The organism is Nocardia sp. NPDC050412 (assembly GCF_044458825.1).
Lineage (GTDB): Bacteria > Actinomycetota > Actinomycetes > Mycobacteriales > Mycobacteriaceae > Nocardia.
Genome location: NZ_JBITIJ010000026.1, coordinates 1 through 57,671 on the forward strand (window position 1 = coordinate 1; position 57,671 = coordinate 57,671).

Annotated in this window: 25 protein-coding genes and 1 pseudogene (1 of these 26 running past the window's edge); 18 read left to right on the forward strand and 8 right to left on the reverse strand. The window is 64.5% G+C overall.

The window, feature by feature from the left end:
- Positions 1 to 465 (reverse strand): annotated as a pseudogene (locus tag ACIBI6_RS39415) (hypothetical protein); the annotation flags it as partial.
- Positions 466 to 902: 437 nt separating this feature from the next.
- On the opposite strand from ACIBI6_RS39415, the gene ACIBI6_RS39420 reads away from it, so the two are divergent.
- From ACIBI6_RS39420 to ACIBI6_RS39500, 17 genes are all read left to right on the forward strand, one after another.
- Positions 903 to 1,508 carry a hypothetical protein gene (locus tag ACIBI6_RS39420; RefSeq protein WP_396960170.1) on the forward strand — a complete coding sequence of 202 codons (606 nt, stop codon included), beginning with the start codon at positions 903 to 905 and terminating at the stop codon, positions 1,506 to 1,508.
- Positions 1,505 to 3,217, forward strand: coding sequence for a hypothetical protein (locus tag ACIBI6_RS39425; RefSeq protein ID WP_396960172.1), 1,713 nt, complete (start codon positions 1,505 to 1,507; stop codon positions 3,215 to 3,217). Before ACIBI6_RS39420 ends, ACIBI6_RS39425 begins: the two co-directional genes overlap by 4 nt.
- A gap of 28 nt (positions 3,218 to 3,245) precedes the next feature.
- On the forward strand, positions 3,246 to 4,745 hold the full coding sequence (locus ACIBI6_RS39430; protein WP_396960174.1) for a PE domain-containing protein: 1,500 nt from the start codon (positions 3,246 to 3,248) through the stop codon (positions 4,743 to 4,745).
- Positions 4,742 to 5,086, forward strand: a complete 345-nt coding sequence (locus tag ACIBI6_RS39435) for a YbaB/EbfC family nucleoid-associated protein (RefSeq protein ID WP_364356688.1) — start codon at positions 4,742 to 4,744, stop codon at positions 5,084 to 5,086. The genes ACIBI6_RS39430 and ACIBI6_RS39435 overlap by 4 nt, the downstream gene beginning before the upstream one ends.
- Positions 5,083 to 5,817 (forward strand): hypothetical protein, encoded by a 735-nt coding sequence (locus ACIBI6_RS39440; protein WP_396960177.1) that lies wholly within the window; start codon positions 5,083 to 5,085, stop codon positions 5,815 to 5,817. Before ACIBI6_RS39435 ends, ACIBI6_RS39440 begins: the two co-directional genes overlap by 4 nt.
- Positions 5,818 to 5,826: 9 nt before the next feature.
- Positions 5,827 to 6,180 (forward strand): hypothetical protein, encoded by a 354-nt coding sequence (locus tag ACIBI6_RS39445; protein ID WP_364356694.1) that lies wholly within the window; start codon positions 5,827 to 5,829, stop codon positions 6,178 to 6,180.
- Between the two features lie 28 nt (positions 6,181 to 6,208).
- Positions 6,209 to 6,520 carry a hypothetical protein gene (locus tag ACIBI6_RS39450; RefSeq protein WP_396960179.1) on the forward strand — a complete coding sequence of 104 codons (312 nt, stop codon included), beginning with the start codon at positions 6,209 to 6,211 and terminating at the stop codon, positions 6,518 to 6,520.
- A 7-nt stretch (positions 6,521 to 6,527) separates the two neighbouring features.
- Entirely contained in the window at positions 6,528 to 9,110 is a 2,583-nt protein-coding gene (locus ACIBI6_RS39455) for a hypothetical protein (protein WP_396960181.1), read from the forward strand.
- Between the two features lie 665 nt (positions 9,111 to 9,775).
- On the forward strand, positions 9,776 to 10,996 hold the full coding sequence (locus ACIBI6_RS39460; RefSeq protein WP_396960183.1) for an acyl-CoA dehydrogenase family protein: 1,221 nt from the start codon (positions 9,776 to 9,778) through the stop codon (positions 10,994 to 10,996).
- A 140-nt stretch (positions 10,997 to 11,136) separates the two neighbouring features.
- On the forward strand, positions 11,137 to 12,744 hold the full coding sequence (locus ACIBI6_RS39465) for an MFS transporter (protein ID WP_396960185.1): 1,608 nt from the start codon (positions 11,137 to 11,139) through the stop codon (positions 12,742 to 12,744).
- Between the two features lie 55 nt (positions 12,745 to 12,799).
- Complete coding sequence (locus tag ACIBI6_RS39470; protein ID WP_396960187.1) at positions 12,800 to 13,672, forward strand: class I SAM-dependent methyltransferase; 873 nt, start codon at positions 12,800 to 12,802, stop codon at positions 13,670 to 13,672.
- A gap of 68 nt (positions 13,673 to 13,740) precedes the next feature.
- Positions 13,741 to 13,911 (forward strand): hypothetical protein, encoded by a 171-nt coding sequence (locus tag ACIBI6_RS39475; RefSeq protein WP_396960189.1) that lies wholly within the window; start codon positions 13,741 to 13,743, stop codon positions 13,909 to 13,911.
- A gap of 92 nt (positions 13,912 to 14,003) precedes the next feature.
- Positions 14,004 to 14,258: a tail fiber domain-containing protein gene (locus tag ACIBI6_RS39480; protein ID WP_396960191.1), complete on the forward strand. Its 255-nt coding sequence runs from the start codon at positions 14,004 to 14,006 to the stop codon at positions 14,256 to 14,258.
- Positions 14,259 to 14,305: 47 nt separating this feature from the next.
- Positions 14,306 to 14,758, forward strand: a complete 453-nt coding sequence (locus ACIBI6_RS39485) for a cupin domain-containing protein (RefSeq protein ID WP_329411865.1) — start codon at positions 14,306 to 14,308, stop codon at positions 14,756 to 14,758.
- Positions 14,755 to 14,919, forward strand: coding sequence for a hypothetical protein (locus tag ACIBI6_RS39490; protein WP_364356712.1), 165 nt, complete (start codon positions 14,755 to 14,757; stop codon positions 14,917 to 14,919). Before ACIBI6_RS39485 ends, ACIBI6_RS39490 begins: the two co-directional genes overlap by 4 nt.
- Positions 14,916 to 16,091, forward strand: a complete 1,176-nt coding sequence (locus ACIBI6_RS39495; RefSeq protein WP_396960194.1) for a PLP-dependent aminotransferase family protein — start codon at positions 14,916 to 14,918, stop codon at positions 16,089 to 16,091. Before ACIBI6_RS39490 ends, ACIBI6_RS39495 begins: the two co-directional genes overlap by 4 nt.
- Positions 16,088 to 16,474 (forward strand): hypothetical protein, encoded by a 387-nt coding sequence (locus tag ACIBI6_RS39500; RefSeq protein ID WP_396960196.1) that lies wholly within the window; start codon positions 16,088 to 16,090, stop codon positions 16,472 to 16,474. The genes ACIBI6_RS39495 and ACIBI6_RS39500 overlap by 4 nt, the downstream gene beginning before the upstream one ends.
- Before the next feature lie 241 nt (positions 16,475 to 16,715).
- On the opposite strand, the gene ACIBI6_RS39505 is transcribed toward ACIBI6_RS39500, so the two are convergent.
- From ACIBI6_RS39505 to ACIBI6_RS39530, 6 genes are all read right to left on the reverse strand, one after another.
- Entirely contained in the window at positions 16,716 to 17,675 is a 960-nt protein-coding gene (locus ACIBI6_RS39505) for a hypothetical protein (protein WP_396960198.1), read from the reverse strand.
- Between the two features lie 350 nt (positions 17,676 to 18,025).
- The gene (locus tag ACIBI6_RS39510; RefSeq protein ID WP_396960200.1) at positions 18,026 to 18,235 is read right to left on the reverse strand and encodes a DUF397 domain-containing protein; all 210 of its coding nucleotides are present in this window, start codon (positions 18,233 to 18,235) and stop codon (positions 18,026 to 18,028) included.
- A gap of 32 nt (positions 18,236 to 18,267) precedes the next feature.
- Complete coding sequence (locus ACIBI6_RS39515; RefSeq protein ID WP_396960202.1) at positions 18,268 to 18,474, reverse strand: DUF397 domain-containing protein; 207 nt, start codon at positions 18,472 to 18,474, stop codon at positions 18,268 to 18,270.
- Between the two features lie 32 nt (positions 18,475 to 18,506).
- Positions 18,507 to 18,716, reverse strand: a complete 210-nt coding sequence (locus tag ACIBI6_RS39520; protein WP_396960204.1) for a DUF397 domain-containing protein — start codon at positions 18,714 to 18,716, stop codon at positions 18,507 to 18,509.
- 32 nt (positions 18,717 to 18,748) lie between these two features.
- Positions 18,749 to 18,958, reverse strand: a complete 210-nt coding sequence (locus tag ACIBI6_RS39525; protein WP_396960206.1) for a DUF397 domain-containing protein — start codon at positions 18,956 to 18,958, stop codon at positions 18,749 to 18,751.
- Positions 18,948 to 19,832 (reverse strand): helix-turn-helix domain-containing protein, encoded by an 885-nt coding sequence (locus ACIBI6_RS39530; protein ID WP_396960208.1) that lies wholly within the window; start codon positions 19,830 to 19,832, stop codon positions 18,948 to 18,950. Before ACIBI6_RS39530 ends, ACIBI6_RS39525 begins: the two co-directional genes overlap by 11 nt.
- Positions 19,833 to 20,056: 224 nt before the next feature.
- Here ACIBI6_RS39530 and ACIBI6_RS39535 point away from each other — a divergent pair, with 224 nt between their 5' ends.
- Positions 20,057 to 20,749 (forward strand): hypothetical protein, encoded by a 693-nt coding sequence (locus ACIBI6_RS39535; RefSeq protein ID WP_396960210.1) that lies wholly within the window; start codon positions 20,057 to 20,059, stop codon positions 20,747 to 20,749.
- A gap of 293 nt (positions 20,750 to 21,042) precedes the next feature.
- On the opposite strand, the gene ACIBI6_RS39540 is transcribed toward ACIBI6_RS39535, so the two are convergent.
- On the reverse strand, positions 21,043 to 57,671 hold the 3' portion of the coding sequence (locus ACIBI6_RS39540; protein ID WP_396960212.1) for a LuxR C-terminal-related transcriptional regulator. The gene runs 21,112 nt beyond the window's last position; the window shows 36,629 of its 57,741 coding nt (coding positions 21,113-57,741); the start codon falls outside the window, past its right edge; the stop codon is at positions 21,043 to 21,045.

A 57,671-nucleotide genomic window follows, 5' to 3' on the forward strand; every position in this document is an offset into this window, starting at 1 on the left:
CGGCGCCAACGCCGTCAAAGTATCCGGATCCAACAACCCGCCACCATGATCAGCGGCTGAATCATCCGTGGTCCGAGACGTATTCGGCGCCACCGCACCCGCAGGAGCAGGCGCCGCCGGACCAGCAGCACCCGGCGCCGACCCAGCCTGCGGCCCCGCAGCCCCCGGCGCGACAGCACCCCCAGCGGCTGGAGGTGCCACGCCCTTACCTGGACCGGGCTGAACAGAACCGGCCTGCGGCTGGCCCGGCACCGCATTCTGACCACCCGGATCCGGCGATGAACCCTGTCCGTTTGCGCCCGGCGCCGTAACACTCGGCTGCCCCGATTGTGTGCCGTCTCTACGCCCCAACCGCGTCCATGGCGTCGCCGACTCCGCCGACGAATCTCCTTCGTCCGCTCCGGCATCCGCCTCCGGATCCAGCTCGGGATCGGCGACAACCGGCTCCACCAAAGGACTCGTCACAACCCACCACCCAACGCCCGCATACGGATGACGTGCAGCGCGGAGACCTCGAGTACCAGGCGGCGGCGACTCATCCGGTACTCCTTCCCTCGGTCACCGGGCCAGGCGAAGATGCTGGCGGCTACGGCGACTCGTGCACGTCTTCCCCAAAATTATCCTGATCGCGCCGCTTTCCACCACGGTTCCCAACGCTGGGAATCCTCGACAATGGGTTCGTCGAGGGCTTGCCCGAGCGGCACTGCCTGTCGACGCTGAATTTGCAGGTCAGGGCCCGTTCTTGGACGGAGTGCGCGATCGGAAGGTGGGTGCGGCTATGGCGATGAACACTAACCGTCTCATCCGTGCCTGGATCACCGGTCCCGCCGGGATGGCCGATTGTCGGTTCGTTGTTCGGGTCGCAGGTGCTGCCATCGACCCCGTACTGAGTAGGTGAACAGATGGGCTTTCTTGGCTTGAGCTGGAAAGATGTCGTCGTGACCGCGGTCTCCGTAGTGCCCGGCGTTGGCGCTCCCCTTGCCGGTCTCACCGACGCCGTCTGGACTGGGGTCGAGGAAGGCAGTATCAGCAAGGGGCTGCAGGCGGGTGCCACGACTTGGGCAATGTCGGCTATCCCAGGCGGGAAAATTGCGGGAGGAATCCTGGCGAAGGTGGGCGGTCCGATTGCGGAGAAGCTTGCCACTAAGGGAGGGATCGGCAAAGGGATCGATTATCTTGCGAAGAATAAGCAAGATATTTTCAAATGGACGAAGATACCAGGTCTCAAGAATCGCACCGCCTTCGGCAGGGGCGCCAAGGCTGTTGGCGTAGCGGGCTCGCGCGCGACCGGCCGCGCCGCGGGCGCCTATGCCGGAAGTCGTCTGGATGAGGCCGGTTGGTGGCCGGGGAATGGCTCAGGTGGCGGGGAGACCGCACTCAAGGCTATCCCTACTCGTCCGGCGGGGGCGGATATGAGCAATAGGTACTTCGGGGCTCAGGACTCGAAAGCAGTACTGGAGTACAACTCGGATGGTAAGGCGCAGCAGCCGTACCAGGTCGTGGCATGACCGAAACGCCGCAGATGCCGGTCCTTTATGTGCCGGATGTGTACGGTAACGGCTATCCGGGAGACGAAAAAAGCTACAACGTCTCGGCGGCTACTCGAAATCTGGTGGATTACCAGCTGTTGAAAACCGTCATCGCCAATTGGGACGCCCTGGGGTCGGGGAAGATGGGTGATATGCCGAAGCCGGGCGAGGTGATGCAGGTAACTCCGATCAGTATGAGCGAAATGCGATCGGAAACAATGGTCAACTATTCGCAGAGGTCGGAGACGCTCCGCAAGGCCTTCGACACCATGCAGACGGCATACGTAAATGTGTTCAACAAGGTCAAAGATGCGAAGGATGATCGGGCCACATATCAGGCGAAAATGGGTGAACTGATCGATTTGCTCAATACCGCTGCCGCGACACCACCCGAGGCGGGTACCGAAGACGAATACATAATGACTTATGTTGCCGCCGGGATCACAAAAAGTGCGGAGACAATGCAGGGGGCATTGGACCAGCAATCGGGGAACGCTACAACGATCAAGGATCAGGCCAAGCAGATCGAAGCTCTGACGAATGATCTGAAGGAACAGAAGTCGATCAACGATAAGCTCCAGAAGGAAATAGACGCCCTGAAGAAGCAGGGCCCCGGTAACCCGACCGGGACCGGCAATCCTTACGATCCAACGCAGGCCCAGCCGGTCGGCACTGGCACTGAAACAGGCACCGGAACCGACGACACCTGGAAGCCCCTCGACCTCGGTGCCGATGGCACTATCAAGGACGGCGCTTCGACCGACACTGGCACCGGCGGTTCGGACGGCTCGGGCACCGGGCCCGGCTCGGTCGGGTCGGCGGACCCGGGCTCCACGAGTCCCACGAGTCCCACGAGCGCCTCCCCGGTCTCGGCAGCCTCCCCCGATTCCGGGATGGGGTCGGGCCTCGGTTCCGGTATGAGCGACATGATGAACTCGATCGGCCCGATGATGCAGCAGCTCGCGCAGCAGGAAATGATGCGCCGCATGCTCGAGCAGAACGGCCAGAATGGCCAAGTCCAGCAGCAACCTCTGGCCGCGCAGCCCGCGGTCGCCGCGCAGCCCCAGGTGCAGGCCCAGGCTCAGCCGGCGGCGACAACCGCACCAGGTGCCCCGGCGGGGTCGACACCGCCTCCCGGCGCTTCCTCTTCGCAGCCCGGTCAGCCCGCAGGTACGGTGCCCGGCCACACTCCGGGTGCCGACGGCATGGTGGACTACACCTTCCCCGACGGCCGTACTCAGAAGGTCACCGCGGTGGCCGCGCAGGGGCTCGACGCCGCCTTCGGCAACCAGAGCGGTACCGACGCGCAGGCGGCCTATGCAAAGACACCAGCGAAGTGGTCGGACAAGAAGCAGATCGGCGACTCCAAGGATCCGAACGAGGTGATGACCGGCGATGTCGCGGTTTGGAAGGACCGCTCGGCGGTGGTGGTGAAGTTCGGCACCCCGGATTCCGGCGGCACGCTGGAGGCCGTTATCGGCGGAAAGCTGCAAGAGCTGACCTCCGACAACTTGAACCAGCTGTCGGACAGCGCGGGGGAATTCGGAGAGTTCTCCGGATTCGTCCACCCGCACGGCATCGAGGCATCGGCAGCGGGCGACCAGTCGGGCGGGGTGCCCGGCGGTGCCCCGACGGGCGACCAGTCCGGTGCGCCGATGCTCGCGGCCGCGGGCGGGGCGCCTGCCTGAGCACGCGCCAGGGTGAGAGGAGGCAGTGATGGTGGACGTCAACCCGGCGGAACTCGCCGCCGCGGCGGCGAAACTCGCCGCGCTGGCGCACGCCACCGGACAGTCGTTGCCCACGGGCTGGGTGTTGCCGGCTGGCAGCGATCCGATATCGGCCGAGGCGGTTCCGCAGCTCAATGCTCACGCCGCAAACCTGTTGAACGGTATGTCGGGTGTGCTCAGCGAGATTCACAAGACCGCGCAGAAGCTGGGTGCCGCGGCGGCGGATTACACCGTCGCCGACGACGAGGGAGCGCGCAAAGTTAACGGCAGTGGCGGCGAGGTGTTGGTCAATCCCGTCGCGGAGCCGATGCCGCTGAATGTGCGGCAACCGCCGGCTTTCAATATGCCCGCTGCCGGTGCCAGCGTTGATCCGCTGACCTTCGCCAACCAATTGCGTGGCGGTCTCGGAACGGGTCCGGCGAACAAGCTGTCGGCGGATGTGCGTGGTTTCCTCGGCGGCTTCCATCCCGCCGCCCTGACGGGCGTGGACGAGGCAACCCAGACGATGCAGCATTGGGTTCCGGTCGGTTCGGCCGCGGCATCCGAGTTGACCAAACATCGTGGCTGGCTCGACGAACTCGGCACCGGGCTGGGCAAGCTGGTCGAGGGCATCGACACCTACAGCAACGCCTTCACCACGGCGAAGGCCAAACACCCGACGCCCGAAGAGATCATCGCAGCCCGCAAGGAACTGCTCAAGGCGATGCGCTCCAAGAACGAGCTCGGTATCCAGGCCGCGCTGGCGAAGTTCCAGGAGCAGAACGCGCGTTCGGCGGAGACCATCACCGGTTACGCCACCACCGTCGGCTCCAAGAACGCGGAAAACGCCGGTTCGTCGAAAACCGGTTCGGGCGAGAGCAGTTCGAGCGGTTCGGGCGACAGCAGTCAGATGCTGAGCAGTCTGGCCCAGATGTTGCCGACCGTAATGAGTTCGCTGATGTCCTCCGGTCTGTTGAATCAGAACAGCACCGACTCGACGACGGAGGGGCTCGACGATTACGGCTACAGCGACTACGGCTCGACCGACTACGGTTCGCTCGGTGGCGGTTCGGCCGGTGGTGGTGGTGCCATGCCGATTTCCGATATCACCGGCGCGATGAATTCGTCGTCGAGCACGATCTCGCCCGTAAGTAGCATCGGCCCGATGCCGATGGTGAGTTCCTCGGGCAGTGCCGCGAACAGCTCGAGTCTGCCTCGAACCTCGGTGATCGAGCCGTTGTCGACCTCGGCGGCCGGTGCGGCGCGCGCCGCGGGCACCGGTTCGGGCATGATGCCGTACATGCCGATGTCGCCGGGTATGGGTGGTGCGGGCGGCGGCAATAACGAACGCAATCGCGTGGTGGCCTGGCATCCGGATCGGCTGATGTACGTCGACGACACCCCGCATACCGAACAGGTGATCGGCGAGAAGCCGACGATCGCGCCGACCGTGACACCGCCGACGCCGTCCCAGCCCAATCAGGCGTCCCAATCCGGAGGTTCCGCATGAGTGATATCCACCCCGATGTGCAGGCCGCTCTCGATGCCGCGCGCGAACTGCGCCATAAGATCGCCGATCTGCGCGAGAAGATCGATGGCATCCGGGCCCGTCGGCCGTCGCCGAGCGGCGCGGTGATTCCCGAGGTCGATGCCATGGGACGACTCGTCGGGCTGTACCTCGCTCCGGGCACCGTCGACCGGTTCGAAAGCGATGAACTGGTCACCGAGATCGTCACGGCCATCCGGGAGAGCACCGCCGACGCGGCACGTCAGTACGAGCAGCTCATGGACCGTGATCCGTGGGCCGAGGATCCCGAACCGGCCGCCGCCACCGCGGAGCAGGCGTCATGAGTGATGGCGACGGCGTAACCGTCGCCGACACCGTTCGATGGCTGCACCGCGAGGGGCTGGTCCGTTTGGCCGGGGTCGCCGATCGCACCCCGGATCTGCTGTGCGCGTATGCGATCGATGTAGCTACCGGAACCGTGAACGCGCATCCGGTCACCGGAGTCGGTGTCGGTTCGGACGTGGTCGCCCTTGCCGCGGACGATCTGCCGTATCCAGCTGGTTCACCGAAGCGGTTGGTGGTCGTCGGCGTGACCAGCGCCGAGGCGGTATTGGTCGTGGATCTGGCGGCGACACTGACCATTTCGATCAACGCTGACAATCCGGAGCAAGCGGCTCGTTCCTGGGTGCTGCAGTTGCTGCTGAATCCGGATGTCACGCTCACCACCAACAGCTCCGATCTGGCGGTTGCGGCCAGCGACCGCTGTCGGCAGAGTTTTATCCCCGGCGGCGGCGCGACGATCATCAATGTCGACGATCAGTTCCCCCCGGCCACCACGATCAGCCTGAATCCGACCACGGATGGGCCGGATCATCTCGACATCGCCCCGGACGGCACCGGTGAAATGTATCTCGGGGCCCGATTCTGGCAATTGAGTCAGGTCATGACCATCGGCGATGCCGCGTGGAATGCGTTGGCGCAGCAGCTGTCCGAACCCGATGAGCCGACTTCGGATAAACCCGCCGCAGGGCCGCCGGACCGAGTGATCGCGCCCGGCACCGTGGCACGCACCTAGGAGTAGCCGATGACCGAAATCCATGATCTCGACCCGGACGACCTCGACGAGGTCCCGGCGCCGGACTGGCACAGTCTGACCTATGAGGTGTTCAATCCGGACCACACCGTCGGTGTCGCCTGCGGTCGCGACGGCGAGGTCGTCGGGTTGCATATCACCGACGACGCCAGGGACAGCGGGGACACCTGGCTGGCCAACGAGATCCTCCGGCTCGCCCGGCTGGCGCATCTGAAGTCGCGGGTCGGCTTGCGGGCCGAGATGGAGCACAACGGCACCCGCCCGTACACCATCGATTCGTTCGATCTGCCCACCGAATCCTCTTATCGGGCAACCGAAATCGCCGAATTCGGCACCACTTCCTGACAGCCGGAATCTTCAGACAGGACCTGCCATGACCTACATCCTGGATATGGACGATCCGGACGACGTGACGGCAACCCATAATCACCACGTCGGGGTCGTGACCTCTTACACCGGCCAGGTCAGTGCGAATACCGATGCCTTCGTGTTGCAGCACAGTCCGTCATCGGCGCTCGATCACCGTACCGTCAAGGTGCGGGATCTGATCGTCGAATGGTTCGGGGACGCGGTCGATGACCTGAACAGCCATGCCGGTTCGATGCACAGACATGTCGTCGAGACGAACCATGCCATCCGCGGCACCGACGTCGCGGGCGGCACTCAGGTAACCGAGTCGATCTGATTCCCGGATGGACCCGGAGGAGCGCAATAGTCCGCATTGGAAGGCGATTGTCGGCGCGAACTGGCCGGAGATCTCGCCACGCGAGTGGCGTGCGCTGGAGACGGTCTCGCGTGACGGCGCGGAGGCGTTGGATCCTGAGGAGGCCGACCGCGCCCGCCGAGCCTTTGAGGACAGCGTCCGCTCTAGTGCCGGATTGGATCCGATCAAGGACGATCTGCGCGCCCAGCAGGGAACTTTGCGGGGTTTCGTCGATGCGCTGGTGGCCACCGCCGACACCTTCGGGCATATCGCCGGAATCGTCGACCGTACGCGCACCCACATTCTCGACATCGTCGATAACGCCGACCGCAAAATTCGCGCTGTTCCTGATGAGGTCTCCGACGAAGACGGCGACGGTTCGACCGTCGATGAGGAGCAGGCCAAGGTCAAGGAGATCATCGGACAGGCACGGGTCGAGGTCGACGAGGTGGCGAGGCACGCGCTGACCCTGATCGGACCGGGTGGCCTGCCGGAGTTGGAGGCGATCGCTGCCGCATTGGGGCAGCCGGGGCCGTGGCAACGTCGATCCTCCGGAGGGCCTGGAAATCGCGGACATTCGGATCCGCACGCGGGGCATGGGCCGCGGCATCCCGGGGCGTCACACCAGCGGCCGCCCGGCGTTCCGGGCTGGCCCAATGGCTGGCGATTGCCGGATGGTCATGGGGTGCCTCGGATCCCGGCATTGGACGCGCTGAATCGGCTCTTCGATCAACTAGGGCTGCCGCGGCCGTTCTCGCCGCTGCCCGGTGGTGAGCTCGGCGTGCCGAGCGTGCCGAGCGTGCCGAGCGGGCCGGGCGGCACGGACAGCCCGATTGTGACGCAGCCAGCGATGGGACCGCCGCCGGGTACCGAGCCGCAGGCGCAGGCGCCCAGTGCATCGTCGACCGGCATAGGTGCGCCCGGCTACGGGGCGGCCCCCGACTCCGGCTACCGGCCACAGCATATCGGTGAATCCGCAGGTGCGGCCGACGTCGGCGCGTCCCAGCCGGAGGCGACGACTTCCGGTGACAGCGGCTCGACATCCGCTGCGGCGGAAACCCTCTCGACATCCGAGGGCGGTTCCACCGACCATGACGTGATAGGTGCGGGGTCGAAGCCCGGTACGGATAAGTCGCTGGGGGCAAACCTCGATGGGGAACGCTTGGATTCGGCGCCGGGTGGCTTGTTCGCAACCATGCCGGGTGCCTTCGCGGGGCCGGTAGCGCCGCCGCCGGTCGTCGGGCCGCCGATGGTTACGGCACCGCCCGCTACCGCGCCACCAGGTGCGACAGGTGCCGCCGCGAGTCCGTCGGCACCGGGGGCAGATACGCGAGCGCCCCAGGGAGGCGATTCGCGGATTTCCGGTGCGGGGCCCCGGGTTTCGCCGGGACCACCAGCGGCGTCCGGTGTTTCGGCTCCGGGTGTTTCGGTACCGCCTGGCAAGAACGCGCCACCGCGTCCGGTACCCGGGGTTCCGGTCGGGTCGGATGCGACCCCCGATGACTCCGAAAAGTCCTCCGGCAGTGACCATCTGCGCGATGCGGTCGGCGCCGCGATGATCGCGGCGGCGGCCCCGACGTTCATGGTCGGTGAACGGGTCGACGGCGATCTCGCACTGGCGCGCACCTTGCTGAGCAGCCTGCTCGCGGCGGCCGAGTCCGCGACGGTCGGCACGGCCTGGGCGGTGTCGGTAATGCGGCATCCCGGCGGTATCGGCGCGTTCGTCACCTCGAACGAGGGGCAGGGATGGATGCCGGCGCGGGTGTACCTGCCTCGGGAATTATCGACGCCGTGGGTATGGTCGGTCTCGGATACAGCCTGGGAGGGGATCGCCGATCCGGCCCGAGTACTCGCGGAATTCGCATTGGCCTGGGGTAAGAAAACCGGGGCTCGGCTGACCGCGTTGGCATCCTCGCTACCGATCGAGGACGCGCTGAGTCGACAGATGGGCGATGTGCCGACGGCAGCTTCGGTCGGCGCCGCGGTGATGATGGACTTCGCCAGTCCGGCAGTAGGTTTGGTGGACCGGCTGGAACTGATCGGCGCGCCACAACTGCTGGAGCGGGCCGCATCGGTGCCCACCGACCGGATCGGTTGGCGCTGTGTGGAACTCGCCGTCGACGCGCATGCGCGCACGGCACGGCTGGGACCGAATGGCGCGACCGCGCTCGGCACCGCTGCCGTGCGCGAGCGGATCTTACAGGCATTCCGGCAGGCCAAACCGGTTCCGGAACAGTGGTGGGAAGAGCTGCGCGATGCCGATGATCTGTTGGTGGCGTCCATGTTGCCGCTGAAGGCGGATGTTTCGCGAATTCCATTGGGGGAGCTACGATCGGAAACCGCCGCTGGCCGCTCCGCTTCGGATGCGTCGGTACTGCGGTCGATGCTGTTCGAACGGCGCTGTGACGAATTGGTGCTGCTGTTGGCGGAGGAACCGACCCGGCAGCGCTTGCGCGATGCGATCTACGCGCACGGACAACTCGTCGACCACCCGGCGTTCACGCAAATGTCCGCCCAGACACCGCCTCCCGCGCCGCGCCGCTCGTCGGTCACCGCACCTCCGACGAGGTGAATCCCAGCGCCACGGCGCCGTAGTGCGGATATTTCCGCCGGGCACGGCGGATGTTCTGGGTATGTGGTTGCCATAGCGTTCGAGATGCCGAGGGGTCGGTCGAGCGCAGCGCTCGCGGACCAGCTCGGCTGCGGACCTCTCTTCGAGAGTCTGCGATAAATATCTGCTATCGAATGCTTGGAGGTTATCGACTTCAGCAACTGTTGATCAGATCAGCTACACGCAGTGCCGATCTACGCACGCTGTGCGCAATGAGCGGCTGCGCAAATATTTGGTGCGGCGTCACGCGTAATTGTCTTCGGTTTCCGCAGTGAGATACGCGTGGTGGCGATTGGACGACCGCCCTTGGCGGTTGACATGTGGTTATGTTGCCATGCCCGCATTCGGCGCGGTCGGGGAGTGGATTTATTCCACTGTCTTCAGCGGCGTCATTTCATATCGAAAAAGCAGAAAAGTTATGCCTGCGCGACTTTAGTAATTCTTAAGATAACTGTTAAGTAACAACATTTAACACATTGTGAGATCTGCGTTAATGTTTCCTCCTCCGGTGGAGGCGTCTTCGTCACATGCGTAACGTCCGTCCCGGAGACACCTTCAAAACTCAGGAGCTCTGAATTCTTTCCATCGCCACGAGCGATGATCCTGCGTACTTTTTTGGAGCAGTAATGGACACTGATACCAGATCCGCATCGCCGCTAGCGGGAGTCGCCGCGGTTCTCGCCTCCGGCCGTCGAGCCGAAAGCACGGCGGATATCCGAGCTCGTTTCGAACGGGCCAGTGCGAAGGTCGAGCAGGCCTCTCGCCAGGCCTGGACCGACCGGGCATTCAACCGGGTGCTGTGGGATGCGATCGTGGCCGAGGGCATTCTCGACCTGGTCGATGCCGGTGATAAGGCCGGTACCGTCGCGAATTTCGGTGCGGCGCTGGAAGGTATCGCGGCAGGTAGCGGTGACCCCGGCTTCACGATCGTGCCGATCACACACGGTCTGCTGGGTATGGGCGTGATCGCGGAGGCCGCCGCGCCCGAAGTGCGCGAACAGTGGTTGCGTCGGTTGTCGACCGGCCGGGAGATCCTGGCGTTCGCACTGAGCGAGGAGCACGGCGGCACCGATGCGCTGCGCCCGCACACCACCATCACCCGCGACGGTGAGGACTACCGGCTCGACGGTGTCAAATGGCATATCACCAGCGCCCCGATCGCGGATGTGGCGTTGGTGTGGGCCAAGGACGCGGAGAACGGTGATCTGGTCGGCGTTCTGGTGGAGACGGCATCGCCGGGAGTCTCCGTGACGCCGTTGGAGCCCGCTGGCACTCGGTCGGCGCCGGTCGGCCGCTATGCGTTCGAGGGTGTCCACATCCCGCGACATAATGTGCTCGGTCGCGGCCGCGGCAAGGAACTGCTCAACGCTGCGCTGCGCCGGGAGCGCATCATGGCCGGTTTCGTCGGCACCGGTGCGATGGATCGAATGTTGCAGCACGCCGTGCGCTTTGCCGCGACGCGCGAGGCCGGCGGCAAGGTGATCGCCTACCACCAGCACATCCAGCGCCGCCTGTGCGATATCAAGTTGCGCCTGGACACAATCCGTACCCTCACCGCCGACGCGGTAGCGAAAATGGCGGCCGGACAGCGCTATACGCTCGAGGCCTCGCAGGTGAAGATGTCCGCGATGCGTGCGTGCATGGACGCGGTGACCGACACCATCCAGGTATGCGGCAGCTACGGCGTGCAGGAAGAAGCCGGGCTGTATCAAATGTGGCTGGACGCGGTCTGTGTCAGCATCGCTGGCGGCACCGAGGAAGCGCACCGCCTGGTGATCATGCAGGAGTTGATCCGCGACTTCGCCATGCGGGCCGCCGCGGAATCCGGCCACGCGGATGCTGCCTGAATGAGCGAGTCAACACGGCCGCCGTCGTTGCGCAGCCGAGCGTCGACAGGTGAAGGCTTGCGCGAGCGCTGTGGGCGAACAGTCGATGCCGCCGGGCGTTGCTCGCTCGTGGCGGAGCCGAGTATCGGCGAGGTGGGGGCGTGAACGTGCACGACAACGTCGTCGAGGCCGTGCCCCGGCCGCGCGGTCTCGTGATCGCCGCTCTGTGCGGCACGAGTTTCCTTGTCGGGATGGACAATACGATCCTCAATGTCGCGTTGCCGACGCTTTCGCGCGAACTCGACGCCTCGACCAGCGTGCTGCAGTGGATCGTCGATGCCTACACTCTGGCCTTCGCGGTGCTGCTGCTGACCGGCGGCACGCTGGCGGATCGGTTGGGGCGCAAGCGCGTTCTAGTCGGCGGGTATCTGCTGTTCCTGCTCGGCGGCATCGTGGCGGCGGTGGCCGCGGACAGCGCGACACTGATCGCGGCTCGCCTGATCATGGGAGTCGGTGCGGCGGTGATGGTTCCGGCCACCCTGTCGACCATCGCCACGATCTGTGACACCGCAGCCTCTCGCGCGGCGACCTTCACCCTCTGGGCGGCCCTGAATGGTGCGGGCGTTGTGGTCGGTCCACCGATCGGCGGGCTGTTGCTCGGCCACTACTGGTGGGGTTCGATCTTCGTGGTCTTCTCCGCCGCCGTGGTGCTCGGGCTGATCGCGGTGCTGGCGCTGGTGCCGGTCACTCGGGCCGATCAGGTCCGCTCCATCGACTGGCTCGGCACCGTGACGGCCGCATTGGGTTGCGGTGCATTGGTTTTCGGTCTCATCGAGGGGCCGGAGCAGGGCTGGACCGCGCCGAGCACATTGGTGGCGCTCATCGGTGCGGTAGTGATCCTGGCGGTGTTCGCCATCGTTCAGGTTCGTAGCAGGCAGCCGATGCTGGACCGGCAGTTGCTCGGTGGCCCGAATGTGCCGATCTCCATGTTCAGCCTCGGTGCGGTCTTCCTCGCGATGTTCGGGGTGCTGTTCCTGGTAACCCAATATCTGCAGTCGGTGCGGGGTTATTCGCCGCTCGCCGCGGGGCTGACCTTTCTGCCCGGGGCGCCGGCGATCGCGGTCGGGGCGCGGCTGGGGCCGATGCTGCGGCGTGCGCTCGGATTAGGCGGTGTCCTTAGTGCGGGACTCACGATCATGCTGGCCGGGCTGGTGTTCGGACTCACCACCGACATCGAGTCGTCGGTGGCACCCACGCTCGTGGTGTTGGTGATCGGCGGGCTCGGTTACGGCATGGTGCTGAGCATTGGGCAGGACACGGTGATGGGCGCATTGCCGCCGCGGCGGGCCGGGGTCGGTGGCGCAGCGAACACCACGGTGATGCAGGTAGGCGGATCGATCGGGGTCGCCGTCATCGGAACTTTGGCCGATGTGTGCTATCGCGCGAATCTGACACTGCCACAGTCCCTTCCAGCCGCGCTGGCCGATACGACACGGGATTCGGTAGGGCAGGGTGTGGCGGTGGCCGACCGCGTCGGCGGGTCGGCCGGGGCGCTGCTGGTGCGCGACATCCACCTCGCGTTCATCGACGGCTACCGGATCGGGATCATCGCCGCCTTGGCCGTCGTGCTCGTCACGTTGGTCGCGGTGCTTATCCAAACCGCGCGCTCCGGAGGGCGCTCATCCGACGATCGGGAGCTGTGCGCGGACGCGCTCGAGCAGAACGACGCGCTCGAAGGAGCCGAGATGCCGCACCAACGGGCCGGATAACAACCGAAACCAATCTCGAGCCGATGCGCTCATTGATCGACTATGCGGAGGAATCATGACGGAAACGACCGAGTACCGGGGAGCATCCCAGGATGCCATCCAGCATCACTACGATTTCGGAAATTCGTTCTATGAACTATGGCTGGATGAAGGTCTGGTCTACTCGTGCGCGATGTTCGAGGACGGCGACACCCTGGAGCAGGCTCAGGTGCGCAAGATCGATTATCTGCTGGAATCGGGCAGGGCGGGCGAATCGGAACGCATCCTCGATATCGGTTGCGGTTGGGGAAGTCTCATGCGCGCGGCCCTCGACCGGTACGGCGTCTCGCACGCCACCGGAATCACCTTGAGCAGTCAGCAATACGACTACATCAAGGGACGACCGGACGACCGCATCGATGTTCGACTCGAGAGCTGGGTCGACCATCACCCGGAAAAGTCCTATGACGCCATTTTCTGCGTCGGCGCGATGGAGCACTTCGTTCGCTTCGGCTCGTCGCGACAGGAGAAGACCGCGGCGTATCGGCAGTTCTTCGAGCACTGCTACAAGATCCTGAAGCCGGGTGGACGACTTGTCGTGCAGACGATCGCGAAGGGCAACCGGCCGATCGACCAGGCCGTGATCGCCGATAACGCCTTCCTGTGGGCCGAGATCTTCCCGGAATCGGATATGCCCAGGTTCGCGGAGGTGGCCCATGCCGCCGAGAAGCTGTTCGAGGTGCGCTCGGTAGTCAACGGACGAGAAGACTACGCCAAGACCTGCCGGGAATGGCTCGAACGACTCCGGGCCAATCGCGACAAGGCGGTCGAAGTCGTCGGTGAGAAGTCCGTGCATACCTACGAGCGCTACCTCGATGTGTCCGCGGGTCAATTCGACAACGAGCACCTGGTTCTGCTCCGGTTCGCGTTCCGGCGAGTGCCCGAATAGACGCGAGCGAGCACAGATACGTGGATCCGCAGCCAAAGGCTGGGACCTCGAGAGAAAGGAAACATCGGATGAAGAAGATCAGCGCGATGACCACGCACGCGGCTGTGCTGGCACGAGTCGCCATTGTGGCTGCCGCCAGCACCGGCCTGGCCACGGTCGCGGCAGGCGTCGCCAGCGCGACCATCGAAAGCGATCGAGCGATAAAGCGTGACCGCGTCGCGGTGGTGTGGGATCGCTGAACGTGTTCGGTCTACCTTGGGGTCGGCGCCATCGGGCGCCGGCCCCACAGATCCCGTCCGGACCAGCGGATGAACCGGGACATGAGCGAGCCGTGAATGGCTACGAAATCCTCGCCGAAGTCGTGCGGTTGCCGATCAGCACTTGGCGCTACGAATGGGAATCGCCGGATGTTCGACACCTGGGTCCGATGGCACAGGACTTTCGTGCTGCCTTCGGTTTCGGGGACAGCGATAAGAAGATCTACAACGTCGATGCCAGCGGTGTCGCGCTGGTTTGTATTCAGGCTCTGCACAACGAGATCGCCGAACTCCGCGCGGAGCTCGACCAGCTGCGTGCGAAGTCGTGAAATCGAGTATTTACCCTGTCCAATACAATGATGTCTGGGATTGCAGAATGGGAAATATTGCCAAGGCCGTGCGAGTGGTTGCCGCAGCCGACGTCGCGGAAGTGGTCGGACCGCAGGAGCAGCATCTGCTGCCCTGCATAACCAGGGATACCTGTGGCGCCGAAGGGATTTCGGCGGCGATGGTGAATATGGCGCCGGGGAAGGTGGCGCGGGCGCATCTGCACGAGCGCAGTGAAACCATCGTGTTCTGCGTGACCGGACGGGCGGTAACCCTGATCGGTCCGGAATTGGAGCCGTACGTGCACGGACCGGGCGAATTCCTGTACATCCCGGAGGGGGTAGTGCATGTGGCGGTGAATCTCAGCGACACCGACGGTTTGGTGGCGGTGGATGTGCGTACCGATCCGCTGTTCAGTGACGATCTCGTGCTGACGCCGGAATTCGACGCCGCGGCAGTCGAGATCGCCGCGCGCCTGCGGCAGGAGCTGGCTCGGGTATGAGTGAGCGCAGCGAGCGAACAATCAACACAGCCACGAGCGTGCTCGGGCCGGAGCCGAGCGCCAGCGAGGTGGAGGCTATGAGTGAGCGCAGCGAGCGAACAATCAACACAGCCACGAGCGTGCTCGGGCCGGAGCCGAGCGCCAGCGAGGTGGAGGCGTGAGCACGGGTGTCGCGTTCGGCCGGGAAGCGGCCATGCGCAGCGGGCCGATCGACGACGCGTTCGCGACATTGGCGCGGCGACCGGATGTGATCTCGTTCGCGGTCGGTGCACCGGACCCGGCACTGCTGCCGGGTGAGCTGGTGTCGTCCTTAGCTGGGGCCGCGATCGCGAAGTACGGGAATACCGTGTTGCAGTACGGACTCACCCAGGGTTTCCCGCCGTTGCTGGAGCAGGCGCGAATACTGTTGTCCGGCAGAGGAATCGGATGTTCACCTGAACGGGTGCATATCGCAACGGGCGGATCAGGGGCATTGCACAACATCTGCATGGCGCTGTTGAATCGCGGTGCGGTGGTGCTCGTGGAGACCCCGACCTACGGTCCTGCCGTGAAGGTGTTCCGCAGCCACGGCGCGCTGGTGGTCGAGGTTGCCTCCGATGCGGACGGCATTCTGCCGGAAGCATTGGATAGCGCACTGGCACAACATGATCCGGCGTTCGTATATCTCTTGCCGACTTTCCAGAACCCGACCGGACGGACCATGTCCACGGCACGGCGTGCGCAGGTCGCCGAGGTGATCACCCGGCACGACGCATTGGTCGTGGAAGACGATGTGTACACCGACCTGCGGTATCGCGGTGAGCCATTGCCGCCGCTGTGGTCCTTCGCGCCGGACCGCACCGCCTACATCACCTCACTGTCGAAAACTCTTGCCCCGGCATTGCGGATCGGCATTACGGTGCTGCCGGATGACCTGCTCGAGCCCGTACTGGCCCTGAAACAGGGCATCGATATGCAGACCTCCGCCTTCAACCAGGCGATCGCCGCCGAATTCCTCGGCACACCAGTGGGATCCGAGCATCTGAGCCTGCTCGTGAAATCTTATGCGGCCAAATTGAATACGGTAGTGACCGCATTGGGAAAGTACTTTCCGCCCGGATTCAGTTGGACCGAACCCGATGGCGGAATGTTCGTATGGGTCGAGGGCCCAGCGGATTTCGACGCCGACATGTTGGTTGTCCCAGCGCTGAACAGGGGAGTCGCATTCCTGCCCGGATCCGCGTTCTTCGCGGCCCCCGACGCACCCCGCAACGCGATCCGGCTGAGCTTCGCCACCGTGCCCGAACATCGGATCGAACCGGGCATCGAACTGCTCGCCGGACTGTGCGAATGAGCATCGTCGGCGTCTGGGAGGTGGTGGCCGACGGCGCACCGTTTCGCTACCACGTCATGGCCTTCCACGCGGATGGCACCATGGCGCAATCGAATCCGGATCACGGCAATCGCGCCACCAGTGACAGCAATGGGATGGGCACCTGGAAGGCCGAGGGTGCAACGGTCTCGGGTGCGTTCCTCGAATTCACCGTCGACCGCGCGGACCCCTCGTCGGTGCAGAAGGGAATCGTGCGGTTCGACCTGACCGTGGACGGTGACGAGTTCACCGGCTCAGCCAGCGCAACCTTCTACGACTTATCCGGCACCCCACGCCGCGGTCCGCTCCCCGCCACCCTCACCGGCCGCCGTTTCGCCTATCCGGCGGCATCGGAAATCGCATGAAACCTCCGCATCCTCTTGGGTGACCAGTGGCTGAAGCGGACTACGATCAGCCTTCCCGACGCCATGGCAGCCAAGGCCGAGGCCGCCGGCGCCCATGGCGAACTCCCTTCGTCTCCGCACGCGAGCCACCCGTACGCCGGGGCTAGGCTCCTCGAGCCGCGCATGTTTTTGCGCGCCGCGCATGAAATTGCCTGGAATTGTGTGCGTGGCGGGCAAATTCGTGCGCGTCATCGTCGGAGCGCTAGTTGGGGGGTGGGGTGCGGAGGATTGAGCCGAGAGGGTGGGGGCGGTGGGTGGTGCGGGTTTGGGCGCGGTGGAAGCGGGAGCTGAGGAGGTTGGGGGTGGTGAGGTCGGGCCAGGTCCAGCGGATGACTTCCCAGCCGAGGTCTCGGAGGCGGTCTTCGCGCAGCTTCTCGCGGTAGACCGCGTCTGCGGCACTTCGGTGCGGTCCCAGATATTTGTCGTATTTCACTTTGCCGTCGAATTCGCCGATGACACCGAGTTCCGGCCAACAGAAGTCGGTGCGTCCAACGAACTGGCCGACCTCGTCGAGGATCACGGTCTGCAGTTCGGGCTTCGGCAGGCCGAGTCGGGCCATGAGTACCCGACTGCGCGATTCGCCGACGCTTTCGCTACGGCCGTCGAGCACGTCGATCGTGCGCAGGGCGGCACGATACCCCGGTCGTCCTTCGGCATAGGCGATCGACCGGCGCAGTGAAGCACGAGTGATCGAGAACCGATGCATCGCGGCATCGCCGAGCACAACCGCCTGCTCCAATTCGAGTGTTCGGGCCAAATCGACAACGGTCCGGTCAGGTACGAGAACCTGCAGCGATGCGATCGTGGTGACGTCCTCGTCCCGGAAGGGGGCACAGTGCACGTGTAAGTGCCTGCCTCGATGACCGCTGCCCTGCCGACGGGTCACGTGGACCCGATCCAACGGCACGTCCCACAACGGGAGTTCGTGAAGAGCGGCCGAGGACTGGTGGCTGATCGCCCCCGATGACGACAACCGTCGCGCCGTGGCCTCGATCAGCAACAAGTATCGAGTCGGCCGATCCATCGATTCGTATGCATCCGGCGGTAGATAGCATCCCGGCCGCACCCGAGCCCACCCCTCACGCGCGATTTTGCGTCGCAACTCACTGTCGCTACCCCCGTCCGCCAACACATCCCGCCGCTGGATCGCCCCGAACTCCATTCGCCCATCCTGCACCCCACCCCACCTCGACACCCTCGCCGAACCCGCCCTTCTGTGGACAACCGCCCCCTGTGGATAACTTTGTCCCGCGCACCTTTTCGCCCGCCACGCACGAATTTGCCCGGCGAAAACATGCGCGGCGGGCGAGAACGTGCGCGGCGGGCGAGAACGTGCGCGGCGGGCGAGAACGTGCGCGGCGGGCGAGAACGTGCGCGGCGGGCGAAGAGGTGCGCGGGGCTGGAAGTTGGTTCGCGCGGGGAGGTGGGGAAGCTGGTTTCGGGTGCGTTGATGCTGGGCGGCCTCACTCCGGGAGGTGTTCGGAGTGAGGGCGCTTCGTTGTTGGGTGGTGGTCAGGCGGGGTGGTTGAAGGCTCCCGCTTGGACCTCTGCGGTGAAGGTGTCCCATTCGGTCGGGGTGAAGGTCAGGGCTGGGCCGGTTGGGTTTTTGGAGTCGCGGATGCCGATGATGCCGGTGTCGAGGAAGGCGACTTCCACACAGTCTTTGGACGCTCCACTGCGGCTGCTTTTGAACCAATTGGCTTCGGACAGATCAGTATTCACGCTGGTACTCCTTGCCGTTCGGGCATAGGTGGTCAGGCGTTGCCGTTGAATTCTCCGTCTTGCACGCGTGCGGTGAAGGTGTCCCATTCGGTCGGGGTGAAGGTCAGGGCTGGGCCGGTTGGGTTTTTGGAGTCGCGGACGCCGATGATGCCGGTGTCGAGGAAGGCGACTTCCACACATTCCTTGGTTCCTCCGCTGCGGCTGCTTTTGAACCAGTGAGCTTCGGACAGATCGTTCACGCTGGTGCTCCTTGCCGTTCGGGTGTAGGCAGTCAGGCGTTGCCGTTGAATTCTCCGTCTTGCACGCGTGCGGTGAAGGTGTCCCATTCGGTCGGGGTGAAGGTCAGGGCTGGGCCGGTTGGGTTCTTGGAGTCGCGGACGCCGACGATGCCGGTGTCGAGGAAGGCGACCTCCACACATTCCTTGGTCGCCCCGCTGCGGCTGCTCTTAACCCAGTGAGCTTCGGACAGATCAGTATTCACGCCGGTACTCCTTGCCGTTCGGGCATAGGCGGTCAGGCGTTGCCGTTGAATTCCCCGTCTTGCACACGTGCGGTGAAGGCATCCCATTCGGTTGGGGTGAAGACGAGAGCTGGGCCGGTTGGGTTTTTCGAGTCGCGGACGCCGATGATGCCGGTGTCGAGGAAGGCGACCTCCACGCAGTCCTTGGTCGCCCCACTGCGAGTGCTCTTGAACCACTGAGCTCCGGACAGGTCAACGTTCATGCTGATACTCCCTTGCCAACTTCCGCAGCAGTGCTCTGCTGCTGACCTCGTCTAACGCTGCTTCCTCGATGCGTTGGTACGCCTGCCTGTACCGCTGCACGATACCCACCTTCTCCGAATACATGTCGCCGGTGTAGTTCTCGGCGTACACGATTGTGGGTTCGATCGGTTCTCCCCGGTTATCGGTTGGGAACTCCAGGATCGTGAACGTTCCGATCAGTTCACCGGTTGGCATTCCTGACGAGAACGGCAGAATCCTAATGCTGACATTAGGCATCGTGCTCATGTCTGCCAAGTGCTTTAACTGTGCCGCCATGACCGTCGGTCCGCCGATCATTCGTCGCAATACAGTCTCGCCGAGGATCACGTTCAGGGTCGCGGGCCTGGTCTTGCGAGTGATGAGGTTTTGCCGCCGCATCTTCAGTTCGACGCGACGTTCGATCTCTACCGATGAGTCCGGCGGCAGCGCGGTCGTCATGAGAACCCGTGCGTAGCCAGCCGTTTGGAGCAAGCCCGGAACAAGATCCTGTTGATATGTCGTCAATGTCTCGGCAGCGGACTCCAACCCCATGAAGACACTGAAGTTCTCCGGGATCAGATCCCCGAACTCATGCCACCACGACTTCTCCGCCGCCTGCTTCGCCAACCCCCGAAGCCCTTCCGCGCGTTCGGGATCGATGCGATAGATATCGATCATCCCATCGAGCTCACGTATCCGAATCTTCTGGTTCTGCCCCTTCTCGTACCGCTGAAGGGTGCTCTTACTCCACTCCATCAGCCGTGCGGCATCTTCCAGCGTCAATCCGATCGCGTCACGTGCTTCGCGCAGCAATCGCCCGAGCTGTCGACGAGTGATGCTGCTATCGCTGTCCACCAATGAATTACCCCCACATTTCGAGCCGACGTGTGCGCCAGAATCGGGAAGACCCTCCCACAAACTTCGGCTTTGCGCTGGGCTTTTCAGCCGATTGACAGTGGTTCCCGTTTCCGCCTTCCGAGACACCCTCGGGCGGTGTGTCCTAGTCGTCGCGGTCGGCCGATCCCACTGGTCGACCGCCGCCATTGACCACCGATACGCCGATACGAAGGTTCGCGAAGATGACGAACATGCACGCGGGACAGTCGAATACAGCCAACGTTCGTGCTCGTCCGGACGAGGGTGACGCGCGCAAACCCAAGGCGGTCGGCCTGGTCCGGACCGGCGTGTCCGGCCTGGCCGCGCCGCGACATGCGGCCGAGATCCACCGCCACGCAGAACAACTGGGGTACCACTACCTCTATACGGTCCGTCCACCGGAGCATCCGGACACCGACCCGATCGGCTACGGCCTCACCATCGCCACCGGCGTGCAAGCCGCCGCCCTGATCGTCTACGACCTGGCCAGTGTGGACAACACCCCCGCCCGCGTCTGCGAAACCTGCGACCTCGAAACGGTCTGCCCGCCGGTGACGTGGGCGCGCGCCATGCTCAGCAGCATCACCCCGGATCACGCGCACCCCGACCATGCGCTCACCGTCGCCGAGTCACATCGAATCATGCAGCGGCACATAACATGCCGCGCTATCACCTGCCCAATGAAGTCCGCGGCTCTCAGATGTCTGGTTCGCGCGGGCGCGCTCGTCCCACCGGCCATGAGCCCCCGCGAACGCGCCGCGGCTCGCGGCCTGCCATTCGAACCGATCAGAAACGAGCCGTCGGCGTGGCACGGCCCTGATCTCGCAACGCTGCTGGATGTGCTGGACGCGCTCACCGACAAGGATTCCCACCCCACCCGTGCCATCGGTTCATAGCCGCCGAATGGACAGAATCCACCGAACTCAAGTCGACGGCCTGCAAGCAACCTGGCAGCTGAACCAGCGCCACGAGATCGGAATCATGTTTGTACACAACACATCTGACGCAACACAGATCGCCTCCTTCGAACCCGGCGACTATCCCGACCTCGTCCGAGCACGCGAACGGCTCCCGAAACTAGGGAAACTCTGGGACGCGGTCCGCCACGACTTCTGGACCGAAGCCATTCCCGCACACCGTCGTCCGCGCACACCTGAAATCTGAAAGCATGGATCCGACGCTGAACCGCTCACGGAGCGGCGACACCCTGCCAGTGCAAGTCGTCGAAGAAGGTGGCCAAATTTATGCCCGGCGGCAGGTGGCGGGCTATATCTGCCGGGGTCGGATAGCGTCCGGTGGCCGGGTTCTCGAGCTCCTCGAGTAGCTGTTGTAGCCCGAGCGAGACCTGCGGGTTCGGGGTAACCATGAGATGGGCCTGGATCCGCAGGCCCAACCCCCGCATGCATTCGGTGAGGCGTTGCGGGTCGGCCCGGTAGTCCCAGTCGAGCCGGTGGCGGATCGCGGCCGCGGCCCCGCGCCGGCCGCGGACCATCACGCTGAACTGCTCCACCCCGCACCTGCGCAGGTAATCCCGCAGTGCCGGAACAACGTCACGGCTGCAGCCGGTGTGACCGTGCCACGGCTCGATCCAGAGGTTGTCGAATCGGGCGATCAGTCGATCGTTGTCGTCCCACTCGATGCTCAGATCGAGATCGCCCACCTCGGCGGGGTTATTGCGCCGGTCGATGAAGACGCCGCGGATCCGCAGCCCGGAAACGAACCCTCGGGGGCCCGTGCGCAGATATTCGACGCGGTTCAGCACGAGCTCGAGGCCGGAGCCGAATTGCTGCTGCAGGCCGGACAATCTCGTCAGGAGTTCGTCCTCGCTGAGGTGTTCGGCGAGGAGATCCGGTATCGCCGGAACCGCGGATAGGTCCGCGCCTGGTGCTGCGGCGTCCTGCGGGGCGGACAACGCCGCCCAGTTCAAATCGAGGTCGGCACCGAGCAGAGCGGGCCGCGGCAGGCTCGGATTCGCGGCATGCATCATGAGTTCGCTGACCTGCTCGTAGCGCAGGGGGGTCGTACCGCGCAAGGGCCACAGCCCAGTCGAGTCGGCATATCTCCACAGCGTGAGATAGTCGGTGTAGAAGCGGCGGGTCAGTGTCTTGGCCTGGCGCGGGTCGATGCGTATCTTCTGCACGAAGCTGTTGGAGTCGCTGTACAGCGAGTCGAGGCAGGCTATGGCGCGCAGGCGGCGGAACTCGGCTATCCCGGTTTCACCGTACTGATCGCGGATTTCGTTCTCGACCATTGTCGTTACCGTGTCCAGATCCTCGGGATCCCATGGGTTCCAGAAGATGGTCACGTAGTCCCACAGCTTGTGTCGGACGCCGGTGAGGTTCCAGTTGTCCAGTGCCACTTCGCCGTCGGGACGGACCCACAGGTTGCGGAAGGTCGCGTTGCCGTGGCTGAGACCGGACTCCCATGCGGTGTCGCCCGGTACGGATATCTCGTTCGGCATCGGAATCCGCATCGCGTCCAAGATCTGGTGTCGCTCTTCGTATTTGATCCGCTGCATGCTCCGATACAGCTGCTCGTGTTCGGCCAGGGTGCGCGCGGCGAGGTCGTCGGGGAGCTCGATCGCCTGCATCCGCCGCAACTGCTGCAACACTCCGCGCAGGGTCTCCCATCGGTCGGTGTCAGCGGTCGTGGGAATGCGGCCCGGACCCATGCGGCGGATCGAACTGACGCCACGGCCTTCCGAACGAGTGCCCCACTGCGCCACCGTCTCCGGTACATCGACGCCGCCTTGGCGGGCAAGCTCTTCTGCCCGTTCCTCGGTCAGGTCGATGCGATGGAAGGCGCGGTCTCCGTTGAGGAGTTTCGGATGGGTGGGATTGGCCGCCATGTCCTTGTCGCCGGGCTCGGCCGCGATGAGTCGCACCTTCCACATCCTTCCGTCACGGTCGGCGACACACCACACATGGGTGTAGTGCCCCCGGGCGTGGGGCGGCTCCATCGCGATCGTCACCGCTATCTGGGCAACCTGTTCGGGCGCCATACCGCTGTCCCCGGCCGCCTCGGTGGCGTCGGGCAGGAATTCATCGCCGCCCGGCTGGTGGGTGGCCGTGCGGTTTTCGATCGGAGTCGTCGGCACCGTGGGGTCGGTGAGATCCTTGCTCGCCCACCATCGGGCTGCGCGCAGGACGCCGGGTCCGGTCTGGCGGCGCAGCTCTTGGGGACTTTCCGGGAGCGGATCCGCCTCATCCGCCGGCGTTGTCTCGACGAGCGCCTGCGCACGGATGGCGGCCCGCACCGAGGCGGTGGATTCGGTCAACCTGCCGGGCTCGGTATCCCAGCCGAATCCGTGCTGCGCCGCCTGCACACTCTCTTTGCCGGTGACCGCGATGCAGAGCGCGTCGGCGCCCATCCGGCGAGCGAGGTCCTCGGCGAGACCGAGCAGGTACGGTCCGCCGTATTCAGCCGCGAGCTGATCGAGGTCGGCCTCGAGCTCCGGGCGGGCGATGACCCGGCCCGCCCGGTCGAGTTCGAAAACAACCGGCACATCACCGTATTCGCGGGGACCGTCCATCAGCACGGTGTGCATCCGGATGCGACTCACGATTTCCCCGTCGGCCTCGCCGAGCAATTCATATTGTGCCGCAATCGGGTTCAGGCGGGCGCGCCCGTCGCCGCGACTCATCGCGGCCACCGCGTCTCGCAATTCCGCGTCGGCCTCGGCGTGCCCGCTGCCGTGCCGCAACAGCTCGCGTATCGACAGGCGTGGCAGTTCGGATGTTTCGGTCGAAGGCTGCGCGCCGGCAACCGAGTCGGCTGGCGCTCGGCCATCGGCGGCCGACTCGGCGGGCGTCTGCTCATGATCCCGCAGCCGCACGAGCCGACGCGCCCATCGGTCGATGTGATCACTCACGTCCTGCAGCGACGGCGCAGGTTGTCCGGCTGCTTCGAATATACGAGTGAGATTGCGGTGCAAGGGCTCCGCGGCATCGGCGAGCGACATCTGACCGCTGGCGACCCGCAGTGGCAACCGGAAACTGTCGCCCGCGGCGGACTTCCACGCCTCGAGCACCAGATACCGGTCGAAGTCCTCGACGGCCTTCGCACCGTAGTAGGCCAACAGCCGCTGCCGACACCAGTTCTCCACCTCACTCCGGACGGCCGGGGTGGGCCAGGGGTTGCGTGCAGCGAACGCGACGTAATCCCAGACCGGCGAACCCGGCTGGGACAACTCCAGATCAAGGAGCGCGATCTCCGCATCGTTTTCGCCGCGGCGCAGTATGTTGCCGAAGGTCGGATCGCCGTGCAGAGCACCGATCTTCACGTCGTCCGGGGATTCGGGACGGACGGTGAAGATCTCGTGCAGCCCGGGCATGCCCAGCTCGCCGTGCAGCCGGTCGGTCCAGTCGTGCGGGTCCTTCGGGTGCTTCCGGTCGTACTCGAGCCGGATCCGCGCCACCTCACGCATCAGCCGCCGCTCCCATTCGACACGGCTCGTGGGCAGCGTTCGCACATACTCGGTGTCGCCCCATTCGTCCGCGTGCAGCGCGTGTACCTGATCGAGTTCGGTGAACACCGCCTCAGCCATGAGCTGCCATGGTTGGTCCGGAGTGGGATGACTTCCATCCAGGTGCTCGTGGATCAGGAAATTCTCCGGGTAGGTGTCCTGTGCGCCGATGTGGTGCAGCTTCGGTACTCGGACACCGGCCTTCTGGAACAGCTTCACCGCCAACGGTTCTCCGAAGATGAGGCCGATCCGGGGATCGAAATTGGGATTCGGGGTATCGGTCGCCACCCGGATGACGACCTTGCGGCCGTTCGGCATTGTGATGATCCAGACCCCGTGGTGATTTCCCACGAAACAGGCTCGGTTGCGGACTAGGGTGGCGAAAAATTCGATCTGTGGTTCGGTCAGTGCTGGATCGTCGGTATCGGTATCTTGCCGGGCCGTGCGGAGCCTGCGCGGGGCAGTCGCCGTGAGAGTCGACGGGGACTGCGCAGGCGGCGCGTCCGGGTTCGCATCGGTGGCGTCCGCGGGCGTGCCGTCCAGCACGCCCCACCACCGGTGCTCATCGGTCAAGTCATCCGACGACGGCCGGAAATACGCTGCCATCTCGGCGAAGGTGGGCCGTGCCTCGGCCGGACGATCGAACCTGTCGAGCATGGGATCTGCGACGATCTGGAGCCCATGCGCGCTCATCAGTTGCACAGTGCTTTCCCGCGATTCGGCCAGACGCTCGGGATCCGGATCCAGCCGGAGACCGTGCAGCGCGGCGACTCGGAAGCCGCTGCGGCCATGGATGGGCACGATGATCCGTCCACCCGCGCCGACGCAGCTGCGCAGCCGCGGAACAAAATGCTGGGCGAAGCGACTGCCCTGGAAGCCCCTATGCATCTCGAGATGGTCGAATGTCACTGTGATGCGGCCATTCTCCTCGTGCTGCACATGAAACCGCATGTCACCCGGTTCGTTGATGCCGCGTATGCCGTCGGCGATAATCGTGGACGAAACTGTCAGACGCCGGTTCCCCGCGTCTTCGGTGTATCTCATGCTGGTGGGCATCAGGGCATAGTTCCGTGAGCCGTACTCCCGGCGCAGCAGGCCGGTTACGACTGCGAGCAGTTCGTCGTCGCCGGGCAATTCGGCAGCGGGCAGCACCGACTCCGGGCTCACCAGGGTGAATTGCGCCGAATCCGGTGCCACATAGGGTTCCTCCGGCAGTGGTTCGACTTCCCACTCCGCGCGCATCGTGTTCGCCTCGCGCGTCATCAGACCGCGAACCACCTGCGGTGACTGCGGCTCCCAGCCGCGCAGGCGGCACAACCGCTGGTAGTCGGAGTAGAACCGCCCCACCAAAATGTCGATCTTGTCGGGATCCCGCGCGATCTGCTCGACGAAGTTCGTCGAGTCAGCGTAGAGCGAGTCCAGGCATGCCATAGTCAGTAGCCGGTCCAACTCCACCTCGCCGCGTGCTCCGAAGAGACCGCGGACCTCGCTCCTGATCTTGTTCTCGACGGCCTCGGCCTGAGCCGGTGCCCAGGGAGACCAGAGCATGGTCACGTAGTCCCATAGCGGGTGTGTGATCGCCGCGTTGTCCCAGTCGATCAAGGCGACGGTGCCGTCGTCGGCGATGCGGACATTGTCGAGGGTCATGTCGTTGTGGTTGAGGCTCGGTGGCCAGGCCTCGTCATCGGTGTCCGGCGACCATGCCTGGTGCGGCGCGAGTTGGAAAAGATTGTCCAGCCACAACGGGCGACTGCGGTAATTGCGTCGCTGGAAGTCCAGGTACAGGTGGAAATGTTCGGTGACCGTCCGTTTTTGCAGATACGGGGGCAGCCGCAGCTCGAGCAGCCGGCGCTTCACCGCGAACATCTCGTCCAGCACGGCCTCCCAATCCGAATCCGTCGGTACCGGGGTGCGCCCGTCGACATACAGTCTCACCTGGTACGGGCCCCACGCGTACAACTCCGTAGGGACATCGACAGCCGCTGCGGCATGACGCTCGGCATCGGCCGCTTCGAACGGGAGTCGATGGAACCAGCGGGAAACGCCGTCGGCCGGACGGGGATTGCGGGTCAGGTCCTTCGCCTCGGTGGTTGTCGGCAGCGTTCGGGATACGACCACCCGATTGCCTCGGTCGTCCCGGTCGAACCACACCAGCTTGTTGTGTCCCTGCCGATCGGGAGCTCGCAGTGCGGCGCGCAGAATCAGCCTGGCAACTGCCCTCGGATCCAGGCTGCCGGTGCCCTCACTCTGGATATCGACAGGTAGCGACGCCGGTGCGGGTGGCTGATCATCAGGCCGTTCGAGCTGTGGCAGTGCGGGGTTGCTCCACACGGCGCCGCCGGCGTCCGATGCGGTGGCCACCTCGATCTGTCCCCACCACGCGTGCGGGTGGTAGCGGAGACGGTCGGCAACATCGTCGAGATCTACGCCGCCGTTGAGCAACTCGCGTGGTGTCGGAAGATCTCCCGCGCGTAGCCGGCGGCTCAACTCGGCGACGCTGTAGGGCACCGGTGAACCGCGATGTTCGTACGCGCCGAGTACAGCGTCGATGGCCTCCCGGATTTCCTCGAGGTGGGCCTCGTCCCAATCGAATCCGGCTCGCGCAGCCCCCGGCCCGTCGGCGACCAGCAGCCTCAGCTGGTCGGCGCCGGCGTCGCGGACGAACTCCAGTGCGAGCCGATCGATCGGTGTGAATCCGTCGGCTTCATAGCAGATCGCGGTGATTCGGCCGGAGTCGTGCAGCTCGAAAATGATCTCCGCGTCGTCGTACTCCCGGGTACCGTCCATGACGATGGTGTCAACGTACATCCTGGCCACAACGCCGGTGCCCGACTCACTCGTATTCTCGAGCCGCACCTGAATCGGTTCCAACCGGGGCGGCCCATCCCAGCGCTGCCTGAGCGCCAGCATGGCCCGCACCTCCTCGGGCCGGAGTTGCGTACCGGAACGCCGGAAGTAAGTGAACAGTCGCTTGGCCCAATCGGACTGCGGCACCACCGCAGGAGGGGGCGTACGGACCTCGGCGGGCGTCCGCTCGGAGGATGCGCCCGGCATGTACGAATCCAGCTCGCGTTCGGACCATTCCGCCAGCAATTGACCGACCTCTTCCTCCGAAAAGGGCGGTTCCCGGTCCGGATCGGCGGCCTTGCAGACGCGCACGATATTGCGGTAGAAGTCCGGCAAGACCTCCTCGAGGGACACCATGCGCGCGGCGATCTTCTTGGGCAGCCGATAGGCGTCGCCGGCGATCGATTTCCGAGCCTCCAGCAGTACGTACCGGTTGAAGTCGGTGACCGCCCCTTGCCCGAAGTGCTCCGCAAGCATTGCCTTGATCCACTTTTCGGTCGCTGCCCGCCCGGCGTCGTCGAGCCAGTCGTTTCCGAGGAAGTACCGGGCCCAATCCCAGGCGATCGGGGCGAATTGTGCCGACTTTGCGTCGGTGAATCCGATGCGTCCGTCCGCCCCGCGTCGCATCTTGCGACGGATCGGGTTTCCGTGGGCGAACCCCATCGGACTTCCCGTCCCCGGTGCCATCGGCATCCAGGTGGCGAAAAGCGGTACCCCGCCGGTCAGCGCGTCCAGCCGGTGGTCGACATCGGTGTGCTCCAGATCACGAACCCGACGCTTTTGTGTTTCGTCCCAGCGGTGTTGCGACCTGGGCAAACCGTCAGGGGCGGCCCTGTTGTGCAGCCGATACAACTCGGGGAAGACATCTTCGGTTGTGCGCTCCCAGCCCTCCTCCGGTAGGAGCTCATCCCCCGGGACGAACTGGTGCATCGTTACCCACGTCCCAAAATTCAGCCCCGATACCCCGGAGTCGAAGAGCAGCCGCGGGCCGTGCACCCCGGCCTGGTGGAGCGTGTCCGAGGCCTCTGTGGCCGTAGCCGCCAGCTCGTCCAGGTCGAAGTTCAGCTGCTTCGCGTCCGGGAGATACACCCGGGCCGTCACCATCGGGCCGGCGTCCGATCCTGTGCCGGGTTCGAGCGGCAGATGCCAGACACCGCACTGGTTTTCATACTCGTCCGGTTGGGTGACGTGCACCCGATCCATTACCCGGAGCACCTCGTCCTGGGTGAGACGCCGATTCAGCAGCGATTGCGCCGGTGCCGCGGCGGCCGGCACGGCCTGACACGGTTCGCTAAGCCATTGCGACAGCTCTGGGCTCGGCGTGAGTCCCGCCTGAAGGAGTCGGTTGCGATTGTGCAGAACGTCGTTCGGTGTGTCGTCGGCAAGCCGCATGCGCTGTACGTCCGCACCGGCCCCACGGACAAAGTGGCGCACCATATCGATGAACGAGCCCCGTCCGACCTTGCCACGAGCTTCCAGATACCCCGGCACGAATTCGTCGGCCGGACCGGCATCGACGTAGGCGGTGACGGTCCCGGCGGTGTCGAGATCGAAACACAGGTCGACATCGCCGAACTCGGCTCGGCCGATCATCACGACGGCCCGCATGCGCAGGCGTACCACCACATCACTGTCAGGGTCGACGGTTTCGTAGGCGGCCTGAGTCACTTCCAGCCTGTGCGGGCGGGAATACCACAGCTCGGAGCTGTTCAACCCGTGCAGCCGCCGTTTGCCGGTTTCCGGGTTTTCCAGCAGCTCACGGACCGAACTCGTGAGACTCGGCGCTCGCCGTTCATCGAGCCGGGGCGCGATCTCGAGACGGTCCTGTTCCGGCAGCCACCCGCGCGCGCTGAGCCTCGAGAAGTCGTCGAGCAGGCGCTGGAATGTCGGATCGAGCATCGGTTCGTACAGCACGGTACGCCGGACGATCTCGAGATTCTCTCGTAACGCATGCTCCAGATCGGTGGGCCGGACGGCGCTGCCGCTGCGGACCGCCGGCGACCGGAAAGCCAAATCGATGGCCGCAATTCGGGCCTCGAGCGCGAGGTAGCGCTGGAAGTCTTCGAGCGCCGTTCGGCCGCGCTCCTGCATACGCGTAATGCACCAGTTGTGTACCTGCCAGCGCACCTCGGGCGGCCAGGGATTGCGGACGAGGAATGTCGCGTACACCCATTCCAGCGGACCGGATTCGGCGAATTCCCAGCCCGGCGAAGCCAATTCGCCATCCGGTGTACGCATCAGGTTGTCGAGGCTCGCCGCAGCGTGCATGCACACTGCCTGATCGTCGTCGGCCGCGGGCGACCGTTGCGGAAACGTCTTGAACAGTTGCGGCAGCTCGAGCAATCCGTAACCCGGCCCGAGACTCGCGATTTGCGCCTCCCCGGTGCGCACCGCATGACGAAGTCGTGTCTCCCACTCGCCACGGGACGTCGACGACGGTGGGGGTGGCCCATCGACCGGGGCGAGTTGCTCGAACAACTCCTCGGCGGCTTCGGCGCGAAACGACATGTCAGCGTCCACGAAATCGGCGACGGTCAGCGGTGATCCGGGGGTGTGTTCCTGAACGAGTAGATCGCCGCGCCTATACAAAGTTCGGGGCAGGGGGGGACCGATCTGCCTGGTTCCGCTCGACACACTGCTACGGTCACGGATCGCACCTGCGGGACCTGTCCCCGGCACGACCTTCAATGCGGCACGGACGATCTCGGGAGTTTCGGTGTGGACGTCTCGGACTCGCCGAACGAGTACCCGCGCGCCTGAGTGTCCCGGCCGCGGATCCGCCAGCAGCCACACCCCATGCGGACCGTCTTTGTGATCCGGCTCCCGCTCCAGGGTTTGCGCGTGCAGCGCATCGGCCTGTTCCTTGGTGATTATTGATTCGCCCGCAGTCTCGCTCGTCGGTTCGGTGGGTGTGCCGAGGATTGGGTGTTGTTGTTGTTCTTGGGTGGGGCCGTTGGTGTTCGGTTGGGGTTTGGGGTGGAGGTGGCCGTGTTCGTCTTTGGTGAATTCGAGGAGGAAGGCGTCTGTGATGTGGGGGAAGGTTTGGGGGAGGGTTTTTTGCCATTGGTGGCGGTCGCGGACGCGGGGTATGCGTTTGGGTTGTTGGTTGGGGTTGGTGGTGTCGGTTGGTTGGGGTGTGGGGGAGTTGGTGTCGAAGACGAGGGTTTTGCCTTTGCCTTCGGAGGTGATGAGGAAGCTGTGGGCGGTGTGGCCGTTGTCGAGGACGAAGGCGATGGCGGCGAGGTTGTTGTTGGGGTTTTCGAGGGTGTCGATGGCGTGGTTGATGGCGGTGGTGAAGGCGGTGGTGGTGTTGGTGGGTGTTGTGGTGTGGGGTATGGGGATTCGGGTGTGGTTGCTGTGGAGGCTGTCGGTGAGTTCTTTCCAGGTTTCGGCGTTTTCGTTGGGGATGGTTGCGTTGTCGTAGCCGATGGCCCAGGCTGCGCGCACGGTTTGGATGATGCATTTGCGGATGTGTTCAGGGACATTGCTCCCGGTTGGGGGTGGACTATCGGTTTCGCCGACCACGTAGAGCGGTTCGTCGAGTTCGTCGTCGGGTTCCCGCACGCGAGCAGCAAAGGCGACGTCGAGTACCCGATTATGCGTCGGCATCACCGGATGGTTGGGCCACGACTGGGCTGCCATGGCAAATGCTTGGCTTACGTTCCAGGCGAGCTCGAAGGTCTTGTCGGGGGCGGAGTCGGGTGTGGCCGCTTCGTCCGTAAGGCGGATCGTGTCGTGCAGAACGCGCACTCGGTCCAAAAGTTGGAAATAGGGGAGCAGATGAGACGGGAGGAGATCGAATCCGTGCACGGTGCCAGGACTGCGATGCCGCATGATCGCCGCTTCGAAATCCGGTGGGCCGTACATGGCCAAGCCGAAGTCCACCAGCATCACGCCGAGCGGCGTCTGCAACACATTTGCCTGTGTGATATCCCCGTGCAGGATGCGGAATGGCTGGGAACGAATGTAGGGCAGTTCCGACTCTAACCCAGCGGTCAGCGACTCCGGAAGGTCGAGCTCGTCGAACACGGCCCGGTACGCCGGGATCGCTCGGTACCGTTGATACAGCTGCTCGAAGTGGTCCATCAGCATCCGGAAGAACCCCACCGAGTCGCCGGATTCGGGATAACCGTCAGGGAGTGGAAGTAAATCCTGTGGCACGGGCACCTGGGCCAGCTCCCCGGCTATCGAGTAGATCGTATTCATTACCTCGTCTTCGCGAAGGTCACGAACCGGTGTGCCGTCTATTCGCCGTTGAATCTCGAAGATGAGATTGTCCCGGTGATCGACTTTCGCGTGTAGTACCTGCGGTATCCGCCGCCGGAGGCGCGGCGCGTGCTGCGCGATCGCGTGCACCGTCCGGAACTCCTTCGGCCAGAGCACGAAGTCGAGTTGGACCGCGCCTGCCCGCGGAATGCGGATAGCGAATTCACCCAGCAGGTAGATGTCGTTGGAGTGACCAGTGGACACCTTACGGCCGAATCGCACGGCGGCGTCGCGCAGCGCCAACGCCACATCTCTCGGCATCACCTGGCCTTCATCGCTACCGAGCGCCCGGTAATCCTGGGCCGAAAGCAACAGGTCTCGTAAGATCGGATACTCGGCAAAGACCGGCTCGAGAGTAACGAAAAAGCTTGCCGAATCCGGGTCGTCGCCGACTCCGTGTTCGGAGTCCGACGGATGTCGGTTTTCAACGACCTGCTCATTGCTGGTTTTCGACTGCGCTGTTTTCTCGGTATCCGCGATATATAGCGGACCGTCGAGATCGGCTGGTGGCGCTGCAATATAGAGCGGTCCATCGAGATCGAGTTCCGGTGCGGGTTGGTTGTCGTCGATCATCCGGTCGGTGACCGGTGTCGGTTCGGTGACATCGATGGACGAGTCCGCGGAATTGCCTATTGGCAAGGGCGCCGGGGCCGCGTCGCCGTGCACGGAATTGGGGATCCAGTCGCCCGCCTGGTGGGCGGGAGTGGCGAAACCGTATGGGAGAGTGAGCGGTACCTCCGGGCCGAAGTGGTAGTAGCCGAGTATCCGTGATCCGGTGATTCCGCCGATGAGTTGAACGGATCGGTCGGGGTCGGCGCGCAGGAATCCGGCCTCGGGCCGCGCGACGTAGACGCGTCCGGTTGCCGACCAGCGGCGGGCCTGATCGATGTCGCGGTATGTGGTTAGGGGGCCTTCGCCGGGCGGCGTGATGCCGGTCGTGAGTACATCGGTCGGCGGGTGGCCAGGGTCGGGGATGTATACGAGTCCGGGGTCGGTGGTGTAATTGACCGGGAAGTGGTCGTGGTGGCGGGCGAGAAATGCGAGATTCTGCTCGACGTCGACGTTCCGGTCGGCCGCTGACGGCATCGGATCCGCGTCGGCGGGCAATCCGATCCGTTCCCGCGCGGTTTCGGTGCGTGCTGATTCAGCGTCATCGGGGACACGCTCGGGCCTCGGGTTTACGGCCTTGTCGATGTCTGATCCGGCGCCACCCGTCGTCGGGCCTCCGGTGGGTTCGGGGCTCGGTCGTGGGGTGGTGCCGCCGCCCGGAGGGTCGTCATCGTCGTTGGTCTCGCCGGGTATCGAGCCGGCGGCTCGGTACAACTGGTCGCGGTTTTCTGATGCGCGGGCCGTGTACTCAGCGAGGTTGTGTGCGGCTGGAAGGCCCAACGTCTCGGTCAGGTTGCGATACGCCGCGAGTATCTCCAGCGGAATCTCTTGTTCGACAATGTGACCCCTGCTGGGGGATTCCAGCAAACCCTTTATTTCGGCCAGGATCTCCGTGACGACTTCGTGTGGCGTCGGATCCGCATCGATATCGGATCGCAGCCCGTAGCGGATGTAGTTTTCCACCGAAACCGCCGCCCCGACGATGGCGATGTGCTGGACCTTTGGGCTCTGCTTTTTGATCGTCGCCCACACTCGCCGTGCGTGGTGTGGCGTGCTGGCGACGATGATGGATTCGACGTCATGACCGAGTTCCTCGAGCAGAGTTACGGAATACGCCGCATTAGTCCTGGTGTTCTCAGCCTTTGGTTCCTCGATGATGTGATCGGAGACCAGGCCCAGTTTCTCTGCTACCAACCTGAACCGGGCAGCTTCTGTTGCCCAGGGCCGTTGCGCCTGGCCCGACTTGGCAGCCATCTTGTCATAACCAGAGAAAACCACCGGGATTCCGCTGAGCCCCTGATCATGAACAAAGTTCGTGGCAACGGCCGACCCACCATCGTCCGGGCTGCCGAATACGACAACGGCACCGTAGGTGTGTCCGGCATCGAAGGCCCACTTGGGATCATTTCGGAGGAACTCCCAAATCGTCCTCAGATCCGACATCGTCTGTTCGGTATCCACTCCCCGATCGCCCAGATTTCGCAACCAGTCGGCATACGGATCATCGGTCTGCGTCGCGGAATCGGATCCGGCCGACCGCTGTCGTTGTTGTTCGAGACCGACGGGTTCCACCGAGGAGGGATCGCCCGATTCGACGAGCACCGCGGCGATGCGCGCCTGCAGTAGGGTTCGCGCCTGCTCAACAGCTGCGTCTTCGGGGGGGTGGACGGGCTGGTTCGCTGGTGCGGGGACGACGCCACTGCGCACGGCCCACGCGACCATCGCGTCGGTGTCCTTGATACCGAGCTTGGTTCGGAGACGAGATCGCAAGACCTGCACTGCGCGCTCTCTCAGGCCGAGCTCCGCGGCAATGGCCGTGTTCGAAAGGTCTTGGGACAGTAGGTGAAGGACCTGCCTCTCCCGGCGCGCCAGCTTGACGTCGGCGGGTGGCTCGGGCACCGGTTCGGCGGATGGGCGGTCGGCGACCCGAACCCGTCGCGCGATGTCCAGCAGTGTCGCTCGGTCAGGTGCGCCGAGTTTGACCGTAAGCATGGCGAGGTCGTTGCGTACGGTGTTGTCCGTTACCCCGACAATCCGCCCAATCGCCTTGAAGGACAACTCTTCGGCGGCAAGCCGGAGTACCTGTCGCTCGCGGTCGGTCGGCTCGTTCTGAGTTGTATTTGCGGTATCGGTGCCGCGTTCGGCGTCCATCCGATTTCGGAAGGCGTGCACGACTGCTGGGGATACGGTCGCCGGATCGTCGTCGGTCGCGCTAGGCCCAGCCGCGACGCGAAGGATCTCCACCTGGACCGGTGAGAGTTCGAGGACATTCGTCGGCGCTGCGGTCGATGTCGGCGCGTCGTCGTGCGGTAGCAGCCGACCCGCGTCGCTGGTCCCGACCTTGTCCCTGAGCTGTGCCAGGCACAGGTCGAGCTGCCTGGGCGGCATACGAAGCACCGCCCCGATCGTCTCGCGTGGCATCTCCTCGCCGCCCTGCGCGACCACGCGGAGGAGGAGGGCCTCGGCTTCGGTCAGTGTGACCGTGCGCGCGTCGTTGGCTTCCGATGTCGTCGAGTCACTTTCGTCGCCATCGGCAGGTCGTGCTTCGGGCGCTTTATCGACGGTGGCCTCGCCGGTGGGCCGAGGACGCGTGACTGTCTCGACCTTTTCCGCTTCGGATTCTTCCGAGTCCTGGTGCGGCACAGCGATTCCGGTGAGGATGATGCCGCCTTCGACCAGGAATCGACCGTGGAATTCGGTAAGTGGTGGGCCGTCCAGGGTGGAGCGATCCGCGATCAGCAGTCGTGCGGTGAATTCACCTCGTTCGATATCGAACGTGATCAGCATGTCTTTGAAGCCGAGCCGGCGATGTGTCAGCGGGTACCACGCCTTGAGGACAGCTTCCTTGGCGGAGAACAACACTCGGTCCCAGTGCACGTCACCGTCGGTACCGATCCGGTCGAGCCAGGCGCGCTCCGCGTCCAGCGACATGCCATCTCGGCGACCATCGGGGATCGGCTCGTTGTATTCGGCATCGATGCTTACCGCGCGATGGTGCCGAGATACCGCGGCGACGAAGTAGCCGGTTTTGCTGGTAAGGGTGAGGCCTTGTTTGTGGCTGATGCTTCCGACGAGACCGGGCTGCCAGAGCGGCATTCCAGTCGCCCCCCCGCCTGCACGGAGCACCGGCGCGACCGGCACGCCGAGGCGTGCCTGCGCGCGGTGCGCGACCGTGCGTCCGTAAACGATTTCGCGTCCGCGCACCCCGTCCGGACTCGTCTTCAGAGCATCCAGCAGTACCTGCTCCTCCGGTAGCAGCGCCGCCGTCGGATCCTTGCCGATGATCTCGGCCGTGGCTACTCCGGCGGGCAGACCGAGACCTTCGATGATCGTCCGTCCGGCCGGCGCTCGCACTTGGCCCGGCTCGACGGTGTTCGATTGGTCGTTGCCGGCGGTCGGCTCCAGTTCGGTTGTACCGCCCCGCGCCGGATCGGCTTCAGATGCCGATTCGGCGCGGATGTCCGCAGGCTCGCCGTGGCGGGTCGGCTGCTCCCCGTCTACCTCGCTCGATTCGTGCGGCGAAGTGATGAGCTCGGCCTCGAACGTGATGATGCCGTTCTCCTCGGCGGGCTCGGAGAGCGGGACCAGTGTCGAACTCCGCGGGATCAAGATCTCTCGTTCCGCTTCTTGGTCTATCCTTGCCAACCCCTCGTCGATGATCGATATCGACTCGACATCGATAAGCTGGGCGCCGGTGTCCACGTAGATGATGATTTGGACGGGCAAGTCGACGTGGCGACCCGGCAGTACGGAAGCAGACATCAATCCGGTGTCCGTCAAGCCGAAGTTGACGAGCCCGTGGCGTCGGCCGAACACTCGCTCGAGGCTGTCCAGTCTCCGGTACAGCTTGACCGGCCCCACTGAGGCTGCCGCATGCCGGAACGCCCAATCCATGCAGTTGATTTGGGCCGCAAGGGTTTCCGCCAGAGTTCGGAATTGGGGTGTGTCCGGCCAGCCGATGCCGCGCCCAGCGGCGAACACCTCCTCGGCGGTGACCTCGCGCTGTGAAAGCTCGATCCGCTGCTGCGGTGTCAGCCCTCGGCCCATCGCGCGTAGCACCGGGTTGACCGAGGCGGACGCGGTGAACGCCCGGAGGGCACCGACGATCTCGTCCGCGTGGCCATCCGCCGGATCGTGCCACATATGTATCCAGCCGACACCGTTGCGGATTCGAGCCACCGCCTCGTCACCGTCGACCGCCATACGGCGGAACCATTCGAGTCGCGCCGCCGCGTCGGCGGGATCGGGATTCTGCACGGTCCGCGATCCGGCTGGCGTGACAGGTTTTTCGCGTGACCCTGGCCGGTTGGTCGCTGATCCGGCAACAGAGGGTCCGGGGGCCGACAAGGTGGTGGACCGCTCGTGCCCGACGATCTCGGCCGAGCTCACATCGGCGGGCAGTACCTGCCCGATCGCTTCGCCCGCGTCGGCGGTCGGAGTGGGATCCGAGTCGGCGGAATCGGATTCGGGCTGCGCGGACGAATCCGGCGATTCCAGCCCGGCGGCGGAGCCGACCCGGCCGCGGACTCTGCGGCCCTCCCGCCACGTTCGAAGCCGGGCTGCCACGCTTTTGCCCAGGTGCTGATCCGGCTCGCCGTCGACGAATGCCATACCTGCGAACGGCCCGAGGCTATCCAGATCCAGGCCGTATTCGTCATCGAGGCGCCGCAGGCAATCCGCTAAAGGCTCCCATTCCCGAAGCCGTGCCGAGTCGTCGGTGTGGAAGGACACCCACACATCGGGCTCGCCCACCCGCTCGCTTCGGTTGTGCAGCACAATCAGGTGATTCGCCACCTCATTGCGCCCGACCGGACCCGGACGTTGCAAGACCAGCGCAACCGTTGACCCCGGACGTTGGGCCATCCACCCCTCGACGGTCCGCTCCTGCTCAGTCTTCGGTATGCCGTGCCGACTCACCGAGTCCCAGCCGCCTCGGTGCAACGCGGCGCCGAAGATTCGCTGCATCGTCCGAACCCGTGAGGCTCCTTTGCCGATCCGCTTGGCCGCACGCTCCCGGATGCTCTCGTCGCCGATGAGGTCCGCGACCAGCTCCGCCGCACCGACCACACAGTGCTCGGAATCGTTTGTGAACTGCGTCCATACTTCCGTATCGTCCGAGACGGCGGGCGCAACGGAATCGCTATGAACCGGTGCGGGTTCCGGATCCTCGGCGTTCGGTGTCGCAGGTGCCAGGAGCTCACCCGGCCGTGCTTTCTGGAGCTCGCCATCCGCCAGGACCACCTGGCCGCCGACGATGACCGCGCTGACCCCCGCAGCGGGTTGCCGCGGATCGGTAAGGGTGGCGACCTCGGCCTGGAACGCCTCGGGATCGAAGAGGACGAGGTCCGCGATTTTCCCGTGCTGAATGACACCGCGATCTCCGAGCCCGAATCGCTGTGTGGGCAGCGAGGTGATCTTGCGGACAGCTTCCTCGAATGGAATTCCCAGCCGCGCCGCCTCCTCGAAGTACTTCGGAAAGGTCCCGTACAGCCGGGGATGCGGTTTCTCCGCATCGGTCGGCAGGCCGTCCGATCCGATCATGCTGTAGGGCTTGCGCAGTACCCGCGCCATATCCTCCGGGCTCAGGCAAAGCGAGACGAAAGTCAGGTCGCCCCTGGTCTTTTCGAGCATATGGCAGACCACTTCGGTGACCTCCATGCCGAGGGCCTCCGCCGCCTGCTCCAGATTGAGACCCTCCAGCCGCTTGAGCTCGTCCAGCGCCCTGAGTTCTTCGGCGTGCCTGAGATTTTCCAGGCGCTCGAGTTCTTCCTGATTCGCGGCTCCCCGCAGTCGCTCGAGTTCCTCGGCATGTCTGCGGACTTCCGTGCGCTTCAATTCCTCGTCCGGAACGAATGTCAGGACAAGCGCCGCAGGGGTGTCTCCTTGAAGGATATTCTCCCAATCCAGGTAGTCGGGGTCCCCATCGACGAGTTTGTCGCGGATCCGCGCGCGCCGCTCGGGATCGCGCAACCTGGCCATCGTCTCGTCCATGCCGCCCTGCAGGGCTGAGGGCGGCAGCAGGTAGATCGGGATGAGACCGGTACTCGGGTAGGGGTAGACATCGACGGTTACGTCCAAGCCGTCGGCGACGGCTTCGTCGATCATGCGCAGCGCCTCGGTCATCGTTCCCCAGTTCGCGGGGCCGGTGGCCTTGAGATGGCTGAGGTGGACTGCGACTCCGGTGTCACGGGCTATCCGCAACATCTCGGCGACGGAATTGAGCAGGCCGTCGCCTTCGTTTCGCATGTGCGCCACGAGAAGACCGTCATGGCGTTGGACGACAGCCCCGAGACTGGTCAGTTCCTGCGGGGTCGCCGTGGCTCCGCCGTAGATCAGTCCCAGTGAAAGGCCGACCGCACCGGCCCGCATCGCCTCCTCGACATGCTCTTCCATCGTGCGGATTTCGTCTTCGGTGGCTTCGCGCGCGTCGTGTCCCATCGCGGCAACCCGCACCGCGTTGTGTCCCAACAGCGGACGGACGTTCTGCCCCAATGCCTTTCGACCGAGCATGTTCAGCCAGAACCGCATTGTTGGCCAGTCCCATGGCTGGTCGATCACGCCGAGCACCGCGGCGGCTTGTTCGGCGAATTGTGCCGCATCTTGCGGATCCACGGTCGGGAACATGCTGAAACCGCAGTTGCCGGTGACCACGGTCGTGACGCCTTGGCTGACCTTGAAGTCCAGCGTGCCCCACTTCGTTACGGCTACATCGTCATGGGTGTGGGTGTCGACGAAGCCGGGCACGAGGACGAGCCCTTTCGCATCGATGACGGGTGCGCCGACCCGTCTGGGCAGGGCGGGGCCGGTGGCCACAATGCGTCCGCCCCGCACCACCACATCGCCGACGAACGATGCGGCACCGGTTCCGTCGACGATTGTGGCCTCGGCGACGACGACATTCTGCGTCAGTAGCTCGGTCAGTCGCTCTTGCAGCTGCTGGGTGTCCGCGGAGTCGAGGTGGCGCAGCGTAGCGGCGGACTGCTCGAGCTCTGTGACCCAGGCGCGCACAGTTTCGTACCATGCCCGCCGGTTCGGCTCGTCGCGCCGACGGTAGGCGTCCGCGTACCACCGCTCCAGTTCGAGGAGGTCGTTGCGCAGCCGGACTGCGGAGTTGAACTCGTCGACGTAGGCGCGCAGCGCGTTCAGCCTTGACAACCGTCGGCCCGACCGCAGCAACACGCTGCGGCCATATCGCCCGAGCACCGTGCGCACTCGGCCGCTCACCGCGATCGCGTCGACGACGGCCCGCACCCGTTCAGCGGGCGCGTCCGGCGGCAACAGTCCGATTTCCGCTCGCAGTTCGTCCGGCAGTGCCCGAATCTGCGCGGCAAACAGCTGGGCCAAGGCGTGGCGGCTCTGTTCGAGCCGCATCCCCGCCGGACGGTCGCCGGCGAGCTCCCGCAACCGCGCCATGTCCAGCTGACCGTTGCCGATCATGCGCGCGATCAACTGCCGACGCCAACCACGCCGCATCGGATTGCGGTCGCGCATACGCCACACGTCCGATGCGCCCGCCTCGTCGCCAATCATGCGGAAGCCCGCAGTCACCCGCTCTCGAAGCTCGGTCAGGGCGGGACCGAGTCGAAGTTGCGAGGAGGAATCACCCGGGAGAGTAACCGCTGGTCCGTTCGGGCTTTCCGGGTTGCCGGGGCGGCCTTTGATCGGGTGCCCGCGTTGCTCTCGGGTGGGGCCGTCGGTATCGGGGCGGGCGGCGAGTTGGAGACGACCCCGGCTGTCCTTGGTGAATTCAAGGAGGAAGGCGTCTTTGATTTCGGGGAAGGTTTCGGGGAAGGTTTGTTCCCATTGGTCGCGGTCGCGGACACGGGGCATGCGTTTGGGTTGTTGTTGCTCCGGTGTGGTGTCAGTTTGCTGGTTGGGTGTGGGGATGTTGGTGTCGAAGACGAGGGTTTTGCCTTTGCCTTCGGAGGTGATGAGGAAGCTGTGCGCGGTGTGGCCGTCGTCGATGACGAAGGCGATGGCGGCCGTCTTGTTGTTCGGGTCTTCGACGGTGTCGATGGCGCGGGAGATTGCGGCGGTGATGGCGTCGTGGGTGTTGTCAGGGGTTGTTGTGTCAGGTACGGGGATTCGGGTGTAGTTGCTGTGGAGGCTGTCGGTTAGCTCTTTCCAGGTTTCGGCCTCGTTGTCGGTGGGGACGGTTGCGTCGTCGTACCCGATGGCCCAGGCTGCACGCACGGTTTGGACGAGGCATTTGCGCACGTACTCAGGTACAAGTTGGGTCTCGCCGGTGGCGTTGACTATCTGCTCGGCTGGTGCAGCGGTATGCGACCTGAGTTGCGCCAGGAGTCGTTCGGCTGCCCCGCCGTCGTGCATTTCGCCTGGTGGGAACGGGGTGGAGGTGCCTCCGTTCTGCAAGTAGTCGCGCCGCATCTGTCCGAGACCGAACAGCATCACCGGATCCGCGTTCGACCCGATTCGGTCGAGCGTGGCCGCCCACTGGCCGTAGCGGATGCTTCCGGCCATGACCTGCTCGGCCCACTGCGATAACGGCGTCAGCAGATCGTTTTCGAATTCCACGATGGCACTGGGGTACAGGCCAGCTCGTTCCAAAGCCCAATTCATCAAAACCCTGGAGAGTCGGCCGTAGTAGTCATCGCCTTTGAAGAGCGCGTGACCGGAGACGAGTCTGTGCTGCAGCTCCGCCGCGACCCGGTAGCGGTCACTATGCGGGTCCCGGATGGCCATGTTGTACCAATGACATATCGATTCCAGGTACTCGCGACAGCCCTCGGCGCCACCGAAATTCGGATACACGATGACGCCGTGCGGGCGGGTCGGCATTCCGGGCGGACGGAACCCGAGCAACGGATTCGCATCGATGACGGCCTTTTCGTCGTCGGTGAGCGGTGCGGTCAGACGGCGCATGCGGCGTGCACCAGGGCGTCCGTCTATTTCGGGGAACAAGACGATTCCGTACGGGCCGGAGTCGACAGGACCGGGTTCGTACGTCAGTAGTGGGTTGTCTTCGATCGCGGCGATCTCGTCTTCGGTCAGCGGGCGCGCCAGTGCACCGAAACCCCACTGGTTGTTCTCTTTCAGCTGCCCAGCGATGTTTGGGTGGTGCCGGACCATCAGCCTCCGCTGGATTTCGGTAATGAATTCGATATCCAGGTTCTGCTCGCGGCGGTTTCGGGCGAAGAGTCGAGCATCGAGCCAGCTCGCCCATTCTTCGGGGCCGCCGAATATGGTCTCGGGTCGGTCTTGCCCCGCGACCATGGCGATGACGCTGAACTTGTCCTCCATGAATAGGCGGAGTTCGAGCGCGCGCTCGGCTGCCGTCGTGATACCGTGCGCAGCTTCCAATTCGGATATCTGGTGTTCGATATCGGTATCGTTCTTATCGAATTCTCTCCGAAGCAGATCGACCGCTTGTTCTGGATGGTCTTGCGCGATATGTCCGTCGACCAGTTGCCGCAGGCGTTCGGCTGACCTCGCCGGTCCAGTATCTGCGCGGGGATCACCTGGTGTGGTCGTGCTCGTGCGGGTTTCGTCACTGTCGGGTGGCGTAGGTACTGCCGTTGGTGTTTCGGATCGCGGGTGGGGTCGACTGTCGTCCGTTCCGGCGGCGTAATCCGAGTTGAGTAGTCCGAGGGTTTCGGCCAGGGATAGGTCTGTCGAGGTGATGGGCGGGGCACGGGGTGGTTCTCCGCCACCAAGTGGTGCTGCGGCGTGTGGTTGCGGGCTCGGCGCGGTGCGATCGTGCGGGGTAGCCGTAGTGGTGTCAGCCACCGCTTCGATGGTTGGTGTCGGCGGTGCGCTTTCCGAATCCGATGGGTGTGCGATTCCGGTCAGGATTACGCCACCTTCGACCAGAAATCGGCCGTGGAATTCGGTCAGGTGTGTGCCGTCCACGGTGGATCGGTCCTCGACCAGTAGTTGTGCGTGGAAGGTGCCCTCGTCGAGATCGAATGTGATGAGTGCGTCTTCGAAGTCGAGCGGGCGGTGGGTCAGCGGGTACCACGCCTTGTAGACGGTTTCCTTGGCGGAGAACAGCACTCGGTCCCAGTTAATGCCGCGGTGCGTACCGATCCGGCCGAGCCAGGCCTGTTCGTCGGGCAGCGCGATGCGATTGCGCAGCACCTCGGAGAGCGGCTCGTTGTGTTCGGTGTCGATGCCGATCGATCGGTGGTGCTGAGATACCGCAGCGATGTAGTAGCCGGTCTTCTGGGCGAGGGTGAGGCCCACGCTGTGGCTGATACTTCCTGCGACACCGGGCTGCCACAGCGGCATTCCGCCGGGCGCGTTTTCCCCCGTGCGCAGCACCGGCTCGACCGGCACACCGAGGCTGGCCTGCGCCCGATGGGCACAGGTACGTCCATACACGATCTCGCGTTCCCGCACTTTCTCCGGATCCGACTGGATTGCGTCGATCAGCACCTGCTCCTGCACGAGTAGCGCTGCCGTCGGGTCCTCGCCGATGATTTCGGCCGTGGCCACCGTGGCGGGCAGTCCGAGACGCTCGACGATCGTGCCCTGCACCGGCGCCCGTACCTGGCCCCTCGGCAGGATGTCGGTCCGGTTTGCGTGCGAGTCGAGTGTGTGGTGTTCGACGGTCGTCTGGATCAGGTGGCCGAGTGCGGCAGCGCGCCGACGTTCGGCGCGCTGTTCGTCATTCAGCTTCGACCGTGGCATACCGGACACCGGCTCTAGCCTGGCCCGCAACTCGTCCAACTCGCTCTGCAGCTCGGCGATGCGCGCCGAACCTGGTTGCAGCTCAGCCGGATTGATCGACAGCTCCGCGGCCGCCGAGTCGCGAAGTGCGCGCGCCTGCGCAAGCTGGCTTTCCTCCGGCGGCGACACCTGAGATTGCGGGGGCGGCTCCTGCTGCCCGGTAGGTGCCGATGCGCCGGTGCCGAGCGTAGTGGGGCCGCCGGCGGGCGATCCGGTACTCGGCTGCTGCACAGCCGTGCCGTCGCTGGGATGATCGTTCGTACCGTCGGCCGCCCGCTCCGTGATTGCGGCTGCGAGATGCGCAGTTCGGTCGGTGTCACCATCTTGCGGCACTGTGGCCACGGCGAGTGCGATGCCGTCGCGTACGCGCCATTTTCCTTCGATAAGCGCCACCGGTGTACCGAAGAACGTGAGGTCAGCGACCGGTAGTTGGGCGTGGAAAGTGCCGGTCGCCAGATCGATGGTGACGTGGATATCGCGGTCGGGTATGGCTTCCGGAAGCAATGCCTCCAAGGTTTCGCTGACCGCGTCCTTGATCACCCGGAACAGTCGTTCCAAATGCACCCCGTCGCGCATGAGGGCCTGCCCACCGACGTTCTGCAGCCAATTCCATTCCTCGTCATTGAGGAAGAGGCCCGGTCGCCCACCTGCGTGTGCAGGAAACGGTTCATGCTCGCCGACGCCGATGCCGATCGCCCGAAAATCCCGAGCATGGGCGACCACCGCAGCGGCGAAGTTGGGTGGGCAGAACGGGGGGAGCATGGTGATGGCGCCCACCACCTCGTCGGGCCAGGGCATCGGAAGGGGGTACGCGGGACGGAAACTTTCACTAAAGCCGGGCGCGGCGATCGTGGAGAACCCGAGGCGGTGCAGCGCCATTCGGCCGCACTTGAAACCCGCGTCTTCACCGCCCAATCTCTCGACGCGCCGCTCGCCGAGCAGCTCATCCGCAACCACATTCGGCGGCAGCAGGGCATGAATCATCGATTCCCGGAAGACCAGCCACGTCGACTTGTGGTCTTGGAGTTGCACGACGCCGGCATTATCCGCCTTCTGGGCGACAGTGAACTCCTGCACCGCAGGCGATCCAGAGTGATTGTCGATCACTTCGACAATGAGTTCGCGCTCGCCGTGTCGGTGCTGGCGCCCGGACATTCGGGCAACGACACGTACCTCGCCGGTGCTGTCGGCCCGCGCCCGCGCGGCCAATTCCGCGACGCCGGCGTGCACGATTTCGATCTGTTCGTCGCTGCGCCAGACCTTTCGACCCAACCACTCGGCCACCCCATCGGCCACGACCGCCGCCGCATGCGCGACCTCGGCTGCGGTCAGCTGCGCGCCTGGCACTCCGGGTGGGCCCACGGTCATCTCGAAGGGGAGGACTCCGATACGCCGTCCGGGGTGCACCGCCATGTCGTCCTCGCCCGGACCTGGTTCGAAAAGCTGGTCTGGCCACGACGTGTCGTCCGGACCGATCCGAATATGCCAGAATCCACCGTCCTCGGCGTCGGGCACGATCAATCTCAGCCCGACTCGACTCACCAGTGTCGTCGGGTCGAATTGCAGCAGCTGCACGGTAAACGGGACGTCCAGGTCGCGTGCTCTGGCCGCCGTCAGGTCGTCCCACAGGCGAATGGCGTAGGCCAACTGCCGAGCCTGCGCATCGTCGAGTTCCTCGGTCGGCACCGAACGCAGGTTCTGCACAAGCAGTTTCAGGGACCGCTCAGTCGCCTCATTCTGTACGTTCGTCGGAAAGTAATCCCGCGCGCTCACTTCACGCGGATATACCTTGATCAACGCCGCCCGCTCGTCATCGCTCAAACGTTCGTGCCACCAACGCTGGATTTCGAGCACCACACTGCGCTGCCTGCTGTCTTCGGGTCGACTCATCCACGCAGCCGTCGCGTCCGGGGCCGCTTTTCCCAGTGCGCGCGTTGCCAGCTCGTGGTCGGACTCGGAAGCCGGTTCGACTGCGAAGGGGTCGTTCGCCGCGTCGTCTGGAGGTAGTGCGCCGACGTCGACTGGTCGCAGGGCCCGACCTCGTGTCATGTCGGGGTCAGCGTGTGGGTTGTCTTCGCCCAGTCGTTGCTGTCGTGACTCCAGCGTGCTGTCGCCTTCCCGGCGGGTCAGTTGCAGGACATGTGTGGTCTGCGCCGGGAATGGTGGATTTTGCGGGTCGAGCACTGTTTTCGGCTGTGTTGCGTGCTGGTCGTGGATCCAGATCTGTTTGCCGTCGTTGTGGAGCAGGAATAGGTGTCCGATCGCGGCACCGACGGGCCGGGCGTTCACCAGCATTCCCGCACCGGGGCCCAATTCGGTCAGCAGTTGCGCTGCTTCAGCGAGGCCGCCGTCGAGCCGCTGGTGGTGTGCTCCGGCCAGCCAGGCCACTGCTGCTGGTGGTACCGGTTGGTTCACATCGATTGGTTGCTGGACGTCGAATCCGAGATTCCAGGCATCCTGGAATGTTCCTACCGCGCATATGGGATCCACAGCGCCATCCCAGGGCTGAGGGACGTCTGCGGCCGCGTCTTCCCTGCTGTCCGTCGGCTGTACCCCTGCTGCGAGTGTCGTTGTGCTCGTAGCACTTTCGGGACCTTGGGCGGCCTCGGGTGTGGTTGGGGCTGGATTAGGCGACGCGGCAGGGGAGCGTCGATCGGACCACGGTGTACGCGAGCGCGCCTGTGGCTCAGCTTCATCGGCGGCTTCCGTGGTCTGTTCAGTGGCTTGCCGCTTGTTCAGCCATTGGTTTGGGCTCGCTACCGCGGTACCCACTCCGTGGCTGATCATCACATAGCCTTCGGCGGCTAACTGCCGATACACCTTGCCCACCGAGGTTGCCGACGACAACCCCAGCCGTTCGGCGAGTTCTCGGGCGGCAGGCAACAACCGACCCTCAGACAACCGACCCGACTCGATCACCGTGCGCAAGGCCGAAAGCAATGTGGCTTGCCAGCCCTTGCGATCTGCCTCCGCAGCGAGTTCCGCCCGTGATGACCCCTGCACAAGTAGCGTGAGCAATTCCCGCCCAGTCAAAGTCGGCCCCGCACCGGGATTCGGCGCATCCGGCCAGCTGTCGGCGGGGGTCACCGAGGTCCCGATCCCGCGCCTGCTGACCACATATCCTTCGGCGGCCAGTTGCCGATACGCCTGCCCGACGGTGCTTTCTGTAGGCAATTCCAGGTATTCGGCGAGTTCAGCGGCCGTCGGCAGCACGCCGGCCACGGGCAGTGCACCGGAGCGAATAGTCTCGCGCAACCGCGGGACCAGTGCGTCACGCCAACCCATCCGGGCACCATCGGCCGCGAGTTCCTGTCTCGACCATCGTTGGACGAGAGTCTTCGAATCCACCGGCAAGATCTCAGCTAGCACGCGCGCGGCCCGATGATGCAATTTCTTGACGGCGTTCGGGGTGCGAGTGCCACCCATTGCGGCCGCAGTCTCGGCGTTCGTCAGCTTTTTCAGATGCCGGAGTTCCAGGCACCGCTGCGCATCGGGGTCATCGAGCTGGCGGATCGCGCGCTGCAGCTTTTTCAGCTTGTCCGTGTCACCGCCGGCAGCCGCAGCGATGGCCTCCTCGAATGCCGCAGCCACCTTGGCCAGTTCGGTGTCGAGCGAAGACGGTCCGGCCGATTCGTCGCCCGCGTCGAGCTCTTCGACTTGATCAGTGGGAACTCCGGCGACGGCATGTGCGGCGTAGTACTCGAGCGACTCGATGATGGTCGGGTCGGTGTATGGCATAGCCTTAGATGTCTGTTCGACCGATAGTCCCTCCTGGTGCCTGAGCACGAGGCATTGATACCGGGTTGGATGCGCCTTCTGGAGAGTCTCGAGACGCCGTCGCAGATCCCGCCGCGTCGCGCGAGCCAGCGCCTGTCCGTATTGACCGACGCGCACATCTTCGGGCAGCGCCGACAAAATCCCCTGCCGCAGTCGCGCGAACTCGACGTGCTCGGTGGTCACACGTCCGGCGATATTCGCCACTGCCTGCCCGACATCTTTTTGAGGCGAAGTAAATAGCGGATTCGCCGCGACGAGAGTGTCTTCGGTGATTTGTCGTGCGAGCAGTTGCCGCTCATTCGAATCGACGTCGATAATCCCGCGGCCGGTCAGCTTCCGCAGCGTTGACAACGCCCGCTGATACACCTCTTCCGCAATGAGTTCCCGCCGCCGAGCCAGTGGTGCCTCGTTCCGTACACCAGGTGCGGTGGGCGCACCAGCTACCTGCTCCGGAGAATCTTCCTCGACGGCACGGCCGAGAGCCTCGGCTGGCTTCATGGAAGAGTGACGGCTCCATGGCGTTTTCAGGTCTGGACCCTGTGCAGCCGTGCCGCCGATGCGGACGGTGCTCGGAGACTTTTCCGTGGTTCCGTGCTGCTCCGAGTCTGTTTGGCCTGCAGCGCTTATCGGTGTGCGATCCGCGGAACTAGCGATTGCCCGAGATTGCTTGCCCGTGGCTGAACTATCTGTGCCCGTGGAGTTTTCGTTGTTTATGGCAGGCGTTGGGTTGTGCTCGGTGTCGGAGGCCAGCGCTTTCTCTATGTCGGGTGACGCGCCGTTGCCCTCCGGACCCTCCAGTGGGCCAAGGACTTTGCCCTTTTTGCGCGGAGCTTCTTGGTTGGGATCATGCGGGTGGAGGTTGGTGAGGTTGTCGTCCTCGTCGGTGGTGAGGTAGGCGACGAAGGCCTCTTTGATGTCGGGGTAGGACTGTTTCCATTTGTCGACGGTACGGACGCGGGGAATGCGCTCAGGGTCGTTGGGGTCGGTATGCGGGTCGTCGGGGTTGGTGATGTTGGTGTCGAAGATGACGACGTTGCCGCCAGGTTTGTTGTCGGTATTGGTGATGGTGATGGAGTGCATGTTCTTGCCGTCGTCGAGGAGGAGGACGGCGGTGTCGGCTCCGTCTTTGAGGTTTCGGACGTCGTCGATGGTCTTGGCGACGGGGTCTTCGGCGCCTGGGATTTTGACGAGTTGGGTTGCGATGGCTCGCCGGAGGTGTTCCGGGCTCTTGTGCCGCCTCTTTGGTTTGATTCCCGTGTTGAGGCCGAGTGCCCAGGTTGCTTCGGATGTTTGGTTGATGCAGTCGAGCAGTCTGCGGGCTTTGAACAGCCGGTGGTACAGGGACCAGCCCGCGATGGTGCCGAATGTCGCGGCTATGGACATGCCGGTCGTTTGGTGACCCAACAGCGCTATAGCGCCGCCGGCGACCGCTGGGCCCATCGCGAACGTGCCTCGGGTCGTCACGGTGCCGATCGATCTCACTCGTCCGAGCACCTCGGACGGGGTCGTCTTGTTCGTATAGGTGCCGATGGGTATGCCAGCTGAACCGAGGACTGCCCATGTGCTGGCGAGTCCTGCCGACGCTATCCAGGGGTTGGTGGTGGTTGCCTGGAGTATCGCGGGCACGGCCAGGCCGGCCAATCTGGCCGTGAGCAGTGTGTCGATGCTGGTCTTCTCCAACCAGCGCTTGGGTATCAGGTTCCCGACCACGCCCCCGAGTGGGGTGATCAACATCGCTGTTCCCTGTTGCCATCCCGGAAGACCGGAGTTGGCGATCAGCGACGTGAATTGCAGTCCCTGCATTCCCAAGTAGAAATTTGTGAGGCCTAGGTTGAAGTTGTAACGTCGCTGCACCGGAAGGTTCTGGACGGTACGCCAGCCCTCGGCGATCGACTTCCGAATGCTCTCCGGTTTTTCCGTTTTCGGTGCGTTCGAGACCGTCGGCAAGGCCGCCCATGTTGCCAGATTCACAATGTTCGTACTGACATCGATGAGGGGAGCCGTCCACGCGCCGGCCTTCAGCACAATGGGCGCCAGGCCCTGTCCCAGCACACGAGTGAGATTCATTCTGAGATTGTTGAATCGGTTCAGTCCGTCTTGCGCGGCGCCGGCCATTTCGATAAGTACCTTGTCGGCGGCACTGCTGTAGAGGACGGATGCGGACGCTCCGACGAGCGTTGTTCCGATGAGGATGGGGGCGGCGTACGACGTGCCGGATGCGAGCGCGCCAGTTGCTATCAGCCCTCCTGCTGCCGACACGACTTGGGTGCCGATCACCAATTTCTTGGGTCGTGGGGTGCGGTCGGTCAGATGCCCCGCGATCAGTGCGCCGCCGATGTGCGGCAGCTGCACGGCCCATCCGATGGCGCCTGCCGGTCCTGGTCCGAGCTCTTGCACGAAGTACAGACCCGTCATCATTAGCATGAGCTCGGCGCCGGCGTCGTTGAAGAACTCGGCGCCGAGCCGTACGCCGACATAGGGGTTGTTCCGAACCACGTCCCGCAGTGAATCGCTGCCCGTGGAGTTTTCGCTGTTGGTCGCAGGCGTGGGGTTGTGCTCGGTGTCGGGTGCCGACCCTTCGTCGGGGTCTTCGGGAGTGTTGTTGCTTCGCTTGCCCAGGATCGGGTGCTGTCGTTGTTCTCGGGTGGGGCCGTGGGCGTCTGGCTGGTGGATGGGGCGGAGGCTGCCTTTGGTGGTGTCTTCGGTGTCTTCCGTTTCTTTGGTGAATTCGAGGATGAAGGCGTCGCGGATTTCCCCGAAGTCGGCACGCATTCGGGGGAGGGATCGTTCCCATTGGGTGCGGGTGCGGACTCGTGGTGTGCGTTGTTGTTGGTTGGGTTCGGAGGATGGGGGGATGAGGGTGTCGAAGATGAGGGCTGTGCCGTTGACGTTGGTGACCATGTAGCCGTGGGCGCTGGTGCCGTTGTCGATGACGATGACGACGGTGTCGACGTCGCTCGGCTCTTCGACGCGGGCGATGATGTGGGCGAGTGGGTCAGGGGTGGTGGTTGATATGGGGGTTCTGGTGAGTTCGGCGTGGAGGCTGTCTTCGAGTTGCTGCCAGGTTTCGGCGTTCTCGTCGGGGATGGTTGCTTGGTCGTATCCGACGGCCCAAGTGGCACGCATGGTCTGGACGAGGCATTTGCGGACGTGTTCAGGGATTTCGGCGGTTGTGTCGGAATCGGTTGTGGTGGGCGCTGATTCGAGGTCGGTCGTGTTGATGTGGGCGGTGGCGACCGTCAGCTGGACACGGCCGGGCGCGACCACAGTTGTGCTCAGCTCCAGCTCATCGGATGAATGACCGAGTGCGATCGTGGTCAGCTTGTTCGCGCCGCGTTGCGTGGCCGAATGCAGTTCCTCGGGCAGCTCCTCCGGCATCGGTTCGGTGGACAGTCGTTCATCTGGTTCGGGTGCCTGGTCGTTGCGATCGGCAAGTGCGGTAACCATTTCGGCCGCGGCGTCGGTTCCGTCGCCGAGTACCGCCCACACGGTGTAGCCGCCCGGGACGTATTCGATTCCGTAGTGTTCGGCATAGATCTCGGCGAGGTTCAACGCTTCGGCATCCGCGCTGCCGCGAACGTGCAACTCGAGGCAGACCGCGGCACCGTCGTCCGTCGTCAGCTTGGTCAGGACCAGGGTTGCGTCGGTCTCCGCATCGTTCGGAACTGCGCCAACCAGCTCATCGGCCAAAAGTGTTGCCGTGCCGAACTGCTCGGCTGGCCAGGAGTCCTGGCCCGCCAGCAGACCTCGGACCAGGTCGGCCGCTTCGGCCCGGACCTGGTTCCGGTCCGCGGCGCCGCTGCCACGCGCGACCACCAGCGACCGCAGCTCCGCAGCGGCTACTGTGCTGGGCCTCGTCTCGGCAGGTTCCTCGACCGCACCCGACCCCAGCTCCTCGCGGATCTCATCCGACAACAGCAATGTCTGGTCGTCGAGCACGCTCAACGTTACGAGTCGATCGCCCGGCTCGCCGGAAAATTCGATCTGTACCCAGCCCGTGAGGTCCGGATCGTCGGCAGGGCGGGCGTCCAGGAGCATTCGTGTGGCCATGTCGACCGCCAGCACTCTTTGCTCTCGCGGCCAACCGGTCGTCAAGTGGCGCAGCACCGACCGCACTCTGGCGACATCCGCGGCCACCGTTTGCTCCGGATCGATCGCAATCGCGATACGTACCGGACCGCCGGTTGCACCGGCCACAGCACCGAGGGCCAGCGTCATCCCGGCCTCGCGTCGCTCGCCGTGCCCCTGCGCGACGGACAACGTGGCCGCACCGTCCTCGGTATGGGCGATGTGGACGACGCACCAATCATCTTCGCCCGCAGCCAGAGTCAATGCGTCGAGTACGCCCCAGACGGCCGCGGCTTGCTGGTCGTCGTGCCAGTACGTCAGTACGTTATCGACCGACATCGGCAGCTCACCGTCGACGCGCGCGACCTCGACGCTGCGCTCCACCCGGATATCCGCACCCGACAACCGTTCGGCCAAGGCCACGTAACCGGCCACACGCCGCCCTTGGTTGTCGACCATCGCGACTTCGAGCTCTTGGCCGTCCGGCCGATCGACCAGCCGCGCCGTGAGCCGGGCGCTTTCGGCCATACCGGCGTCGAAGATTGCGTTGACCATCTGGCCGGCCATCCGCAGCCCTTCCGCGTGCGCCTCGGCCGGTTGACCCACCATCACCTGGTCGACCAGCTGCTCGAGCTGGTCCTGCACATCGTCGGCGTTGTCGCCGCTCCGGTACTCGATCGATGCCCGGCCTACCCTCGAATCCGGAGTAGCTTGGCGCGCCGGCCGTGAGACGGGGGTGGGGTCCGGGGTGTTGGACTCCGTTGTGTCCATATCGACGGCGTGGGACCAGGGAATCCCGGCGTACGACATGTCCTCCCGCATACCCTGGTCCGGTAGCTCACGGTGGAACACCACATATGTCATATGGGGAATCCGAACGCCACCGTGGGTTTGGGTCAGGATGTGGGTGTTGTTGTGGAAACGTTCCCCGTCATAGTCGCGGCCGATGCCTTCAAGGCCGAAGTAGCCGAACTCGCCGTGCCCGCTCGGCGTGGCGCCGAACGACTCGGGCTGCGGATCGTCGACGCTGCTCGGTATGACCTTCGTAAACGTTGGGCTGCCAACACACGCCGTTGTCCTGCCACGCTCTGACGGGGCGACAACGATATCGACATCGCCGAACTCGCGAATGGTCGGGAGGTCGCCCTCCAGAACCCAGGGGCGCCGACCCGAGCGGATGCGACCGTAGACCGGCCGCAATTCTGCAGGCAGATCGTTCCCATGCCCGAACAACTCCTGTTCGAGCAGCGCTCTGGCTGCCAGCGGTACCTGCGCCAGCCGACCCCTTGCGGCAACTTCGAACAGCGTTTTGAATCTGCCATCGGCGAGAATCTTGCGAAAAGTCGAGTACGTGACCCGAATGACGATCTCGCCGCGGAATGCCTGCCGCAACTCCTCGGTCATCAGCTCATCGAGCTGTTCTGGCGTGATGCCCAATTCCGCTGCGAGTGCTGCCGCACGGCGCGCATTTCCTACATAACGCTCGGCATAGGCACGTTCGGCGTCGTCGGTGATGACGCGCTCCACCTCGGCTCGAAGTTCCTGCGCGTGCGGATCGCCGGCAGCCTCCGCATCGAGAATTCGCGCGAACAATTCCACCGCTGCATCGCTCGGCCGACCGGGAAACTCCGGAAGCTGGCTTGCGGCGGATGCTTCCTCGGTGATCGCCGACGGTGAATTCGCATCGGCCTCCTGCCGTGTGCGCGCTGGTTGCGCCGGGGTTTCGGCGGATGCGCCATCCGATTGGGGCGCGGCGCGCCCGGCACCCCATACCTCGTTGGGCGGTGCCATGAATGAGAGGAAGCCCTCAACCGGCGTCCCATTCTTCGTGGCGGGAATCGCTTCTGGGTGGCCACCATCATTTCGGGGCGCGCGACCTGGTTTGGTACTGAAAGGATCGCCGGTACCTCGGTACTCCTTCGGTGGTGCCGACGATTGTTGTGCTGCCGATGCGGGTGTCCCGGGCACGGGCTCGTGTGCGGGAACCTTTATCAACGCGATGGTGATGTTGTCGTCGGCTCCGGCGGCCAGGGCACGTTCTCGAAGTGCGTGCGACGCCGCGAGCAGGTTCCCGTTGGATTGGGTCAGGGCTTGTTGGACGATTTCGGTGAGTTTCTCGGGCGATGCTTCACCCGTAATCGCCTCCAATGCGCCGTCGGAAAACAGGCCCACAACACCGTCACCGACCAGGTCATCGATGACCGTCGCATGTGATTCGCCGTCCTTCGAGCCCTTACCGAGGTAACGCTCGAGTCCGGTGTACATCGACGATCTTTTTGCCTGCTCTTCGGTCCAGCCATCGAACGCGCTCCGAATCTGCGCGATATTCGTATCGTCCGATGTCAGCCACTTGGACGGGCTGTTGTCCAGGGCGAGCCACGCCGCCCGGCTGTCCCCCTTCCAGTCCACAATGACTTTCCGGCCCACCACCATTGCGCCGACAATCGTGCAGGCGGGCGGTTTTTCGACACCGGCGTATTCGGGCAGGTTCGCCAGATCGCGCACTGCCTTGTCGGCGGCCGCCGTCGCCTGCTGGACGATCGCCAATGGATCCCATGGCTGGCCGGGTTCGAGCGCGGCCAATGCGGCCATCGCGTGATCATGAAAAGCGTCGGCCGCGACCCGCGCCGCGTGATCGCCGCGGGGCCGCTTCGATATGCCGTCATCCACCACCGCGAGGTACACGGGTTGCCCGTCGGGGCCGGTCGCCACCGCAACCCTGAACGCATCCTCATTGGTGGTATGCCCGCCGTTTTCCGGCCCCACGCCGATATCGCTCACCGCGGCAACCGGACCCAGATTCAGCTCGACCCGAGGTTGCGGCAGCGGCCAAGCACCCACCTCTTGTTCCGATTGCGGCGCAGCACTGCCATCGTGTGGCGGTGCCTGTTCTTCTCCGCGGAGTTCGTGTACTGCCTGCTCGAGCAAGTCACGGAACGGCGTGCCGAGCGCAAGATGCTTGAACGCGAGTTTTCGCATAGCGAGCGGGTGACCGTAATCTGTCAGCCTCGCCGTACGTTCAGCGATAGCGACGAGCAGATCGCGGACTATTCGTGCCGCAGCTTGCAACGGTTGCAGATCAGGCGCGTGAGCCGCGGCCACGGCAAACGCCTGATCCATTCTTTGCGCTATGTCCAATGCGAGGTCGGGCTGCAGGGTTCGGGCCAGGAAATATTCGGCCGCCGTTGCAATAACGGGCAGCAGGGATGCCGCACTTGCGGCGACGTTCTGGCTCGATCCGGTTTGCGCACGGTCGAATTCCGCCAATGCCGTTTGCAATGACCGGAAGGCTTGGTCGATATCGGCATCGAATCCATCGACCGATCTGGCCAGCAGATATCTATCGATGAAGTCTGCCCAATCCGTAGGATCGGCCCTTTGCGCATCGAGGTGTCTGCCGAGTCCGAATGCTTTCTTGGTCGCTTCCTCGGTGTCTTCGCGATGTGCGAGCGCCGGTCGGACATTCTCTGAAAGTGAAGATTCTTCGGCCCAGGGTACAGACTGTATGGTCTTCTCCATAAGCTCGACCATGTGCCCGAGGTGCGAGGGAACACTGTCCAGAAAATTCAGCTCATTGTCTGGAGCGGGAAAGAGTTCAGGTACCAGCGGCGCGCCGAGGGGAAATGCACCAGTGAGGTTGAACAGTGCGTTCGCGGCGGCATATAGCGCCCGCGCCTCCGGCAGGCGAGCCGCGACGTCGCGGGCGACCGCGAACAGCGTCGGGTAGTCGGGGATGTTGCCGGAATGGGTCTTCGTTTTGAATCGGCGGAGTTGCTCCCACAACACGACATTGAGCAACCTCCCCGCGCCGACCGCGGTTCGGACCGACGGTGACTCGCCGCGGCGGAACGCATCGAGAATGGCTGCGATTTCGGTTGTTGTATCGGCGAGCAGTCGCTGTGCGTCATCGTCGGAAAGTGTTGCGGCCCAGTTGTGCAACTCCTGGTCGGTGGAATTGAGCGGGTCCGGTGTGTCCACACCGGCGGGGGCTGCTTCGGTGCTTGCCCCGTGCGTCGTAGCCGCGGCCCCTACCTCTGTTCCCGCGGTTGACTGGGCAGCCGCTGCACCGTCCCGTCTGCTCGAGTTCAACGCGTTCGCGACCGCGCGAACCCGGTCGGCGGCCGCCCGATAGCGCTCGACCGCTGCAAGTGCCCGCGCCGCCGCCTGCCGCTCGGTTTCGGCGTGGAAGTAATGCACCAGCAGGCGAAGCCGTTGCGGGGGAAGGGCTTCCGGATGGTCGATGGCATTGCGCAATTCGTTGAGCAGCCCGACGTTCCGGCGTAGTTTCCGTAAGAGCTCGAACTCTTCGGGTGCTGCGGTGCGCGGATCCACCACCGTGGCTCGACGTTGGGCCTCGGCATTCGTGCATGCCGACTCCAACTCGCCGGAATCCACTGTTGCCAGCAAACTCCGGACGTCGATATTCGCCGGGACACCTGTTTGCGGCGTCTCCAACGCGGCCGCGACCTGGTCGACCCGGTCGGCCGCGGCCGCCAAGCGATCGGCCGCCTCCTGCCTGCGTCGCGGATCGCGGATATCGTGTCCGCCGAGCTGGTTTGCCTCAGCCAACGCCGCTTGCCGCTCGGCCTCCGCATGGAACAAGTGCGCCAGCAACCGCAGCCGTTCCGGGGCAACCGCCTCCGGATGCTCCATCGCATCGGTCAGCTCTCCGAGCCGATCGATCGTCCGGCTCAGCTGCTGGAAGCGCTCCAGATCTTCACCCGCTGCCGCGTGTGAATCCACCACTGCGGCATGACGTTCCGCTACGGCAGCTTCACGTACCGACGCCAGCTGTGCGCTATCGACAGTCGCCAACAGATCCGCGACCACAGGGCGATTCGATTCGGAACCGCGGCCCACGCCCGGGTCATCTGTTGGGCCGGTGATCGGATTCTGGGGATGTGTTCGGGGGACATCATCCGAGACGGGGTCGTGTAGGGCGGACAGGACGCCGTTCTCGGACTTGAAGTAGGCGACGAATGCCCTGTCGACGCGCGGGTAGGGCGGGCTCCATTCGTCGTAGTGGCGAATTTGTGGACTGGCGAGTGAATCGGATATGACGACTTCGCCGTTGACATTGGTGATGACGTAGCCGTGAGACCTGTTACCGCGTTCGACGACGACTGTGGCGGTGTCCACGCCGCCGCGTTTGTTCCGGACGATGTCGACGACCGATGCCAGGGGGTCGTCGATCTCTGACTGCTCGGTGTTCGGCTCGGTCGCGGTGGTGGGGAATACCACGAGCTGTGCGGCAATGGCGGCTTCCAGGTCGGGCCAAAGGTTTTCGCCTTCACCGGGCACCCATGCACTGTCGTGGCCCAGGTACCACAGTGCTCTGACCAGCTGGACTATGCAGTCCTGCCGAACCGGGGCCGTCGCGCCGGCCCGCGCCTTCGTCGCTGTCGACGGACCGGATAACACCTCGCCCGCTGCTTCGGGAACGCTGGATGGACGGCGGAATACCACCTGGACGTCGTCGTATTCCCCGACGGGACCATCCATCTCGACGATCGTCTCGGTGAAACCGTGGTGCGCGGCCATCTTTCCGGTCCACGTACCCAATGCGGCCTCATTCGGCGAAAGCCGTTGCCGAATGCGGCGATTGAACGAATCGAGGTTGTCGGTCAGCTCGGTGCCGGCCCGCCACACAGCACGGATTTGAGTCACGTCGTCGCCGACAGCGTTCCACAGTTCCTCGAACATCGTCCGCCCGCGCGGAGTGCGCTGGGACGCGTGGACAACGAATGTGAGCGTGCCGTCGGCGGCCACTTGGCCGTTGATGCCCTCGTCGGGGTGCATCGCATCGCCTTCGGCGTTTCTCGGTGTTTCCAGGCCGTACCTGTTGGCGTACCGCGCCAATGGTGCGACCGAGACAGCCGTACGGATCCGGTCCAGCGTGTGGGTGTACCAGTCCTGCGCGCCGATTGTCTCGAGCTGTGGGCGCAACGCGATGAACTGCTGCTCGAAGGCCTCCACCTGCGATCGCACCATGCCGCCACCGAGGAACCTGACGCGGCCACGCCTGCTGAACCGGAAGTGACGAGCCAGCGGACCGAGCACCGCACGCACACCCGCTGGGGCGATGAGTGGGCGCGCAGGGGAATCGGATGGATCATGTGATTGCTCGTCGCGATCGCTATCGGACGCCGTTTCGGTATCCGTCGTGGAGCGCGTGCTCAGTGGTGTCGACTGCGTATCCGTCGGTCCGCCAGAATCAGCGGAAGTCGTTGTGGGCGAGTTACTTTCGGATGCGGCCGAGTGCGGAGTGTTATCGGTGACTCCAGGGTCGGCTTCGGTGCTGATTGCGAGGTCGACGCCTTGGTTGTGTGCCGCGAGAATGGCTTCGGTGAGTGCGGCGGCATTGAGCTTGCCGCGGATATGGCGCATATGGGTGCGGACTGTCGGCTCCGCGATGTGAAGTGCCTGTGCTACTTCCCGGTAAGTCAGACCAGCTGCAACGAGGCGTAATACATCGGCCTCACGACCGGTCAGCGGCTGGTGTCCCGCTTGGCGCTCGGCTGGCGCCGTCGAACCAGCATCGGGGCGAGACGGGATTGCGGGATCGAGCGGAAACCGTGTGTTCAACCAGTCCAGGACGGTGCGAAGTAGCTCGTGCGCCGTATTTTCGGTCGGGTCGGCCGAATGGGGCGCCGTTTCCTGCGCACTCACGCGCTGGCCGCGCTGGAAAGCTTGCTCATACGGCGTCGGCTCGGAAATGCCCAACCGTGCCGACAGCGGTTGCGCGAGTTTTGACCGCGCTTCCGCCGATACCTTCGCGACCCTTCGTTCGGTCATACCAGTCGCGGCGGCTGCTTCGGGCACGCTTGCCCCCGCCGCGAACAGCAACCGGGCGACCGGAAGTTCCTCGTGATCGAGAATGCCCTCGCGATGAGCCCACTCGATGCACCATTGCAGAACTTCGGGTTCGTCGGCGCGCGCGGTTTCGATGAGCATGTCCGTCTGCGCAGCGGTGAGCGCCGGTTCGTCGGCGCGCTGCACAGCCATCGGGGCGGACGCGGCTGCCAGGGCAGGCGGGCGATACAGGCCGCGCCGGAAGCCGATGCGTTTCGCCATCCGGCGAACCGCCCCCTGCGCCA

Bases quoted from the DNA above. Each gene is read 5' to 3' on its own strand.
- ACIBI6_RS39430 (WP_396960174.1), top strand. From the start codon at position 3,246: ATGGTGGACGTCAACCCGGCGGAACTCGCCGCCGCGGCGGCGAAACTC.
- ACIBI6_RS39475 (WP_396960189.1), top strand. From the start codon at position 13,741: ATGAAGAAGATCAGCGCGATGACCACGCACGCGGCTGTGCTGGCACGA.
- ACIBI6_RS39500 (WP_396960196.1), top strand. From the start codon at position 16,088: ATGAGCATCGTCGGCGTCTGGGAGGTGGTGGCCGACGGCGCACCGTTT.
- ACIBI6_RS39535 (WP_396960210.1), top strand. From the start codon at position 20,057: ATGACGAACATGCACGCGGGACAGTCGAATACAGCCAACGTTCGTGCT.
- ACIBI6_RS39490 (WP_364356712.1), top strand. From the start codon at position 14,755: ATGAGTGAGCGCAGCGAGCGAACAATCAACACAGCCACGAGCGTGCTC.
- ACIBI6_RS39455 (WP_396960181.1), top strand. From the start codon at position 6,528: ATGGACCCGGAGGAGCGCAATAGTCCGCATTGGAAGGCGATTGTCGGC.
- ACIBI6_RS39470 (WP_396960187.1), top strand. From the start codon at position 12,800: ATGACGGAAACGACCGAGTACCGGGGAGCATCCCAGGATGCCATCCAG.
- ACIBI6_RS39450 (WP_396960179.1), top strand. From the start codon at position 6,209: ATGACCTACATCCTGGATATGGACGATCCGGACGACGTGACGGCAACC.
- ACIBI6_RS39440 (WP_396960177.1), top strand. From the start codon at position 5,083: ATGAGTGATGGCGACGGCGTAACCGTCGCCGACACCGTTCGATGGCTG.
- ACIBI6_RS39485 (WP_329411865.1), top strand. From the start codon at position 14,306: ATGGGAAATATTGCCAAGGCCGTGCGAGTGGTTGCCGCAGCCGACGTC.
- ACIBI6_RS39435 (WP_364356688.1), top strand. From the start codon at position 4,742: ATGAGTGATATCCACCCCGATGTGCAGGCCGCTCTCGATGCCGCGCGC.
- ACIBI6_RS39445 (WP_364356694.1), top strand. From the start codon at position 5,827: ATGACCGAAATCCATGATCTCGACCCGGACGACCTCGACGAGGTCCCG.
- ACIBI6_RS39505 (WP_396960198.1), bottom strand. From the start codon at position 17,675: ATGGAGTTCGGGGCGATCCAGCGGCGGGATGTGTTGGCGGACGGGGGT.
- ACIBI6_RS39460 (WP_396960183.1), top strand. From the start codon at position 9,776: ATGGACACTGATACCAGATCCGCATCGCCGCTAGCGGGAGTCGCCGCG.
- ACIBI6_RS39425 (WP_396960172.1), top strand. From the start codon at position 1,505: ATGACCGAAACGCCGCAGATGCCGGTCCTTTATGTGCCGGATGTGTAC.
- ACIBI6_RS39525 (WP_396960206.1), bottom strand. From the start codon at position 18,958: ATGAACGTTGACCTGTCCGGAGCTCAGTGGTTCAAGAGCACTCGCAGT.
- ACIBI6_RS39420 (WP_396960170.1), top strand. From the start codon at position 903: ATGGGCTTTCTTGGCTTGAGCTGGAAAGATGTCGTCGTGACCGCGGTC.